We start from the raw sequence: 54,322 nt of genomic DNA on the forward strand, positions 1-54,322 counted from the left end.
CTTCGCCAGCGTCTTGAACAGCGACGCCATGCCCGGACACTGCGAACCCGGTTCCGCCGCGATCCACAAGCCTACCTGGCCCAACTGGAACAGACTGCCTGCCAGCCGACTTTGCCGGCCTAGTTTTTTTTGTGGCGTCCCCGGGCAGGCCCCCCGACGCGGCTTTGGCGCGTCCCTGCCTGTCCGGCCCTGCGGCGGGGCGCAGCGCCACTGGCGAAACACCTCCCCCTGCAGCCGCGGCGGTGTCCCAGGCTGCGGGCCGCATCAGCAGCTTGTGCCTGGCATCCAAGAGGGGCAGTTCCGTTGCGCCCGACAGGGCACGGTCCTGTATGGCGCCGGCGGCACCATCTTCATCTTGGCGCCCTGCAGGATCAGGCTGGGGCGGCCGGGCCCTTCCAGAGTCGCGTGGCGAACCGGGGCGGGCGGATCGCTCGGGCGATGGAAATGCGCGAGGCGCTGTGCTGGCAGTCGCCTCGCGGCAGGGGCGGCGCTGGTGGCGGCCCCTACTTCTCCTTCTCGACCGTCTTCAGCGTGTCGAGCAGCTTCTGCGTCGCCGTCGCCTTGTCCGTCCGGTCCAGCGCGCCGACCTCGGCCGCCAGGCGGTCCAGGGCCAGTTCGTAGATCTGGCGCTCGGAGAAGGACTGGTCCGGCTGGCCCGCGTTGCGGTGCAGGTCCCGCACCACCTCGGCAATGGCGATCGGATCGCCGGAGTTGATCTTCTGCTCGTATTCCTGGGCGCGCCGGGACCACATGGTGCGCTTGATGCGCGCGCGGCCACGCAGCGTGTCCATCGCCTCGCCCATGACCTTGTCGGAGGCGAGCTTGCGCAGGCCCGAGGAGGCCGCCTTGGCCATCGGGACCTTCAGGGTCATGCGGTTCTCCTCGAAGGTGACGACGATCACCTTGAGGCTCTGGCCCGCGACCGGCACGTCCTCGATCCCCTGCACCTGGCCGACGCCGTGGGTGGGATAGACGACGAAATCGCCCGCCTTGAAGTCCTTCCCCGCATTGCCCAGCGGCTTGGGCGGCGGGGCCGGGCGCATGGGCGCCTGGATGATGGGCTCAGCGGCGGGCGGGGTTGGCGCGGACGCCTGGGATTCTGCCATTCCGGGATTTGCTCCGGCGCGCTCGGTGGCGCGTGCCTTATCGGTGGGGGCCTTTCCGGGGCTGTCGGTCTTGGCCGGCGCCTCGGGCTTGGCGGAAGGTGAGGGGCGCTCTGTGGCGGCCTTCGGGGTGGGGGCTCCGGCTTTCGCCGGCGCTTCGGGCTTCGCCGGTGCCTCGGCCTTCATGGGGGCCTCGGTCTTGCGGGCGGTGGACATGGGCTTGGCGGCCGCCTTGGGTGCCGGCTTCGCCTCGCCGGCCGGGGCGGTTGCCTTGCCCGCGGCCTTGCCGGGGGATGATGCAGGGGAGGCCTTGCTCCCGGCGGGTGCCTTCATCATGCTCTCCGCGATCCCTGCGGCGCCGCCGGCCCGGACCGGAGTGGCTCCGGCAAGGCTGTGCTGGGGCGCCAAGCCCCACGGGGGCGGGGCCCTTCATGCCATGCGGCGCGACCGCTCCCGCCACCGGCCGGAAAGGCGCGGCGGGAGGATGCTTCCGTTCCGCCGCAGGCCATATCACGAAAAGTCGATTCCGTCACGTTGCCCCGGGATGGACGCGCCTTCAGCGGGGAACGCGGTGCGGCGCCTCCGGTTGGCCCGGAGGCGAGAGAAGGAGCGCGCGATCAGGCTTCGCCGGGGGAGGGGTCGAACAGCGCCTTCTTCCCGGGCTTGCCATCCCATTCCTTGGCATCGGCCGGTGGTTCGCCCTTGCGGGCCATGTTCGGCCATTGCGCGGAATAGGTGCGGTTCAGCTCGGCCCAATCGGTCGCGCGGTCATCGCTGTCGGGGAAGATGGCCTCGGCCGGGCATTCCGGCTCGCAGACGCCGCAATCGATGCATTCGTCCGGATGGATCACCAGCATATTCGCGCCGACGTAGAAGCAGTCCACCGGACACACCTCGACGCAGTCCATGTACTTGCAGCGAATGCAGTTCTCGGTGACGACGTAGGTCACGATCAGCCCCTTCACGGCGCGGGCGAAAAAAGCCCCTCAGCGGGCCCAGATGGACTGAGCGGACGCGGCATGCAAGCCGGGGAATCGGCCGGGCAGGGCCGCGTGCCGTTCAGGCCGGCCCGGCGGAAGGCCCTTCCAGGTCCTCGTAGAGGCTGCGCGCCTCGGCCGGAGGACCGCGGCGCCCGGCCAGGGCGAGCACCCGCCATACCTTCACCACGCCCCGTTCCGGCCCCCCGACGGCGAGGGTCAGGATGTCGCCGGGGCGCAGCCGCGCATGGGGCTTGTCCACGGGCTGGCGGTTCAGCCGCACCGCCCCGCGCTCCACCAGCGCGGCGCAGGCCGAGCGCGTCTTGGACAGGCGCGCGCACCAGAGCCACTTGTCCAGCCGCTGCCAGTCCCGGTCCTCAGCCTCCGCCATCCGGTGGGATCAGGACTTGCCGAGCTTCAGCCTCGCCAGCACGGCGAAGGGGCTGTCCGGGTCCGGGCCCTTCCCGCGTGAGGGCTCGAAAACCGGGCGAGGGGTGGGGGGAGCGTCGTCGCGGCGATCGCGGCGGGGGCCATTGCCATAGCCGCCACCCGGGCCACGGCCACCATCGGCGCGCGGGCCATTGCGCGGGCCGCGATCCTCGCGGTTGCCCTGGCGATCGCCGCCGCGGTCACCACCCCTGTCGCCCTGGCGGTTGCCGCCGCGGTCACCGCCTCGGTCATTGGCCCGGTCATTGGCCCGGTCACCGCCAGAGCGGCCCTGCCGCTCGTCGCGTCGCGGGCCACGCGGGGGGCGGGCCTCGGTTGGTGCCTCGGCCGGTGCGGCGCTGCCCTCCGCGGGTGCGGCTTCCGCACCTTCCGGGGCCGCGGCACCGTCGGCCGGGGCCGCTTCGGCGTTCTTCCGCGCCGGGCCGGCATCGCGCCGGGGGCGGTTGCGGTCACGCTCGCGGCGTTCCTGCCCGCCGCGCTGGCGCTGCTGGTCCTCGCGCCGGGCGGCGACCATCTGGGGCGCGGGCGGGCCGAAGGCGTCCTCGGCCAGCGGCTCGGGCGCGACGAGGCGGAAGCCCAGGGCGTTCAGTACGGCCGGCAGGGTGTCAGCCTTGGCGCCGAGGCGGCTGGCGACATCCACGGGCAGGGCGGCGGGGGCGCGGCGGGTGAGGTGGCCCAGCTCGCCGGCGATGCGCTCGGCCACGTCCAGCCGCACCAGGGCGGGGCCAGCCTGGACCCAGCCCATCGTGGCGCCGAAGCCGCGCGGCCAGTCGCGCGGCGGGGTGATGGAGACAAGGCCGCCGCCGGGCAGGTCCGGCACGGCGGAATTGGCCTTCAGCGCCCAGAGCTGTGCGCGCAGCGCCATGGGGCGCGGCTTCAGCATCTCCGGGATATACAGGGCGAAGCGGCCGGCACGGACGCCGATGGCCTTCAGCTTCGCCCGGAGCTCCGGGGTGATCTCGCGCTCGGTTCCGCCGGGCAGCAGGCCCAGGAACTCGCGCAGGCGGAAGAGATGGCCACGCAGTTCCGCATCCTCCGCAGCCTTGGCCTCGGCCTCGATCAGCGGCGCGAAGTCGCGCGCGACCAGGGCGTCGAACCAGGCAGCGAGCTTGGCGCGGATGCGCTCCCGGTCGGCGCCGTCCACGAACTCGGAGTCAATCGGCTCGATGACCGGCTTTTCCGGCGTGGTGCCGGGCTTGAGCTTGGCGACCTCATGCGCCTCGCTGTCGCCCTCGGTCTTCCAGGCGATGCGCTGGAACTTGGTAAGGGAGAAGGCATCGTCCGGCGCGGCCTCGATCGCGGCCACCCGGCGCGGCATTTCCTCGCGCAGCGCCCGGCGGGCAGCGCGGAGCATCACCCGGCGCTCCTCCTCGTCCTCGGCGTCGGCCGCGGTCTCGAAAAGGAAGCCCTTCACCTGGCCGACCACATGGCCCTCGACCGTGACCTCCCCGTTCCGCGCGACGGCCGAAAGGAGTGTCTCCTCCCCCTCGTCGAGCTTGCGGATGAGGTGGGCCGCGCGGCGGTCCACGAAGCGGGCGGTCAGGCGTTCGTGCAGCGCGTCGGAGACATGGTCTTCGGCGGCGCGGGCGGCCTCCTGCATGGCGGTTGCGTCCTTCAGCCAGTCGGAGCGGGCGGCGACATAAGTCCAGGTGCGGATGCCGGCAAGCCGGGCCATCAGCGTGTCGAGATCACCCTCGGTGTTATCGAGATAGCGGATCTGGGAGGTGACCCAGTCCTCGGGCAGCCTGCCATCCTCTGCGAGATGCCGGAAGACACGCGCGCAGAAACGTGTGTGACTCTCATCGGCCAGCTTCCGGAAATCCGGGATCTGGCAGGTTTCCCAGAGAAGGCGCACCCGGGCGCGCCCCTGGGCCAGCCTGCGGATGTCCTGGTCGCGCGAGAGGTGCTCAAGGGCGATGTGGTCGGTCGCGTCATTGCCGCGGGCCAGGCCCTGGAAGGGCGGCGGGCGGGCAAGGCTGTCGAGCAGCGCATCCACGCTGGAGAGGTCGAGGTCGCTGTTGCGCCAGGCCAGGGTGGTCAGCGGCTCGAAGTGGTGGCCTTCGATCTTCTGCACGAAGTCGTCCGCCAGGGGCGGGCAATCCGCCGTGACGCCGAAGGTGCCGTCGCGCATGCCGCGGCCCGCGCGGCCGGCGATCTGCGCGGCTTCCTGCGGGGTGAGAAGGCGGGGGCGGTGGCCGTCGAACTTCTGCAGCCCGGCGAAGGCGACATGGTCCACATCCATGTTCAGCCCCATGCCGATGGCATCGGTCGCGACGAGGAAGTCCACCTCGCGGTTCTGGTACATCTCCACCTGCGCGTTGCGCGTGCGGGGGGAGAGGCGGCCCATCACCACGGCGCAGCCGCCGCGCCGGCGGCGAATGGCCTCGGCGATGGCATAGACCTCACCGGCGGAGAAGGCGACGACGGCGCTGCGGGGCGGCAGGCGGGTGAGGCGGGCCGGCCCGGCATAGGTGAGCTGGGAGAGCCGCGGGCGGCTCTCGACCTCGGCCTGGGGGACCAGGCGCTGCAGCAGGGGGCGGATGGTCTCGGCGCCCAGGAACATGGTCTCGACCAGGCCGCGGGCGTTCAGCAGCCGGTCGGTGAAGACATGGCCCCGGTCGGGATCGGCGCAGAGCTGGATCTCGTCCACGGCCACGAACTCGACCCGCCGGTCCAGCGGCATCGCCTCCACCGTGCAGGCGAACCACTTCGCCCCGGGCGGGAGGATTTTCTCCTCACCGGTGATGAGGGCGACGTTCTTCTCGCCCTTGGCGGCAACCATGCGGTCGTAGTTCTCGCGGGCCAGGAGGCGCAGCGGGAAGCCGATGATGCCGCTGGAATGGGCCAGCAGGCGGGTGATGGCCAGATGGGTCTTGCCGGTGTTGGTGGGGCCGAGAACGGCCTTCACCCGGGAGGCAAACATCTGGCGGTCGGAGACGGGGCTCATCTGCGGGAACGTGTGGCGCTCCCGGGCGGGCTTGGCAAGCGCATAGGCAGCGAAGAGGGTGTGCCGGCCCATGCCCTTGCCAGATTCCGCGGCCCACGCCGCGCCGCCGCCCGCCCCACCGCCTGCCGCACCCCTGGCCCGCTTCGCCTTTCTCCTGGCCGCCAGCTTCCTGGGGGTGGGGGTGAGCATGCCCTTCCTGCCGCCCTTCCTGGCGGGAAAGGGGCTGGGGGCGGAGGCGGTGGCGCAGGTTCTGTTCGCGGGCTCGCTGATCCGCTTCTTCGTCAGCCCCGCCCTGGGCCGGCTCGCGGACCGGATCGGGGATGGGCGCCTGGTGATGATCCCCTGCGCGGCCCTTGCCGCGCTGGCCGCGCCCCTTTTCCTGCCCGCCGAGGGCTTCTGGGCGGTGCTCGGCGTGCAGCTTCTCTTCGCGGCGGCGATGTCCCCGCTCAGCCCGGTGGGGGAGGCGATGGCGCTGGCCGCCACGCGCCGGGCGGGGGTGGATTACGGGCCGGTGCGCGCGGCCGGATCGGCCGCCTTCATCCTGGGCGCGGTGGGGGCGGGGGGCATGGCGGCCTGGGCGGGCTATGCCGCCGTGCCCTGGCTGCTCGGCGGATCCTATGCCGCCGCCGTGCTGGCCGCCTGGGTGCTGCCCCGGCCCGAGCGGGCGCCGCCCCGGCCGGCCGGGGCGGGCGGGCTGCGCGGGCCCTTCGCCCTGCACCTGCTGCGGCGGCCGGGCTTCGGGCGGCTGGTCGCGATCAGCGCGCTGGTCCAGGGCTCCCATGCCGCCTGCTACGGCTTCTCCTCCATCCATTGGGCCAGGGCGGGGCATTCTGCGGAGACGATCGGGCTGCTCTGGGCCGAGGGGGTGCTGGCGGAGGTGCTGCTCTTCCTCTGGGCCAGGCGCCTCCTGGGCGGGATGAGCCCGCGCGCGCTGATGCTCCTGGCCGCGGGCACGGGCATCCTGCGCTGGGTGGGCATGGCGCTGACCACCGAGATCTGGGCCCTGGTGCCCTTGCAGGCCCTGCATGCGGTGACCTTCGGTGCGCAATACATGGGGGCGATGCGCTGGCTCTCGGCCAACCCGCCCCCGGGCGAGGCCCTGGCCGCGCAGAGCCTGCATGCGGCGCTGGGCACCACCGGGGCGCAGGCCATGTGCATGCTGGCCTCCGGGTGGCTCTACGCGCGCGCCGGTGGCGCTGCCTTCCTGGCGATGGCGGTGCTGTGCCTCCTGGCCTTGCCCGTAGCCTGGCGGTGGCGGGCCGGGCGATGAGGCGCGGCGGCCCGGGCTTCCGGTGACTGCCTTTCCAGTGCAAGGGATATGCGGCGTTCCAGACCCATGAACGTTACACCTCGCGCTGAGGAGGATTTCGGCCAGCCATGATGATCGCCGGGACGCATGACAGCGCTTTGATGGTGCTTTCCATCCTGATCGCGATGGCCGCGTCCTACACCGCGCTGGACCTTGCGAGCCGGACCCGGGCCTCCACGGGGCTCGCACGGAAGGCTTGGCTGGGCACCTCGGCGGTGGCCATGGGCGGCGGCATCTGGGCCATGCATTTCGTCGGCATGCTGGCCTTCAGCGTGCCCGGGATGGAGGTGAGCTACGATCTCGGCCTCACCCTGCTCTCCCTCGCACTGGCCATCGGCGCGACGGGGCTGAGCTTCATGCTGGTCAGCCGGGCGGAAGGCTCGCTGCCCCTGCTGCTGGCGAGCGGGCTGCTGATGGGGCTGGGCATCGTGGCCATGCATTACGTGGGCATGGCGGCCATGAAGATGCCGGCCGATCTCCGCCATGCACGCCTCTGGGTGGCCGTGGCCGTGCTGATCGCGATCGGGGCTGCGACGGTCGCCCTCTGGCTCTCCGTGCAGGTCAGCCGCATGCCGATGCGGGCCTGCGCGGCAGTGGTGATGGGTTTCGCTGTATCCGGCATGCACTATGCCGGCATGCAGGGTGCCGCCTTCACGGCGCATTCGAATGTGGACGCGGCGCATGGCTGGAGCAGCCTGAACCAGGTGACGCTGGCCCTGGCGGTCGCGACCTCCACCTTCCTGATCCTCTTCCTGAGCCTGGTCGCGGCCATGTTCGACCGGCGCTTCGCCTTGCTCGCCGAGCGGGAGGCGGTGGCGCTGCGCGAGAGCCGGGAGCGCTTCCGCGCCCTTTACCAGCGCACGCCGCTTCCCCTGCATTCCCTGGACGCCGAAGGGCGGATCGAGGACGTGACCGAGGCCTGGCTCGGCCTGATGGGCTATGGGCGGGATGAGGTGGTGGGGCGCCCCCTGATCAACTTCATGACCGAGGCCTCCGCCCGGCAGTTCATGCACCAGGACTGGCCGGCCCTGCTGAAGGCCGGCGAGCTGCGGGAGGTGGAGTACCGTGTGGTGACCCGGGCCGGCGACTTCCGGGACGTGCTGGCCTCCGCCCGGGTGGAACGGGCCGAGGAGGGCGGGCTGCTGCGCGTGCTGGGCGGCCTGGCCGACGTCACCGAGCGCCGGCGCACCGAGGAAGCCCTGCGCCAGTCCCAGAAGATCGAGTCTATCGGCCAGCTCACGGGCGGCGTGGCGCATGACTTCAACAATCTCCTGGCCGTGGTGATGGGCAATCTGGAGCTGCTCCGGAAGCGCCTGCCGGAAGACCCGAAGGCGGCGGCGCTGCTGGAGAATGCGCTGCAGGGGGTAAGGCGCGGCGCGAGCCTGACACAGCGGTTGCTGGCCTTCGCCCGCAAGCAGAACCTGACGCCGAGCGCGGTGGATGTTCCGGACCTCGTGCGCGGCATGGCGGAGATGCTTCGCCGCTCGATCGGGCCGATGGTGCGCATCGACACGCATTTCCCCCTGGAACTGCCGCCGGCCCATGTGGATGCGAACCAGCTGGAGCTGGCCGTGCTGAACCTGGCGGTGAACGCGCGGGATGCGATGCCGGAAGGAGGCACGCTGACCATCTCGGCCGATCAGGCGGAGCTTGCGCCGGGCGCGTCCGAGGGATTGAAGCCCGGCCGCTACGTGCTGCTCTCCGTCACGGATACGGGCATGGGCATGGATGCCGCGACCCTGGCCCGTGCTGCCGAGCCCTTCTTCACCACCAAGGGGATCGGGAAGGGCACGGGGCTGGGCCTTCCCATGGCGCAAGGGTTGGCGGCGCAATCCGGCGGCCGCCTGCTGCTGCGGAGCGAGCTCGGGCGCGGCACGACCTGCGAGATCTGGCTCCCCGCCGCCGAGCCCGAGCCGAGGGGCGAGGCGGCTGTGTCGGCACCGCCCGTGCCGGCTCCGCCCACGCCCCTTTCGATTCTGGTGGTGGATGACGACGCGCTGGTTCTCGCGAACAGCGTCGCGATGCTCGAGGATCTGGGGCATCGCGTGGTGCCGGCATCCTCCGGGGCCGAAGCCCTGGCCCAGCTGGGTGCGGGGCATGACTTCGACCTTGTGGTGACGGACCAGGTGATGCCGGGAATAACAGGCATGCAGCTGGTCGCCGCGCTGAGGACGCTTCACCCGGGCATGCCCGTGCTTCTGGTCAGCGGCTATGCCGACCTGCCGGCCGAGGCGCAGGGGCATGTATTGCGGTTGGGCAAGCCCTTCGACCAGGCCGCGCTCGCGCAGGCTGTGGCCGCCGCGACGCAACCCACGGGCGCTCGCATCATCGCGCTGGACGAACGGCGGATCACCGGGCCCAGGGCTGGCTAGACAACGCGACCACGTGCTGTTCAGGGATCATGCCGGCCTGGCCTCAGGGCCGGCGCGGCATTTCCCCAGGCGCCAGGCCGCTCAGCGCCATTCCGCCCCGTCCCAGTGATGGGAGGTCCAGCGCGCGCGGCCATTCTCCACCACCACGCGGTTATAGGCATTGGCCTCTCCCCGCAGGCGGGTCGAGATGGCGGAGCCGGCCTGGAGGATGGTGAGGTTGTTGCCCTCTTCGGCGGTGATCCGGTGGATGTTGTGATAGCCGATATGGAGATGGCCGGAGAGCACGAGCCGCACGCCCCCGCGGGCGAGGTTGCGCAGCGCACGCTCCCCCCGCGCGACCACCGGCGTGCCGGGCTGCTCCGGCGGGGCGAGGAAGGGATGATGGGCGACTACGATCCGGTAGCGCCCATCATCCATCCGCCGCAGCCGCCGCAGCAGGCGCAGCAGCCCCGCGCGGGGCACCTTCCCGTTTTCCCATTGCAGGTGGAGCCCGCCGCGGGAAACCGTGTTCAGGCCGATGACCTGGATTTCCTCATCCTCGAAGAACGGCTCCGTCTCGGGGTCGATCAGGGCCTGCCAGCGGCCGAAAGGATCCAGGAAGCGTTCCCAGGGATAATAGGCGGTGATGTCGTGGTTCCCCGGCACGGCCATCCAGGGCGGGTTCAGCCCATCCAGGAAGGCGCGCGCGGCCCGGTATTCATGGCGGCGGGCACGCATCGTCAGGTCGCCCGAGATGACGACGAGATGCGCCGGATCCTCGTTCAGCCGCGTGAGCAGCGCATCGGCCGCACGCTGGTCCACGCGGCAGAAATGCAGATCCGAAATATGATCGATGACCCTCATGCCGCGGCCACCGCAGGTGGTCCGTCCGCGGCCACCGCAGGTGGTTCCGGTGTCGCTGATGGGGAAAGTTGGGCGCTCGCCATCGTATCGGCCTCCCTCGGCGGGGCCAGCACGCGGAGCGCGCGGGGCCGCAGCCTGTATTCCAGCGGGGTGCGGAGGATCGAACCCTCCCCGTCATTCATCACCAGCAGCCGGGAGCGCCGGGAATGGATGGTGAAGGCGGGGCTGGTGAGGATGTTGATGTCGCGGGAGCGTTTCCAGCTGCCAAGCGCCATGGCGATCAGCATCCGCGCGGTCCAACCGACCGAGAAGTTCCGGCTGACATAGAGGGAGAGGGTGCCGCCATCGAGGCGCGCGCGGTGGAACATCAGCCCCGTTCCCTCCTCGTAGCCGTTGTTCACGATGGACATGGCGCGGGTCCAGAGCCGCCAGGGCTTCCGCCAGCCCGGAGCCATCACGGCCAGCCGCATGGGGCGCTGGCGCAGCAGGGCGCGAATGACGGCCAGCACCACGCGTATCACCGCATGCAGCCCGCTCTTGCGGCGGAAACGCTGGCGTGTGCGGCCGAGCGTGTTGGGCAGGCCGATGACGGACTGGCAGGTGAAGAGCTGCCCGTTCACCTCGCCCAGGTCGATGCTGGCCGGGCGGGCGCGGGAAAGCGCCTGTGCGGCCTCCAGCGGATCGAGTGGCATGCCGAGGTCGCGGGCCAGGAGATTCAGCGTGCCCAGGGGCAGGATGGCGAGGATGCGCTCCGTGCCCGCCAGCCGGGCGGCCACGCTGCGGATCGTGCCATCCCCGCCGCCGACGATGACGATGGGAGCGCCCGTTGCCAGGGCAGCCTCGAACTGGCCGTCGATGTCCGGGGCCGCCGCCTCGGGGATCACGGTCAGGTCGAAGCCACCTTCGCGAAGCGCCGCCTCGATGAGGCCGGGCAGCTCCGGACGGCCGGACAGGGTGCCGGCGCGGCGATTCATCACCAGGACGGCCCGCATCATGGGCTGCCGATCATCCGACACAGGATCCCCCGCTTCCGGCGGGCGAACGCCAGGGGATGCGGCCCGGTTGCGAAAAGGGGCGCGGACCTCTCGGCCCGCGCCCCTTTCCCTTGCCCGAAGGGGATGCCGCGGATCAGGCCGCGACCGACACCCCGGCCATGGAGCGCAGCACGTAGTGAAGGATGCCGCCCTGCTTGTAGTACTCGACCTCGTCCGCCGTATCGACGCGGCACTGGACCTGGGTGCGGGTCTCGGTGCCGTCCGCGCGGTGGATGACGATGTCGAGCAGCATGCGGGGCTTCAGGTTCTCAAGCCCGAGGATGTCCACGGTCTCGTCGCCCTTGAGGTTGAGGGTGTTGCGGTCCTCGCCCGGCTTGAAGACCAGCGGCAGCACGCCCATGCCCACAAGGTTCGAACGGTGGATGCGCTCGAAGCTCTCGGCGATCACGGCCTTCACGCCCAGCAGCATCGTGCCCTTCGCCGCCCAGTCGCGGGAGGAGCCGGTGCCGTATTCCTTGCCGCCGAAGATCACCAGCGGCACGCCCTCGGCCTTGTACTTCATGGCCGCGTCATAGATCGGCATCACATCCCCCGAGGGGAAGTGCTTGGTGATGCCACCCTCGATGCCCGGAACCAGCTCGTTCTTGATGCGGATATTGGCGAAGGTGCCGCGCATCATGACCTCATGGTTCCCGCGGCGGGCGCCATAGGAGTTGAAGTCGTTCTGCCGGACCTGGTGCTCCAGCAGGTACTCGCCGGCGGGCGAGGCCTTCTTGATCGAGCCGGCCGGGGAGATGTGGTCGGTCGTGATGCTGTCGCCCAGCTCCGCCAGGATGCGCGCGCCATGCACCGAGCCGACCGGCGCGGGCTCGGGCGAGATCTCCTCGAAATAGGGCGGGTTCTGGACATAGGTGGAGCCGGAGTTCCAGCGATAGGTGTCCGTGCCGGCCTCGATGTTGATGCCCTGCCAGTGCTCGTCGCCCTTGAAGACATCGGCGTAGCGGGACTGGAACATCTGGCGCGTCAGCACCTCGTGGACGACCGCGTTGATCTCCTCCTGCGCCGGCCACACGTCCTTCAGGTAGACGGGCTGGCCATCGCTGCCCGTGCCCAGCGGCTCGGTCGTAATGTCCTTGGTGATGGTGCCGGCCAGGGAGTAGGCGACCACCAGCGGCGGGGAGGCGAGGTAGTTGGCGCGCACATTCGGGTGCACGCGGCCCTCGAAGTTGCGGTTGCCCGAGAGCACCGAGGCGGCGACCAGCTTCTCGTTCTCGATCGCGTCCACGATGGCGTCCGGCAGCGGGCCGGAATTGCCGATGCAGGTGGTGCAGCCATAGCCGACGGTCTGGAAGCCCAGCGCGTCCAGGTCCGCCTGCAGGCCGGAGGCGTTCAGGTAGTCCGTCACCACCTGCGACCCGGGGGCGAGGGAGGTCTTCACCCAGGGCTTCGGCGTCAGGCCCTTGGCCCGCGCCTTGCGCGCCACGAGGCCGGCAGCCACGAGCACATAGGGGTTGGAGGTGTTGGTGCAGGAGGTGATGGCGGCGATCACCACGTCGCCATGGCCGAGGTCATGGTTGGCGCCCTCCACCGGCACGCGCGAGCCGAGCGGCGGCGCGCCGGGAACGGCGAGGTTCGGCAGCTCCTTGGCGAAGGAGGTGGCGATGTCGGTCAGCACCACCTTGTCCTGCGGGCGCTTCGGGCCGGCCATGGAGGGGACGACGGTGGAGAGGTCGAGCTCCAGCGTGTCGGTGAAGACCGGGTCGGGCGTCGTGTCGTCGCGCCACATGCCCTGGGCCTTGGAGATCTCGCGCACCAGGTTGATGCGGTGCTCGTCGCGGCCGGAGAGGCGGAGATAGCCGAGGGTGGCCTCGTCCACCGGGAAGAAGCCGCAGGTGGCGCCGTATTCCGGGGCCATGTTGCCGATGGTGGCGCGGTCCGCCACGGGCAGGTTGGTGAGGCCGGCGCCGTAGAACTCGACGAACTTGCCGACCACGCCCTTCTTGCGGAGCATCTGGGTGACGGTCAGCACGAGGTCGGTCGCGGTCACGCCTTCCTTCAGCTTGCCCACCAGCTTGAAGCCGATCACGTCCGGGATGAGCATGGCGATGGGCTGGCCGAGCATGGCGGCCTCGGCCTCGATCCCGCCCACGCCCCAGCCGAGCACGCCCAGGCCGTTCACCATGGTGGTGTGGCTGTCCGTACCGTAGCAGCTATCCGGATAGGCATAGACGTCGCCGGCATCGGTGTCGGTCCAGACGACCTGCGCCAGGTATTCCAGGTTCACCTGGTGGCAGATGCCGGTGCCGGGGGGCACAACGCGGAAGTTGTTGAAGGCGCCCTGGCCCCAGCGAAGGAACTCATAGCGCTCGCCGTTGCGCTGGTACTCGAACTCCACGTTCTTCTGCATGGCATCCGGCGTGCCGGAGACATCCACCATCACGGAGTGGTCGATCACGAGGTCCACGGGGACCAGCGGGTTCACCTTCTGCGGGTCGCCGCCCAGCTTCAGCATGCCGTCGCGCATCGCGGCCAGGTCCACCACGGCGGGGACGCCGGTGAAGTCCTGCATCAGGATGCGCGCGGGGCGGAACGGCACCTCCTTTTCGGACTGGCCCTTCTCCAGCCAGCCGGCGATCGCCTTAGCGTCATCCACCTTGTAAGAGCGGCCGTTCTCGAAGCGCAGGATGTGCTCGAGCAGCACCTTCAGGCTGTTCGGCAGGCGGGCGACATCGACGCCCAGCGCCTTCGCTGCCTCGGGGATGGAGAAGTAGTGGTAGGTCTTCCCGTCGACCGAGAGGCTGCGCTTGGACTTCAGGGTATCCTGGCCGTACTTGCTCATGCGTCGCAATTCCCCGCGCGTTCTTGAAATTCAGGCCAGCTTGAAGCATGGCGGGGGTTTCCGGTCCAGGGGCCGGGCCGTCCTCCGGAGGTCTTGAAACGCGTGCTGGCGGCAGAGGATTTGGCCGCGCGGCGCGGCGGGCGGGTGGTCTTCGCGGGGCTCTCCCTGCAGGCCGCGCCGGGCGAGGCGCTGCTTCTTCTCGGCCCCAACGGGGCGGGGAAATCCACCCTGCTCCGGGTTCTGGCCGGGCTGCTGCGCCCCGCCGCCGGGCGCGTGGCCTGGGATGGCGAGGACGTGGCGCTGGATGCGGCCGCGCATGGGGCCCGCACGCGCTATCTGGGCCACCAGGACGCGATCAAGCCGGCCCTGACCCCGCGCGAGGATCTCGGCTTCTGGGCGCGGCTGCGCGGCGGCGATCCGGATGCGGCGCTGGCGGCACTGGGGCTCTCCGCCCTCGCGGGGCTGCCATGCCGCACCCTTTCGGCCGGGCAGCGCCGCCGCCTGGCCCTGGCGCGGCTGGCGCTGGGGGACGCGCCGCTCTGGCTGCTGGACGAACCGACCCTCGGCCTCGACTCGGTCTCGGTCGGCCGGCTCGGCGCCCTGCTGGCGGGTCACCGTGCCCGGGGCGGGATCGTGCTGGCGGCCACGCATCTGCCGCTGCCCCTGCCGGGCGCGCGGGAGCTGGGGCTGTGATCGCCGTGTTCCTGCGGGAGATCCGCCTGGCGCTGCGCCACCCGGCCGAAGCGCTGGCGGCGGTGCTGTTCTTCATCATCGTCTGCGCGCTGTTTCCCTTCGGCGTGGGGCCTTCGCCGGATGCGCTGGCCCGGCTGGCGCCGGGGGCGCTGGTGACGGCGGCGCTGCTGGCCGCGCTGCTTCCGCTGGACCGGCTCTTCGCCGGGGAGGCGGAGGACGGTTCGCTGGACCTGCTGCTCACCACCGGCCTGCCGCCCGCCCTGCTGGCCGCCGCGAAGGCCGCCGCGCACTGGACGGTGACCGGCCTTCCCCTGCTGCTGGCCACGCCGGTTTCCGCCGCCCTGCTGGCCTTGCCGGTGGAGGGCTGGGGGGTGGCCATCCTGGCCCTGGCGCTGGGCTCCGCCATCCTGTCCCTTCTGGGCACGCTTGGGGCGGCGCTCACCCTGGGTGCGCGCCGCGGGGGCGTGCTGCTGCCGCTGCTGGTGCTGCCCCTGGCCGTGCCGGTGGTGATCTTCGCCGCCGGGGCCATCGAGGCGGCGGCGGGAGGCGGGGAAGCCCGGCCTTTCCTGCTCCTGCTCGGGGCCTTCCTGGCCGGGGCACTGCCCCTGGCGCCCCTCGCGGCCGGGGCGGCGCTTCGGGAGGGTTGAATCAAACCCGGTTTTGCGGCGTTCAATAGGTATGGCCTTCAAGGGAAAGCCGCCCGGCTCCGGCTCGGGCGAGATGTCGCGCCGGACGGTCGCGTTGCGCCCGGCCATCGCCCTGCCGCCGCGGCAGCGGGACGAGGCACGGCGGCTGCGCCGCGCCGGGCATGAGCCTGCCTTCATCGCCGAGACCATCGGCGCGCCGCTGGAGGAGGTGGAGAAAGCCCTCGTCCAGATGCGGATGCCGCGGCCGGAGACCACGCGGGGCACGCTGAACGTGACGCTCGCCGCCCATGCGCTGGTGATGAAGGAGCGGCAGGGAAACGAGCCGCTCTGGCAGACCATGGACCGGCTGCTGGACGAGCTTCTGCGCCTCCGTGCCGCCGAGGCTGCGCGGGCCAGGCGGCGGCATGCGGAAGCCGGGGGGCTGCCGCTTTTCCCGGAGACCTGACGGCCAGAGGGCTGCCGGTGCAGAATGGGGGCATGCGACTGCCCCGTGCCCAGCTTGCCGCGCTGCTGCTCTGCCTTTTTGCCAGCCCCGTCCTGGCGCAGCCGGCGCCATCCCGTGGCGCCGCGCGGAGCCAGCCCGAGGCCGCGCAGCGCCCGGCAGCCCGGCCCGCGCCCGCCGCGCCGCGGCGATCAGCCCTGCGGCCGGGGCCCGCCGAACAGCCTTCCGCCAGACCGCGCGCCACTGCCGGGCGTCCTGGTGCCCAGCCCTCCCGGGAGCAGCCATCCGGCGCCCGGCGCCCTGGCAGCCAGGACCGGGCAAGCCGCGCGGCACCTCAACGGCCGGCCAAGCGCCCGGATTCCGCGGCACGCTCCGGCGGCACGGCGCCTCGCCTTGCCCGTCCGGCAGCCCGGGAGCGCGCCCCGGCGCGACCCACCGAGAGGCCGGCAGCCCGGCCCGTGCCGCGGGCCACGCCGGCGCCCGTGCCCGCTGCCGCAGCGGCCTCGGGGCTGCTGGCGGCGCAATCCGCCCTGCCGGAGGAACGGCGCGAGCGGCGCCCCCTGGCCGGACCCTTCCTGCCCGCGCCCGCCGCTTCGGGCGAGGCGGCACGCTGCGAGGAGCGGCTCCGCCCGCTGCGGAACCTGGAGGGCTTCGGATATTACCTGGATCCGGCCTTCTCGCGCCCTGATGCCAGGCGGCTGGCCATGGACCTCGAAGCGGCGAAGCCGCTGCGGGAGTGGCTGGCCCAGGTGCAAGGCGCCCTTGCCCGCCATCGGAAGGGAGAGGCGGGCGCCGCGGCCTGTGCTCTTGCCGCGATGGATCACTGGGCGCGGAACGACGCGCTGCTCGGTGCCGTCAACCTCCAGGGCAACTATCACCGGGCCTGGGCGCTGGCGGGTGCCTCGCTGAGCTTCCTGGCGCTGCGGGAAGCGCCGGGGCTGGAGCCGCCGCGGCTGCGGCGTGTCTCCGAATGGCTGGCCGCTGTGGCACGGCAGGTGCGGCCGCGCCATGACCGCCCCTCCGAGGCCCTGATCAGCGATGTGCGGAACAACCAGGCCGCCTGGGCCGGGTTGGCGGTGGCCGCGGCGGGCGTGGCCGCGGGGGACCGCGCGCTGCTGGATTGGGGCGTGGAGCGGCTGCGAAACCAGCTCGTCCAGGTTGATGAGCGCGGGGCGCTGCCGCAGGAACTGCGCCGGGGAGCCATGGCGCTGCACTACCACCTCTTTGCCCTGGATGCCGTGGCGGCGCTGGAGCGGCTGGCGGCGGTGAACGGGATCACGCTGAGCGAGGAGGAGCGCGCGGCCTATCGGCGTCTCCGCGATTTCTCGGCCGCCGCCGCGCGGGAGCCGGAGCGGATGCAGGCCCTGGCGGGGGTTCCGCAGGCGGATCCCTTCCTCGGCCCGGAGGAGCAGCCGCTGTCCCGCGCGGCCGGGCTGGAGATTTCCCTCGTGGTCATGCCCGACCCCGCGCTGGATGCGGCGCTGGCACCCTTCCGCCCCTATGTTTCGGCCTGGCTGGGCGGGGCGGTGACGGGGTGGTGGAAGCCCGACCCGGCGCCGATGGCCGGTGATGCCGCGGGGGGCGCGCCCGTTCCGCCTCAGCCCGCCGCGGCCGAGCCTCCCGCCGCAGGGGCGCTCCCGGCACCGGCAGCGGAACCGCCTGCCATTCCGGTGGCGGTGCCGCCCGCTACTCCGCCTTCTGCGGACGCCCCATCAGCTGCTCCACCGCTTCCCGCACCGTAAGCTCGTCTTGCAGCACGGCGGCGACGGCGGCGCAGACGGGCATCTCCACCCCGGCCTTCCCGGCGCGGGCAAGCAGGGCCGGGGCGGTGGCCGCGCCTTCGGCGACCGAGTTGCGGGAGGCGAGCACATCCTCCATGCGCTCCCCCCGCCCGATGGCGAGGCCGAGGGAGAAGTTGCGGCTGGTCGGGCCGGCGCAGGTGAGCATCAGGTCGCCCAGGCCGGAAAGCCCGGCCACCGTATCCGCACGCGCCCCCAGCGCGACCGCGAGGCGCGCGATCTCGGCCAGGGCCCTGGTGACGATGGCGGCGCGCGCATTCTCGCCCAGCCCGGCCCCGATCGCCGCCCCGGCGGCGATGGCCGCCACGTTCTTCGCCGCCCCCGCCACCTGCACGCCCAGCGGATCCGCCCCGGCATAGAGGCGGAGATGGGCAGAGCCGAGCCGCTCCGTCGCCTCCGCCCGCAGGTCCGGATCAGTGCTGGCGAGCACGGCGGCGGCGGGGAGGCCTTGCGCCACCTCATGGGCGAAATTCGGGCCGGAGATGATGGCGGCGGGCAGGCCGGGATGGGTTTCTGCCAGGATCTCCAGCGGGAAGCGCAGCGTGGCCGCCTCCACCCCCTTCGCAGCGATGATGCAGGGCGGCAGTGGCGGCAGGTCGTCCAGGACGGCGCCGAGAAACTGGGTGGGCACGGCAAGGATGGCCAGCCGGGCCCCGCACAGGGCCTGCTCGGCATCCGCGGTGACCAGCAACTCGTCGGGGAGCGGGGAATCGGGAAGGTGGCGGGCATTCACCCGCATGGCGCGCATCACAAGGGCGCGGGAGGGCTCCCGGGCCCAGAGGGCGACGTCCCCCCCGGCGCGCAGGGCCTGGATGGCCAGCGCGGTGCCCCAGGCCCCGGCGCCGATCACCGCGACCTTCCCCCCTGAACTCATTCCGGCACGATCTCCGTCACGGCCCAACCGCCGCCCCTTTCGCCATCGTAAAGCCGGGCATGAAGGGCGGCCAGGAGGGCGCGCGCGGTTTCGGCGAAGCCGAAAGGCGGGTTCGCCACCGCCAGGCCGCAGCCATTCAGGCGGGTGGGATCGGTGGGCTCGCGCAGCCAGATCTCGCAGGCGATCACGTCCCGCTGGCCGGAGGCGACGATGGCGTCGTGGAAGGCACGGACGGGGGCGCGGTGCTTCACCGGGTACCAGGCGGCCTGGATGGCCGGGCGGAAGCGCCGGGCAAGGGCGGCCATGCCCGCGGCCAGGCGGTCGAACTCGCCTTCCTGCTCGAAGGGCGGATCCATCAGCACCAGGCCGCGGCGCTCGGGGAAGGGGGTGAGGGCGGCCAGCGCTTCGTAGGCGTCGCGCCGGTGGACCGAGACCTGGGGATCGCCGCGGAAGGCGGCGCGCAGGGTGGCGGCGTCCTCCGGGTGCAGCTCGCAGAGGGCGAGGTGATCCCCGGGGCGCAGCATGGCGCGGACCAGGGCCGGGCTGCCGGGATAGATGCCCCGGGGGAAAGAGCGGACGAGTTCCAGCCAGGGCATCAGCGGGCCGTCCTGCAGTGTCTCCAGCCGGCCGATGCCGTCCCGCCACTCGCCCGTGCGCCGGGCTTCCTCGGATTGCAGGTTGTAGAAGCCGATCCCGGCATGGGTATCCAGCACGCGGAAGGGGGTGGGCTTGCGCAGCAGCGCCGCCACTAGGGCATGGACCAGGGCGTGCTTCATGCAATCCGCGAAATTCGCGGCGTGGAAGGCGTGTCGATAGTTCATGGGCGGCAGTTCATGCGGGGGGTGTCAGCTCATCCAGCGGCCAGCGCGGGCGGGGGGCGTGGTTCCAGGGATTGGTCATTCCGGCACGCAGCCGTTCGATCCCGGCCCAGGCGACCATGACGGCATTGTCCGTGCAGAGGCGGATGGGCGGCGCCACCAGCGGCAGGCCGGCCGTTTCCGCCACGCGGGCGAGGGCGGCGCGGATGGCCGAATTGGCCGCCACGCCGCCCGAGACGACGAGGGCGGTGACGCCCGGCGCCATGCGCAGGGCATGGCGCGCGCGGTCCGCCACCACCGCCGCCACCGAAGCCTGGAAGGCCGCGGCGACATCGGCATGGGCATGGCCCTTCGCCACGGCCTGGGCCACGGCGGTCTTCAGGCCGGAGAAGGAGAAGTCGCAGCCCTCACGGCCGAGCAGCGGGCGGGGGAGGGGCACCTTCGCGGCGTCGCCCTGCTGCGCCAGCCGCTCCAGATGCGGGCCGCCGGGCCAGGGCAGGCCAAGGAGCTTGGCGGATTTGTCGAAAGCCTCGCCCACCGCATCGTCCAGCGTGGTGCCGAGGCGGCGGTAGCGGCCCAGCCCTTCCACCGCCACGCATTGGCAATGCCCGCCCGAAAGCAGGAGCAGGAGATAGGGAAAGCTTGCCCCCTCCGGCAGCAGCCCGGGCAGGCGGGGGGTGAGGGCATGGGCCTCCAGATGGTTCACCGCCACGAAAGGCAGGGAATGAGCCATGGCCATGCCCTTGCCGTAGCTGGCGCCCACGATCAGCCCGCCGATCAGCCCGGGGCCGGAGGTGGCGGCCACGCCGCCCAGCTCGCCCGGCGTCAGGCTGGCCCGCTCCATCACCCCGGCCACCAGGCCGGGCAGGTGGGAGAGATGGGCGCGCGCCGCCAGTTCCGGCACCACGCCGCCGAAGCGCCTGTGGTCCTCGATCTGGCTGAAGACGGACTCCGCCAGGATGGTGCCGTCGGGCGCCAGGATGGCGGCCGCCGTCTCGTCGCAACTGCTCTCGATGCCGAGGACCGGCCCGCGCGGGTCCATGTTCCATGCCCTTCCATCTGCGCGGCGCGTCAATAGAGCATTTTTCCGGAAGAGGAGATTCGCGCGGCGGGCGTTTCCGGCGCTCGCCGATCTGCTCTATGACGCCGCCATGTCGACTGCCCAGCCCGCCCATCCGGGCGCCCAGCCCCAGGCGGGGGCCTCCAAGGTCCGTCCCCACATGCGCTCGCTGCCCCTTCGCGTGGGCACGCGCGGCTCGCCGCTCGCCCTGTGGCAGACCCGGACCTTCCTCGACGTGGTGCTGCATTTCTGCCCGGTGCTGCGCAACGCCCAGGCCTTCGAGGAGCATGTGATCCAGACCTCGGGCGACAAGATCCAGGACCGGCGCCTGGCGGATGTCGGCGGCAAGGGACTCTTCGCCAAGGAGATCCACGAGGCGCTGCTGGACCGGCGGATCGACTTCGCCGTGCACAGCCTGAAGGACCTGGAGACGGAAATGCCCCCGGGCGTGGTGCTGGCCTGCACCATGAAGCGGGAGGACAGCCGCGACGTGCTGATCCCCGGCCCGGGCATGGGCGCGCTGGACCCGGCGGACCCGATCGGCAGCATTCCCGCGGGCGTTCGGCTGGGCACGGCCAGCCTGAGGCGCCAGGCGCAGATCCTCCATGCGCGGCCTGACATCCAGGTGGGCATGATCCGCGGCAATGTGCAGACCCGCCTGCGCAAGCTGGCGGATGGCGAGGCGGACGCCACCATGCTGGCCCTGGCCGGGCTGAAGCGGATGGAGCTTTCGCCCGAGGGGATGGTGGTGCTGGACCCCGAGGCGATGGTGCCGGCGGCGGGGCAGGGCATTGTCGGCGTGACCGTGCGCGCGGAGGACACGGAACTGCATGAGCTGCTGGCCGGCATCGAGGACCGCGAGGCCCGTGCCGTCTCCCGCGCCGAGCGGGCGCTGCTGGCATCGCTGGATGGTTCCTGCCGCACGCCGATCGGCGGCCATGCGCGGCTGCTGCCGGATGGGCGCCTGCACCTCACGGGACTCGTGGCCCGGCCGGACGGGTCCTTCCTGCTGAAGCGCAGCCTGCATGGCGGCGTCTCGGACGCCGAGGCGCTGGGCGAGGAGCTTGGCCGGAGCCTGCGGGCGGACAGCCCGGCCGATATTTTTGGCTGATCGCGGGGGCGCGTCGCGCCCGGCCTGCCTGATCACGCGGCCCGAGCCGGGGGCTGCGGCCACTGCCGCCCGCGTGGCGGCGCTGGGCTGGCGCCCCGTGCTGGCCCCGGCCCTGCGCCTCGCGCCGCTTTCCCTGGCGCCCATGCCCGAAGCGCGGGCGCTCCTCCTGCCGAGTGCGGCCGCGCTTCCCGCGCTCCGCGGCGTCCTCCCTCCCTCCCTCCCGGTCCTGGCGGTCGGCGCGGGGACGGCGGCGGCGGCGCAGGGGGCGGGCTTCACTCGCGTGGTCGCCGCCGAAGGCGACGCGGCCTCCCTCGCGGTGCTGGCGGCAGCAAGCCTCGATCCGCGGGAAGGGCCGGTGCTGCTCGCGACGGGCCAGGGCTACGGGGATGAGCTGGCGGCTGAGCTGGAACGGCGCGGCTTCTCCGTGATCCGGCGGGAGACCTATGCCGCCACCGAAGTGGCGGAGCTGCCCCCGTTGGCCCGTGACGCCCTGCGGGCCGGGCAGGTGCGCGCCGCCCTGTTCCTTTCCCCACGCAGCGCCCGCTCCACCCTTGCCCAGCTGCGCGCATCAGGCCTGACGGCGGCGGCAACCGGCATCCGCGCGGTGGCGTTGAGCGCCCGCGTGGCAGAGGCGCTGTCCACCTCCCCGGAAGGGTTTTCCGCGCCGATCACCTGGGGGGGGCTGGACGTGGCACCGAGACCGGATCAGGACGCCCTGCTGGCATTGCTCGGCCATGCCCCCTAAGCCTTGCGTGCTGGCCCTTCCCGCCTGACCAGAAGGATGACGCCCAACTCATGAGCGACACGCCCCGCACGCCGCCCAATGCGCCCCGCCCCAAGGGCGGCGCTTCGTCCGGTGCCCCTTCCAAGGGCGGCAAGCCCGGCACGGAGTCCGGGGCGACGCGGCCGGTTGAGGGAAGCGCGGCCTCCGCGGCTCCGGATCCGGTGGTTCCGCCGTCTCCGAACCAGGTGAATCCTGCTGCCGGGGCGCCCGCAGGCGTCGGCCCGGGCAAGGCAGATGCGCCGGCCGCCTCCGCGGCCCCGCCCGCGCATGAGGCCCCGGCCGCGCCAGCGCCGCCCGCCAACCTGGGCGGCCGCGGCCGGCGATTCGATCCGGCGATCCTGCCCATCGCGGCGGGTCTGGTCGTGCTGGTGGGGGCCACCGGCTACCTTCTTTCCAGCCCGCGCGAGCGGCCGGCACCGGCGGCGATGCAGCAAGCCCAGGCCGAGCGCGTGGCGGCGGTGGACCAGCGCCTCGCGGCACTGGAGGCGCGGCCGAGCGCCGCGGGGCTGGCCGAGCGGGGCGCGGAGTCGGAGCGGCGGCTCGGCGCGCTGGAAGCCTCCCTTCGCGAGCTGGCGGCGCGCCCGATGGTCGATGCCGAGGCGCGTTCCGGCCTCGCCGAGACACGCACTGCCCTGGCGGAGGCGCGGACGGGCCTTGGGGCGGCCCAGGAGGCGCTGCGCCGGCTGGAGGAGCGGACCAACGGGCTGGAGAACCGGATGCAGGAGGAGGCGCGCCGCGCCGAGGCCCGCATCGCCCAGGCCGAGGCGACCCTGGCCAACCGCCTGACCGCCGCCGAGCAGGCCCTGGCCGCGCGCGTGACCGCGGCGGAGCAGGCTTTCGGCCCGCGGCTTGCCGCGCTGGACGCGGCGCTGAACCAGCGCGTGGAGGCCGCCGGCCAGAACATGACCCAGCGCATGGACGCGGCGGCCCGCGCCATGGATGAGCGGCTTTCCCGCGCCGAGACGGAGATGAACCAGCGCGTGGCGCGCCAGGAGCAGCAGCTGGCCGAGCGCGTGCAGCAATTCGAGCAGCGCCTGTCCCAGGCCGAGGCGGCGGAGCGGCGCCTGGGCGCGCTGGCGGCCCGCGGTGCCCTCCAGACCTCGCTGGAGGCCGGGCGACCGCTCGGCCAGGCCCTTTCCCAGCTTTCCGGAGAGCCGCCGGTCGCCCTGGCGCGCTATCGCAACGCGGCCCCGCCCACGGAGGCGGCGCTGCGCCTTTCATTCGAGGATGCGGCGCGCGCGGCGCGGCTGGCGGCCGAGCCGCAGGGGCAGTCGGTGACCGATTCCGCCCTTTCCCGCCTGCAGGGGCTGGTGACGGTGCGGCGCGGCGACCAGGTGGTGGTCGGCGATGCCGTTTCCGGAGAGCTGGAGCGGGCGAGGCGCTCGCTCGATGCCGGCGACCTGCCGGGCGCGCTGGAGCGGCTGGAGCAGCTGCCGGAACCCTCCCGCAATGCCATGGCGGGCTGGATCGGGCAGGCGCGTGACCTGGTCGAGGCCCGCGCGGCGCTGCGCGACCTGGGGACCAACTGATGATCCGCGCCATCCGGCTTCTCATTATCCTCGGCCTGGGCGTCTGGGCCGCGCTCTATCTCCGCGAGATGGGCGGGATCGTCGAGATCACCGTCGGCAGCACCTTCATCGGCATCCCGGTCTGGCTGGGGCTGCTGGCGCTGGTGATCGGCTTCGTGGTGCTGCACAGCATCCTCTCCGCCTGGAAGTGGCTGCGGGGCTGGCCGGCCCGGATCCGCGCCCGCCGGCAGGAGCGGCACCGGCGCGAGGGCGATGCGGCCGTGACCCGCGCCCTGGTGGCGCTGGCAGCCGGCACGCCCGACCAGGCGCGGCTGGAGATCCGCCGCGCCCGCAGCATGCTGGGCGACACGCCCCACACGCTGCTGCTGACCGCCGAGGCCGAGCGGATGGCGGGCCGCAACGATTCCGCCAACGAGGCCTTCAAGCTGCTGGCCCAGCGCGAGGACGGCAAGTTCCTGGGCCTGCGCGGCCTGCTGCGCGATGCCATGCAGCGGGAGGACTGGCCGGCCGCGCAACGCCTGGCGCGGGAGGCCGAGGCCGCCCAGCCCGGCGCCGCCTGGGTGCGGGAGGAACGCGCCGCGCTTGCCCTGCGCACGCGGGACTGGAAGGAGGCGCTGGCCCTGTCCCCGCCCGACCAGCTGACCGGGCATCGCCGCGCGGCGCTGGCCCTGGCGGCGGCCATGCAGGACCCGGAGACCGCCTCGGCGCTGGAGAAGCAGGCGCTCGCCGCCGATCCGGGCTTCGCCCCGGCGGCGCTGGCGGTGGCGCGGCGGCAGGCGGCCGAGGGCAGCCCCCGCCGGGCCAAGACCACGCTGCAGGCCACCTGGAAGCTGGCGCCGCATCCGGATATCGCCGAAGCCTATCTGGCGGATGAGGTGGACGCGCTGGGGCGGGTGAAGGCGGCCGAGACGCTGACCCATGAGAACCGCACCCATCCGGAGAGCCGCCTCGTCCTCGGCCGTACGGCGCTGGCCGCCGGGCTGACCGGGCGGGCACGGGCGGAGCTGGAGGCGCTGGTGAATTCGGGCGGCGCCGACCGCCGGGCCTTCCTTGCGATGGTGGACATGGATGCCGTCGAGCTGGGCGACAGCGCCGCCGGCCGTTCCGCCGAGGCGAAATGGCTGCGCGCCGCCGCCGCGGCCCCGCCGGAGCCGCGTTGGCAATGCCTTTCCTGCGGCACCACGCACCGGAAGTGGGAGCCGATCTGCGAGGAATGCGGTACGCCAGGGCGGATCGAATGGACGGGGAGCGCGCCGACCAGGGGCGGGGCTCTGGCGACGACCTGATACTTCTCTTCACGGACGAGGTTGCCCGGCGGTCAATGTGCCGCTAGAAGGCGCCCCACCGCAGCGCGCTGGCCCAGGCCAGCGCGCCCTGCATGGGCCGGGTTAGCACAGCGGTAGTGCAATCGATTCGTAATCGATAGGTCGCGAGTTCGATTCTCGCACCCGGCACCATCTTTCCTTCGCTCAGATTTCGTCGCGCGCGGAGCCCCTGCGAGCAGTCGCATCGGTGTGGCCATTGCGAAGCGCCTGCGCCCGGGTGGCCCTAGGCCGGGCTTCCGTTCGCTCTTCACAAGGCCTTGAGCGCTCGGCGCGTCGTCGCAGGGCGCATCGGGCATATAGCCGGTCTGCTTCCACGAGCCGCCTGAAAAATTCTTAAACAACAGCTGCTTGGCGATAGATCGGCATTCCCGGGTGGAACCGTGTGCCCGTGCGGCGCCAGCAGCGACCGATACTCTTTCCCGGGCGGCCCATCCAAACGAATGGGGCCGCCACCGCCCTCTTTGTGGAATTCGGACCTCGCCGCGGGGAAGCGTGTGTCCGGTCGGATCCGCTCCCCGTCGGTCCCCGCAAGGAACGGGACAAGGGATCCGGAATGGCGCTCAGGAACGGCACGGCGGGCAATGACACAGTTGCCGGAACCCAGGATGCGGACACCATCTCGGGTCTTGCCGGCAACGACACCCTGACCGGCCTCGGCGGCGCGGATCTTCTCGATGGTGGCCAGGGCCATGACAGCCTCGATGGCGGCGAGGGCAATGACACGCTCCGCGGTGGCGAGGGGAACGACACGATCACCGACGTGTCCGGCGCGAACAGGATCGAGGGTGGCGGGGGCGACGACATCATTGTCACCTCGCGCGGCGGTTTCGCGGACCAGATCATGGGCGGAACCGGCCGCGACCTGTTCAAGGTTCAGGCCAATCCGCGCCAGGCCGTGACAGCCGACACGATCACGGATTTCCAGACCGGCGCCGGCGGGGACCAGCTCGATCTGAGCTATGCGCTGAGCTACGCCACGGGCTGGACCTACAGCAGCAATCCCTTCGCCGGCGGCTTCCTGCGCCTGGTCCAGAGCGGGGCGAACACGCTGCTCCAGATGGATCACGACGGCACGGCCGGCGCGGCCGGCTGGCAGACACTGCTGGTCCTGAGCAACACCACCGCCACCGCCTTCACGGCGGACAACATCGCGGATGGCTGGAACCCGCAAGGCACCCAGGGCCGTTCCGTCACGGGTGGGGATGGCGCCGACACGCTGACGGGCAGCCACGACAACGACACCATCTCCGGCGGCGGCGGCGAGGACTACATCCAGGCCGGCTATGGGCAGGATACGGTCCGCGGCGGCGATGGCGACGACGATATCTATGGCGGCCTGGCCGCGGACACGCTCTACGGCGATGACGGGGACGACTATTTCGACGGCGGCGCGGACGCGGACCTGATCGAGGGCGGCGCGGGAAGCGATACGCTCTACGGCGGTGACGGCAACGACACGCTGCTGGGCGGCGACGGCAATGATCGCATCTCCGACAGCTCCGGCACCAATGTGATCGATGGCGGAGCCGGCAACGATTTCATCGCTGTTTCCCACGGCGAATATGCCGAAACCGTGCTCGGCGGCAGCGGGCGCGACACCTTCTCGGTGCAGGCCAGCCTCAGCGGCACGGTGCGCGCGGACACGATCGGCGACTTCCGCACGGGCGCGCGGGGTGACCTGCTCGACATCAGCCCGCTCTATGGCGCCCTGGCCCAGTGGTCCTACACGGAGAACCCCTTCGCCAACGGCTACATGCGCCTGTTCCAGAGCGGCGCGGATACCTGGCTGCAAGTGGACAAGGATGGGAGCGGCACCGGCAGCGGCTGGGTCACGGTTCTCATCCTGAAGAACGTCACCGCCACCGGCATCACGGCGGTGAACATCGCCGACGGCTGGAATCCGCATGCGACCAGGGGCACGGGCCTTACCGGCGGCGACTTCGGCGATTCCCTCAATGGCGGCGTGAACGCCGATACGCTCCTTGGCGGCGGCGGGGATGACTACCTCAGCGGTGGCCATGGCATGGACCTTCTCCGCGGCGGAGAGGGAGAGGACAGCGTCTATGGCGGCCATGGCGATGACCGTGTGCAGGGCGAGGGAGGCGATGACTACCTCGACGGCGGCGACGGCGCGGACCGGCTGGAAGGTGGCACCGGCGCCGACACGCTGAACGGCGGCGCGGGCAACGACGTTCTGCTCGGCGGTGATGGGGGCGACAACATCGCCGACTACTACGGCGCCAACCGGATCGATGCGGGCGGCGGCGACGACGTGATCACGGTTTCCGCGGGTGACGGCGTTGACACGATCACCGGCGGCGCGGGGCGCGACACCTATGTCATCCGCCCCGACCTGGATGGGCGGGTGCGCGCGGGCGTCGTCACGGATTTTCAGCTGGGCCGTGGCGGTGACGTGCTGGACCTGACGAATATCCTCTACGACCTGGAGAACTGGGCCGCCGGCACCAATCCCTTCGCGCGGCACCTGCGGCTGGTGCAGAGCGGCGCGGACACGCTGCTGCAGGTGGACCGCGACGGCAGCGGCGCCGCGGATGGTTGGATGACGGTGCTGGTGCTGCAGAATGTCACGGCGAGCGCGCTGGGTGCCTTCAACTTCTCCGCGCCCTATCACAACACCGCCGGTGGCGCGGCGGCCATCGCGCTGGGCGTGACCTGGAACGGCGGCACGGGGGCGGATACCCGCAATGGCGGCACCGGTGACGACACCCTGTACGGGCGCGACGGCAACGACACGCTGAATGGCGGCGAGGGTGACGACTATCTCGATGGCGGCCATGGCAGCAACCAGCTGACCGGCGGCCTGGGCAATGACAGCCTGTATGGCGGAACCGGCGCCAGCCTGCTGAATGGCGACGAGGGCAACGACTATCTCTATTCCAGTTCCTACGCAGGCTCCAACGCCACGCTGCGCGGCGGGATCGGCGATGACACGCTGACCGGCGGCGGCGGCGCGGAGCTGCTGGATGGTGGCGACGGCAACGACGTGTTCTCGGACTATGAGGGGAACAACACCCTCATCGGTGGCCACGGCGCGGATATCTTCCGCGACCTGTCCTACGGGAATGGCATGGACACCGTGACCGGTGGGGAGGGGCGCGACACCTTCGAGGTGGATTGGTGGAACGCCACCACCTTCAAGGCGGATCTCGTCACGGATTTCCAGGCCGGGGCCGGGGGGGACATCCTCAACCTGAGCTACAGCTACAGCCATCTCGGCCTGCCCATCGGCACCAATCCTTTCACCTCCGGCTATTTCCGCCTCCTGCAGAACGGCGCGGACACGCTGGTGCAGGTGGACTCGGATGGCGCGGCGGGATCGCGCGGCTGGGTGACCGTGCTGCAGTTGCAGGGCGTGACGGCGGCCGACATCGTCGCCGACAATATCTGGGACGGCTGGAACCCCACGGCGGTGACGGGCATCACCCTCACGGGCCTGGAGTGGAACAGCGAGACCCTCCGCGGCACCGTCAACAACGACCTGCTGAAGGGCATGGGCGGTGCGGATACGCTGGAAGGCGGGATCGGCCTGGACAGCCTGCTGGGCGGCGAGGGCAATGACTATCTCGCCGGCGGCTACAACAACGACACGCTGATCGGCGACCAGGGGCATGACACGCTCTATGGCGGCCAGGAGGGTGACGTCCTGGATGGCGGCGCCGGCGACGATCTTCTTCATGGCGATGCAGGCAATGACCGGCTGCTCGGCGGCACCGGCAACGACACGCTTTCCGACTACCAGGGCACGAACCGCCTGGAGGGAGGGGATGGGCAGGACCTGTTCCTGAACGTCTCCTACGGAGCCGGAGCGGACCGGCTGATCGGTGGCGCGGGGGCGGATACCTACAAGCTCGCCCTGAACTGGAGCGAGGCGGTGGCCGTTGACACGATCACGGATTTCGAGACGGGCACCACGGACGACCAGCTGGATCTCAGCGGGGTGCTGGCGCGCCTCACGGGCTATGTGTCGGGCAGCAATCCGTTCGCGACCGGCCATTTGCGCCTCCGCGCCTCGGGTAGCGACAGCTTCCTGCAGGTGGATGCCGATGGCAGCGGCGGGGAGGCTGGATATGTCTCCGTCCTGCGGCTGGTCGGCGTCACGCCCGCGCTGCTGACATCGGAAAACTTTACCCAGGGCTTCCATCCGAACGGGACGTCGCTCGCGACTGGAAGCGGCTTCGCGGGCCAGGCGGATGAGATCTGGGGTTTCAGCGGGTAGGGCGCGACCACCTGGGGGCGGGCCGGTGCCGACCTGCCCCCGGGATGCGCCGAGGGAAGCCAATGGGCCCGAGGGGCCCGCGAGAGGCGGAGACGGTGCGATGGAGGATCTGCGGAACGGTCGCGGCATGGGCACGGCCCTGTGGCAGACCTGGTGCGCCCGCTGGCTGGCCGGCGATGGCGCGGGAGAGCTCTCCCGCAATGCCCGGGCTTCGGTACGGCTGACCGGCAGCGATGGCGGTGACGCACAGGATTCCGGCCTGCACGGCGATGGACGCCTTCATCTGCTGGAGCCCATCTGGCCAGCAATCCCGAAATCCCTGCTTTGAGGTAAGGCACCGGCCCGGCGCGTTGGCCCACGGATGAATGACGCGGTCGGGCGGGGCGTGTTAACGTTGCCGAAGCGGTTGGTGATCCGAGTTTGGCACGCGGTGCGGCGGCCCGGAGCATGACCTTCCCGCTGCCAGGACAAGATGACCGTCGATCCAGACCCCCAGAACGAGGCGGAGCGTCTCGCTTTTCTCCGCTCCTGCGAGATCCTCGACACGGGGCAGGAGCCGGCCTTCGACCATGTCTCGCGCCTGGCCGCGCGGGTGGCGCAGTGCCCCGTGGCGCTGGTCGGGCTCGTTGATGCGGAGCGAGTCTGGTTCAAGTCTCGCCATGGGATCGCCCGGGCGGAGGTGCCGCGGGCAGGCTTTTTCTGTGCCCAGGCCATTCTCGCGCCGGGCGAGGTGATGGTGGTGCCCGATGCGGCGCGGGACGCACGCTTCGCGGGGCATGCGCTGGTGGCGGAAGAGCCGGGGCTTCGCTTCTATGCCGGCATTCCGCTGGCGGTGCCGGGTGGCGGCGCGCTTGGCACGCTTTGCGTGCTCGACCACCATCCCCGCGATGCGTCGCCCGCCCTGGCGGAAGCGCTGCGCGATCTGGCCGGCACCGCAATGACCGCGCTGGACCTTCATCTGGCGCGGAAGCAGATGCGGGAGGCGGCGCGGATCGACCCGCTCACCGGCCTGGTGAACCGCGCCGCCCTGCTGGAGGCGGTCACCCAGGCCATTGCGGTTCAGCGGCGCTACGGAACCTCCTTCTCCCTGATCAAGTTCGACCTGGACGGGTTCAAGGCGTTCAACGACCGTTTCGGGCATGAGGTGGCGGACGAGGCGCTGCGCGAGGTGGCGCGCCTCCTGCGGGCAACGCTGCGCTCCTCCGATCTCCTGGCCCGCCTCGGCAGTGACAAGTTTGCGGCCCTGCTCGGTGGCGGCGGGGAGGTGGACCTGGCGAAGGTCGCCGAGCGCATGCGGGCGGCGGTGGAAGCCGGCATGGCCGGGCGTGGCTGGCTACTTACGGCCTCCCTGGGTGCCGCGCAGTTCGACACGCCGCCCGCCGATGTCGGAGAGGCGCTGGCCATCATGGACGGGCTGACGCGCGGTGCACAGCTGGCGGGCCGGAACCGCGTCATGCGCTGGGATGCCATGCCGGTTCCGCTTCGCGACGTGCCCTGAAACCGCCGATGCGACCGCAATCGGACCGGGCCGCCGGGCGCTCGCGTTTTCAGGAACGTCACGAAGCTGTCAACGGCTGTTGCGTGTTACGATGAAGCGTTTTCGAAGTTACAGGGCCGTTGAACTTCATAACGGAGGTTAAAATGCGCACGCTTCCCGTCCTCGCCGCGCTGGTGGCGTCCCTGGGTCTCGCTGCCTGCACCGTGAACACCGCCCCGTCGAACCCGCCGCCGCCCGTGGCCGCGACCGTCGTCACCCCGGCGCCGATGATGTCGACGCCGGCCCCGGGTTCCACGGTCGTCGTCCGGCCCTGAGCCAGGCCTGAACGCGAGGGCTCCGGCGCCGCCGGTGCCCTCGCCATGTCCGATCCGTTGCCCGGATGGCGCCAGCCATCCGGGCAATGGGGCGTGCTGCGGTCAGCGAAGGGCGAGGATGCTCCTTCGTCCCATCTCCCCTGGCGCCGCATGGATCATGAACTCGTTTTCGCGGCCGCCTGTGGCGGGAACCAGGGCGTACCACATCGTGTCCCGCGCGCCTGAGCTGAACACGGCATCGGCGCGGCAGAGGATCAGGCCGGGCAACGCGCCCTCCGGTGTCTCGACGCGCGTGGGAGCGTTCAGTTCCGTGACCTGGAGCCCGTTCCTGGCCATGGGGCCCGCCGCGAAGGCCTGGCTTGCGGAAGGAACGGCCTCCGCGCACCGGTCCATCGGATCGACAAGGCGCCCGCTCAGAAGAAATTCGGTGGCGAGAAAGCCGCCGGCGGTGATGAGCAGCGCCAGGGCAAGGATGCCAAGGATGCTCCGCGCGCCTTTGCGTCTCCTGGTCCGACGGGCTGCTGGCAGGAAGGCGTGAGCGGGGCGGACAGTCCCTTCCGGTGGGTGCGGCAACGGGCGTGGTCTTTGCATGTAGGGCTCCTGGGCCGAAGTTCGTGATCTCAGAGCGCTTGGACAAGGCTGGCCAGTCCGCGGCCCTCCGGCCGAAGGGACGGGCTTTCCCGGATGAAATGCAGGCAAGCGGGGTAGGCTGGTCGGCCAGAATGGCCTCGATTAGGCGCTGCGCCGGCGGGGCTGTGCGGCCCGCATGTAGCGACAAGCGGCCGTCCGCGATGACATTGAGCATCTCGGCGGTTATGGCGCGATGCGGGCCGTGCTCGAGGCCCATCGCATCGGCCTCGCCGCTGGAGCTAGTCTCCCCCGTGATTTCGGGCGGGGCGCCATCCGGGCTCTGCAGTTCCTGGCGATGCGCCGCCTGCACGGCACTGCGGCGCGTGCCCGCAACATCAATGCGCTCCGCTCGCGTGGCGGTCGCCCCTCGAAACTCCATTGCCTAACTGATGATCGTGGCCGACCGCTCGCCTTCGCTGACGCCCGGTACGTCGCCGACATCGCCATGGCTCTGCCGCTGCTCCAGGCCGTGGCACGCTCCCGACGTCTTCTCGCTGACAAGGCCTATGACGCCGAAGGCCTTCGCCTCTGGCTGAAGGACAGGCCAAGGCAGCGTGAGCACGAGGATGAGGTGCAGCCCCGGCACGGGGAGGAGCCCGGGTAGCATAGCCAAGAGCGGCACGTTCCATCGCGCAGCGAAGCCTTTCCGCCGGAACGGGGACGAAGCATGGCCGCCGGTAATCCGGACCTGTCCCTCCGCTTCAAACACCCGCAAGGCGACATAACGCGGCGTGGAGGCCATCCCCGGCCGAGAATTCCAATTCTCACGGACATCATCCTCTCCGGAGTACTGGATGGCGAGACAGCGTGATAGGACAAGTCCCTGGACAGGCGACGTGCGAGGAAATTCACCCGGGCCACCTTCACATTCGGTCGGCCTTGCGGATAGAAGTCGAGACGTAACCGGTCTCTCAGGTCCAGGGGCATGGCCGGCATCACGGTCCCTACAACACTGAATTAGGGTTGCATCGCGTCTGTCTGAACATTGGCGGTGGTTTGACGAGCCGGCGGAATTTTAATGAGGGTCGTTTTTGCTGGAATTGGGATGGCGACACTTTGCCCTGCCATATTGGAAGATAAGCGACGCGAGGAAGAGTTGATGGAACAACCTGATCTTTCCTTGAGAGAGGCGGCCCATGCCGGAGAAGCCCGGCTTGAGAGAGCCAGGGCCAAGGTGGCAGAGGCGCTCCGCCTCTGCCACGAAGGATTGGAGGAGGCGGGTACCGCCGCGTTCCATCAGGCGGCGGAAGAGTTCGGCGACCTACTCGCCTCCGACGGCTATCCCGTATTTTGGAAGCAGTATTTCCACCACGTCCTGGCGCGGCGTTCGCGCTGGCCGAAGGCGCGGGAATTCCTCTCCGAGCTTTCCAAGCGATACGGGGAGATTCCAGTCACGTTCGCCGTCATGGGCGCACATGCCAAAACGTTCTTCTCGGATGACGAACGGATCAGGATTTGGCGACGTGCCGCTGAAGCAGAGCCTGGCGACATCAAGGCCCGTATGGCCCAACTCAGATTGCTTATCGCACTCCGTCGCCGGAATGAGCTTCCGGCCTGCGCCGATCCGTTTTTTGCCCTGCTTCGGTCGATGCCGCCGGATTCGTCCCTGATGGAGGCGTGGTGCTTGCTTGGTGATGCCTATCTGATTGAAAATGCATCGGACCGGGCGGAACTCTGCTACCGCTCGGCCCACCATGCAAATGCCGGGCAGGTGCGCCCGCTTCTCGGCCTTGCTTCAGTCGCCCTCGACGGTGGCCGGCGGCTTGATGCGGTGACACTGCTTTCGGAAGCCCTTACTCTGAAGGAGATTCCTGAGGAGCTGAGGCGCCTAGCGACCTACGCGACAGAATGCTGGTCCACACCGGATCGCACAGCCGCACTGCCGAGTGTCGAAGTCGCGGTTTTTACTCATCTTCATCGCGCCGAGAAGCTTCGGGAGAATCCGCACCTCGCGGCACCCGGACTCGGCCTGATTGAGCTGACGCTCACATCGCTGCGCGCGTCACTTAAGCTGGGTTCAGATATCCCCATCACCGTTTTTTATGATCACAGGCCAACGGAACTAAACGAGACCTATCGTCTTGCGCTCGAGAACTTTTGCGCGCAGGAGGGACTGCGGCTGGTAGTGAACGAGGGCTTTGGGCTCCGGCGTCAATGGCTCGATGCCATGGCGCGAGCCGAGGCGGATCTGGTCATGATCGTCGAACATGACCACGAGTTTCTGACCAACTGCCCCTCGCTCGAGCAGATCCGTGGGCTCTTCGCGGAGCGGCCGGATATGCAGTACCTGCGGCTGGCCAGACGCGCGAATGTGGTTAAGGGCTACGACACGATCCTGATCCAGTCTGCGCCGGAGCGGAAAGACGGCATCTACCGAACACCCGGATTCTCGAATACGCCACATCTCGTTAGACTTGGCTTTCTGCGCGACATGATCGGGCCATCCATCGGCTATGGTGGGCGGGATACACATAATTTCGGTGCGGGTGGTGTCGAGGACACGGTGAACAGTCTCTACAGGGCCTTGGAGGCGAGAGTCGGCTTACCTGCGGCGATGCGGCTCTTCGGAACGCTCGTCTATGGCAATCCCGGCGATAAGCGCCGGGTTGTGCATCTCGGCGTCTGAACTCTCCAATAACTTTACAAGGGTAGAGGGATTACGCCTCAGCCGAAGCAGGGACCATTACGGACCCTGTAGTTCCCGCCGCACGATGGCGGCTCCCTCGGCCATCGCGCGCAGCTTGGCGAAGGCGCGGGGGCGCGGCAGATACTTCATGCCGCAATCCGGCGCGATGACCAGGCGCTCGGCCGGCAGTCGCTTCAGCCCGGCGCGGATGCGCTCCGCTACTATTTCCGGCGTCTCGACCTGTTCCGTGCCGAGATCGATCACGCCGAGCATGATCGTCTTGCCCGGAAGGGAATCGAGCACCGAGAGATCCAGCTTTGGCTGCGCGGCCTCGATGGAGATCTGCGCGGCGTTGCAGTCCGCGAGCTGGGGGAGGAAGGAGTAGCCGGAGGGCTTCTCCTTCACCACGGCGGCATAGCCGAAGCAGAGATGCACGACCGTGTCGCCGTCCAGCCCTTCCAGCGCGCGATTCAGCGCCTTCACGCCGAAGCGGGCGGCGGCTTCCGGGCGGGCCTGCATCCAGGGCTCGTCGAACTGGATGATGTCCACGCCGGCCTTCTTCAGGTCCCTGGCTTCCTCGTTGACGGCGGCGGCGTAGTCCATCGCCATGGCTTCCTCGTCCTTGTAGAACTCATCGGAAGCCTGCTGGGACAGGGTGAAGGGGCCGGGCAGGGTGATCTTCGTGCGCCGGTCGGTGTTGGCGACAAGGAACTCCACGTCGCGCACCTCCACCGGGCGGTTGCGGCGGATGCGGCCGATCACGCGCGGCACCAGCGTCTCCTTGCCGGCACGGCCCATGGTGCGGGCGGGGTTGTCCACATCCACGCCATCCAGCGCCAGGGCGAAGCGGTTGGAATAGCTCTCCCGCCGGATCTCGCCATCGGTGACGATGTCGATCCCGGCGCGCTCCATGTCACGGATGGCGACGAGCGTCGCGTCGTCCTGCGCGCCCTCCAGCGCATCCTCGGCCACGCGCCACATCTGCTTCATCCGCACCCGCGGCACGAGGTTCTGGGCGAGCACGTTGCGGTCCACCAGCCAGTCCGGCTGCGGATAGCTGCCGACGACGGTGGTGGGGAGAAGGGTGTTGGTCATGCTCAGGCCTTGGGAAGCGAGGTGGGCTGATAGGCGAGGAGGCGCCACTGGTCACCCTCCTTCGTCCAGAGGGCAAGGGTGAGGGAGGCGATCTCCCGCTCCGCGCCGTAGCGGTGGATGCGCGCGCTCATGCGGCCCAGCGCGGCAGCGGCTCCGGGGCCGGCCTCGAGCACGGCCTCGGTTTCGAAATGCACCTCCAGATAGCGCAGGCTGCCGTCGCGCAGCGTGGCGAGGTAGCTCTCCTTGCTGTCGGTCGTCGCGTTGGAATGGGCATAGACCAGCCGGTCCGATAGAAGCGCCGCCAGCGCCTCCGTGTCGCCATCCCGCATGGCGGCGTAGCGGCGTGCCTCCAGCGCGCGGATCTCGTCCTGCATCGGGTGCCTCAGCGGGGATTGGGCGCGAGCAGCCGCTCGGGCCAGGTGGCGACGCGGAAGAAGTCCAGCCCACCCTCGCCGGAGGCCTGGTAGGCCGCGGCGAATTGCCGGGCCAGGGCGGAAAGGGGCATGGGCACGCCTTCCCGCTGCCCGACGGCCAGGGCCAGGTCCATGTCCTTGGCGACGAGATCGACATCGGCGGCGGGCGTCCAGTCCCGTGCCTTCAGCATCTCGGCCTTGTAGGCGAGCAGCGGGGAGGCGACGACGCTGCGGGACAGCGCATCGATCATCGAATCCCATTCCAGGCCGAGCCGGCCACCGAAGGCCAGGGCCTCGCCGATGACCGCGGGGGTGAGGGCGACGACCATGTTGACCATCAGCTTCACTGCGCGCGCCTCCTCGGCCTCGCCGCAGCGCAGCGTTTCCTTGCCAAGCACGCCGAGCACGGGCTCGCACCGGTCCAGCACGGCCGCGGGGCCCGAGGCGAAGATGGTGAGCGCCCCCGCCGCCGCGCTGGCAGTGCTGCCCGATACCGGGCAGCGCAGGTAGTCCGCCCCGCGCTCCGCCATGGCCTCGGCCACGCGCGCGGAGGTGGCGGGAGAGACGGTGCTGAGATCGATGAAGACCTGACCGGGCCGGAGCGTCTCGGCCACGCCGCCGGGACCGATGACGATGGCCAGCAGCGCGGCGTCGTTCGGCACCATGGAGAAAAGGATATCCGCCTCCTCCGCCAGGGCCGCGCCCGTGGCATGGGGGTGGGCGCCCTCCGCGGCGAGATGGGCGATGCGGGCGGGGTCGATATCCGTGACGGAAAGGGTTGCGCCGGCATCCAGCAGGCGCCGGCAGAGCGGCGTGCCCATCCGGCCCACCCCGATCCAGCCAAGCTTCCAGCCCTGCAGCACGCCCATGATCAAAGCCCCAGGTAGAATTTGCGGACGAGATCGCTGTCGCCCAGCGCGGCCGGGCTGTCCCCCTGGAACTCCACGCGGCCATGCACCAGCACATAGCCGCGGTCGGCGATGCGGATGGCCTGGTGGAAGTTCTGCTCCGCCATCAGCACGGTGAGGCCGAGCTTTTCCTTCAGCTCCGCGATCTTCTCGATGGTGCGGGCGACGAGGATGGGGGCAAGGCCGACCGAGGGTTCATCCACCAGAAGGATCTTCGGCGCGCACATCACGGCACGCCCCAACGCCACCATCTGCTGCTCGCCACCGCTCATGCTGCCCACGGGCTGGGAGCGGCGCTCCTTCAGCCGTGGGAAAGCATCATAGCAGAATTCGAGGTTGCGCGGGATCGCCGCGCGGGCGCTGCGGCGATAGGCGCCCAGAAGAAGGTTCTCCTCAACAGAGAGGCGGGGAAAGAGCCGCCGCCCCTCCGGCACGATGGCGATGCCGAGATCGACGATCTCCTCGGGCGAGCGACCCACCAGCTCCGTGGTGGTGCCCTCGATGGTCGCGGCGATGCGGCCGCGCGTCGGCTTCAGAAGGCCGAGGATGCAGCGCATCAGCGTGGTCTTGCCGTTGCCATTGGTGCCGAGCAGCGCCACCGTCTCGCCGGGCGCGACCTTCAGCGAGACGCCATCGAGCGCGCGCACGGCGCCATAGGCGGCATCGACATCCTCGATCAGAAGGCTAGCGGCCAAGATAGGCCTCCTCGACCTCGGGCATGGAGAGGACGGCGCGCGGGTCGCCATCGGCGATCTTCTTCCCCGCCACCAGCACGGCCAGGCGCTGCGAGAACTCGGTCACCGCGCGCATCACATGCTCGATCATGATGATGGTGGTGCCGTTTCCGTTCAGGCGGAAAAGGAGGGCGAGGATCTGGTCCACCTCGGCATGGGAAAGCCCCGCCATCACCTCGTCGGCGATCAGCAGCTCGGGGCGGAGCGCGGTGGCGCGGGCCAGTTCAAGCCGCCGCAGCTCCACCTGCGTCAGCTCCCTCGGCATGCGATGCGCTTTGGAGGCCAGCTCGACCGATTGCAGGCATTCCATGGCCCGCTCATCCGTCGCGCTGTCGCGCCCGCCATAGGCGAGGGGAACACGGATGTTCTCCAGCACCGTCAACCCCCTGAACGGGCGCGGGAGCTGGAAGGTGCGGGCCAGGCCGCGCCGCGCCCGCTCATGCGATGTCAGCCCGGCGAGCTTCTGGCCCTTGAAGGTGAAGCCGCCATCATGGCTTGGGAAGGCGCCGGCCAGGCAGTTGGTGAAGGTGCTCTTGCCCGAGCCGTTCGGCCCGATCAGGCCCAGCCGCTCCCCGGCGCGCACCTCCAGCTCCACGCCTGACAGCGCGGTGAAGCCGCCGAAGCGTTTCCCCACCCCCTCGGCCCGCAGCACGATATCGGTGCTCATGCGCGCCTCCGGAACAGGCCGATGATGCCGTGCGGTGCGGCGCAGACAAAGACCACCAGCACCACGCCGACAATCAGGAGATTGGCCGCGGAGGAAATGGTGACGGTGGCAGCCTGTTGGAGCGAGGCGAGAAGGATGGCCCCGATCAGCGGCCCCGCCCAGCTTCCGGTGCCGCCGATCAGCGGCATGGCGATGGCGTTCACGGCATAGGCCAGGCCGAAGGCGGAGTTCGGCTCCACATAGGAACCCAGATAGGGCAGGGGCGCCCCGGCCACCGCCATCATCGCGCCGCTGATGGTGGTGGCGACCAGCTTCAGCCGCAGGGTGGGCACGCCCGCGGCCTCGGCTGCGGCCTCGTCGTCACGCAGGGCGGCAAGACCCAGGCCGAGGCGGGATGTCTCGATGCTGCGGGCAATGGCGACACTGGCGGCCGCCAGCACCACCATGATGGCGCAGAGATAGCCGCTGTAGCTGTCGAACGGCCAGGGCACCTCGCGCGGGCGGATGACATAGGCGCCGCGGGAGCCGCCCACATAGTCCCAGTTCACCACCAGCGTCTGCAGCACCACCGAGAGACACAGCGTGGCGATGGCGAAATAGGCGCCGCGCAGCCGCAGGGTGAGGATGCCCGTTCCGAAGCCGAGCGCCCCGCCCACCGCCGCGGCAAAGGCGATGCAGGGAAGAAGGCTGAGGCCCAGCGCCTTGCCGATGGCCACGGTGGTATAGGCCCCGGCCGCGAAGAAGGCGGCCGCGCCGAAATTCACATAGCCCGCATAGCCGCCCAGGATGTTCCAGGCCGTGGCGAGAACGACGTATTGCAGCACGAAGGTGGCGGCGAAATAGGCGTATTCGCTGCCGAAGGCGCGCAGGGCGATGATGGCGACCAGCGCGGCCGCGATGCTGGCCAGCCAGAAGGCCGGGTGGCTCATCCGGCGCGGGGCGGAACGGGCTGCCATGGCGGTAATGGCCGTTTCGCTCATGCCGTCCGCCCGAAGAAGCCCTGGGGCCGGACCGCCAGCACCAGGAGCAGGCAGCCGAAGGCGACGGCGGGCGACCAGGAGGGGCCGTAGAAGCTGGCCGTCACGTTCTCCACCACGCCGAAGGCGAGCGCCGCCAGCACGCAGCCGCCCAGGGAGGAAAGGCCGCCCATGATCACCACGGCGAAGACCCGTCCGATGAAGACATGGCCCGACCAGGCATCCACCGGCTGCACCACCACCAGCGCGCCACCCGCCAGCGCCGCCATGGCGATGGAGATGCCGAAGGCCAGGCGCTTGATCCGCACGGGATCGATCGCCAGCAGGCGCAGCGCCTCCCGGTCCTGCGCCACGGCCGCGATCGCGCGGCCGGTGAAGGTGCGGCGCAGGAAGAGCACCAGCCCGCCTATGGCGGCGAAGGAGACCAGGGCGGGAACCAGCATCCGCAGCGGCAGGTCGATCTCCCCAAGACGCCAGGTGGTGTTGGCATAGGCGGCATCGACGAAGTGCTGCTCGGGGCCGATGGCCAGGACGAGGCCAACCTCGATGATGAACATCACGCCGAAGAAGAAGGCGAGGCCCTGGATGGCCTCGTCCCCCCGGCGTTCGAAGAAGTGGTGATAGGCGACGTAGATCGCGGCCCCCAGCGCCCAGAAGGCGGGGGTGAGGAGGATGGAGAGAAGCAGCGGGTCCAGCCCTGTCGCCGCCCAGAGAAGGGCGACGATCAGGGAGCCCAGCACCATGAAGGCGGGGTGGGCGATGTTGACCACGTCCAGCATCCCGAAGGAAACGGAGAGGCCGGCCGCGGCGGCGGCGTAGAGACCGCCGAGCAGCAGGCCCGAGACGATCCCGTTCAGGAGAAGGGCGAGGTCAGGATCCATCACGCACCCGCCGTGTAGGGCTTGCGGAACTCGCCCGACTTGTAGCGCTGCGGATACAGGATGACCTGGGTGCCGGCCTTCTTGAACTGGTCGATGCCGTTGCCCTGCACGCCCTGGTACTGGGTGTAGAGGTTGCGCTCCTCGGTCCACTCGCCCATCGCGTCGAAACGGAGCGGGCCAATCACCGTATCAAACTGGTTGGCGTGCATGTCCGCGGCAAGCGCGGCCTGGTCGATGCGGCCCACGCGGCGCACGGCCTGCTCCAGCACCTGCATCTGTGCATAGGCCAGGGGCGGCACGTAATGGCCCAGCGCATCCGTGTTCTCGCGGGCGGCGAGGGGCTGGTAGCGCTCGATCAGCGCCTGGGTGCCCGGGAACTGCAGCGTGGGCTCGGGCGCATACACGTCCCAGACCACGAGGTTGTTCAGGATGGGACCGAGCTGCATCTTCTGGGCGGTGATGTGCGGGCCGATCATGGGGCCGCCGAAGAGCTGGAAGTTCACCCGTAACTCGCTGGCCGCGCGAAGCAGCCCGGCCGTGTCCGGCGGGTAGGAGCCAACGAAGACGATGTCGGGCCGCGCGGCCTGGACGGAGCGGATGATGGGCGTGAAATCCACCGTGCTCGGCGGATAGGCGCGGTCATAGACGATGCGCAGCCGGTTCTCGCGCGCCAGATGCCGGGCGCTCTCCGCCGTGCGCTGGTGGAAGTCGCTGTCCAGGTTCACCAGGCCGATGCTGCGGGGCTTCGGGTCCATCGCCATGGCGATGTCCATGAACCCCTTGGCGAAGGTCTCCTTCACGTTGGAGCCGGCTGGGTTGATGGAGAAGTAGCGGTCATACTTGAAGTCGGCATTCACGCCCGTGCCAAAGAGCGACACGAAGGTCATGTTCCGCTGCATCACCACCGGCATGGCCGGGGCGATGATGGCGGTGGCATAGCCGGAGATGACGAGATCAACCTTATCCACGTCGATCAGCTTGGTGTAGATGCCGGGCACCTGCGCGCCGGTGCTCTGGTCGTCGTAATGCACCAGTTCCACCGGGCGGCCGAGCAGCCCGCCCTTGGCGTTCACCTCCTCGGCCCAGATGCGGTGGGCGAGGAGGGCCGGGCGGCCATTCCCGGCCAGGCCGCCGGAGAGCGACATGGAATAGCCGATCCGGATCGGCGGGCCGGAAGGCGCGGTCTGGGCGCGTGCCGTCGCCGGCACCGTCGCGGCGGCCGCCAGGGCAAGTCGGCCCAGGTCGCGCCTGCTGATGTCCTTCATGGAAGCTCCTCCTGCTGGGGCCCGGTTTCTTTGCCCGGAGCCCCTGTCTTGCTTGCGCTGCGCGCGGCTATTCGGCCGCGATCCTGGATGGGTCGGCCCCGACGCGGCCGGACGTGTCATGCTCGGCCTTGCGGGCCACGCGGAAGTCGTAGCGCACGCTGGGCAGGCCCGGATCCGGCGAGCCCTCCACGCCGGTGCGCGGACGGACGACGAGGGATTCCGAGACGCCGAAGACGGTATCGGAGCCGATATGCTTGTCGTCGCCCAGGTAGAGCGCCGTGACCAGCTCCCGGTAGCCCTCGGCCCCGATCAGCATGTGGATATGGGCGGGGCGGAAGCCGTGGCGGTTCTGGGCGCGCACCATGGCGCCCACGGGCCCGTCCATCGGGATGGAATAGCCGATCGGGACAAGGGTGCGGATGGCGTAGCGCCCTTCCGCATCGGTGCGGAACTGGCCGCGCATGTCCATCACCTCCGGGTTGTTCACCTGGAGGTCGTAGGCTCCGTCCGCGTCCGTCTGCCAGATCTCGACGATCGCGTTGGGCACGCCTTCGCCAGCCTCGTTCAGCACGCGGCCGAACAGCATCATCTCCGGACCCTTGGCGCGGCTGGCGATGCTTTCGCCATAGGCGAATTGCGGGGAGGATTCGCGGTAGAAGGGACCGAGCAGGCTCGTCTCCGTCGCCTCGCCCACGCGGTTGGCCTTGTCGTCCATCAGGTTGACGAGGCGCGACAGGCCGAGTGTGTCGGAAAGGAGGATGAACTCCTGCCGGATGGGCGTGCAGGCCTGGCCGACACGGGTGAGGAAGTCGATGGCGGCCAGCCACTCGGCCGGGGTCAGCCGCACGTCCCGCGCGAAGTCGTGCAGGTGGCGGACGAGGCTCGCCATCACCTCCCGCATGCGCGGGTCCGGGGTGGCGGCCATCTGCTCGATCACCGCATCGGTGACGGTGTTCTGGTCCAGGTCAGCCATTCTCGCTCCTCCGTCCGGGGCAGGTCTCCTTCGCCTGCCCTCGGATTGCGTTCCGTGGGGGATCAGCCCCTCAGTCCGGCTTGATGTTGGCAGCGGTGATCACGGCACGCCACTTCGCAATTTCCTCGCGCGTCATCTCGGCCAGCTTCTCCGGCGTGCCGCCGATGGGTTCCACGCCCTGGGCGCGCAGATTGGCCAGGGAGGCCGGATCGGCGAGCAGGGCGTTGGTGGCCCGGTTCAGCCGCGCCACGGCCTCGGCCGGCATGTTCGCGGGCCCGTAGAGGGACCAGCGGCCCTCGACCACGAAGTCCTGCAGGCCGGATTCCTGCATGGTGGGGATGTCCGGCAGCATGGAGATGCGGGAGGCGGAGGTAACGGCCAGCGCCTTCAGCGTGCCGGCCTCCAGATGCGGCTTCAGGCCGAGCGGGTGGTAGAACATCCCGTCCACCCGGCCGGCGATCAGGTCCGTCACGCCCTGGCCGGCATTGCGGTAGGGAACATGCTCCGTGGTCAGCCCGCCGCGCAGGTTGAGCAGTGCCTGGGAGAGATGCCCCGTGGTGCCGTTGCCGGCCGAGGCAAAGGTCAGGGTACGGCGCTTCGCCAGCGCCACCAACTCCGCCACCGAGGAAACGCCGAGCGAGGGCGGAACCCCCAGCACGCTGGGCGTGGCGACATAGGGCGCGATGGGGGTGAAGTCGCGGATCGGGTCGAAGCCCTGATCGGCATAGAGGCTCACATTGATGCCGTGCGTGCCATTCGTGCCCAGCAGCAGCGTGTAGCCATCACCCGGGGAACGCGCGACGGCCTGGGCACCGACATTGCCGCCCGCGCCGGCGCGGTTGTCCACCACCACGGGCTGGCCCGCCTCCTTCGCCAGCGCCTCGGCCAGGATGCGGCCGAGGATGTCGGTGGTGGTGCCCGCCGCGAAGGGCACGACCAGACGGATGGGGCGGTTCGGCCAGGTGCCGGCGCCCTGTCCCATGGCCCGCGCGGCGGGGAGGGCGGCAAGGGCACCCAGCAGGGCACGGCGCGGAAGATGGGTCATGCGGCGGCTCCGGTATGTCGGGTGGTGTAGCGGGCGATCGGGCCGATGGCCTCGCCCCGGTGCAGGGGAATGCAGGATGGCGGGAAATCCTGCGCAAAGCGGGCGCCAGCATCCTCCAGCCGGCCGAGAAAGCGGTCGAGCTGGCGCATGGCGCCATTGGGAAGGTCATGGAGCACCAGTGCGACCGGATCGGGGCCTCGGCACATCGCAAGGGCGCGTTCCGGCCAGTTCTCGGCGTCGCGGAAGTCACCGGGCACGGCGTTCCACAGCACGCAGGTGAACCCCCCTTGCGTGAGGTGGTCGAGCGCGGCGCCACTCAGCAGATGTGGCCCCAGCGTGCCCCCGCCGCCGACAGGGCGGAAGAGGCGGTCTGGATGGGAGAGATTGCCGATCAGCGCCTGGGTGCGGCCGATCTCCGCCTCCGCCGTCGCGGCCTCGTCGGGCATCTCGCCCAGCGGGCGCTCATGGGTCCAGGTATGGTTGCCGATCCAGTGTCCCTCGGCATGCGCGCGCTCGGCCAGTTTCCGGTGCTCGGCCAGCTTCCGGCCGATGACGAAGAAGGTGGCCCGCAGCCCCCGGCGGCGGAGCGTGTCCAGCACGCCGGGCGTGACCTCGGGTTCCGGGCCGTTGTCGAAGCTCAGTGTGACAACAGGCCCGGCCATGGTCAGGCGGCCTCGTCCTCGACGGTGTTGGAGAGGATGCCGATGCCCTCGATCTCGATCTCGATCGTGTCGCCGGGCTTCATGAAGACGGGCGGCTTGCGCGGATAGCCCACCCCGCTGGGCGTGCCCGTGGCGATGATGTCGCCGGGCTCCAGCGTCATCACCTCCGTCACGATCGCGAGGATGCGCGGCACGGAGAAGATCATGTCCGAGGTATTGCTGTCCTGCATCACCTGCCCGTTGACGCGGGAGGTGATGCGGAGCGCATTCGGGCCCTGCGGGATCTCGTCCGGCGTCACGATCTCGGGGCCGATGCCGCCGGTGCGGTCGAAGTTCTTGCCGACCGTCCACTGCGCGCCCTTGCGCTGGTAGTCGCGCAGCGAGCCCTCGTTCATGCAGGTGTAGCCGGCCACGCAGGAGAGGGCGTTCTCCTCCGTCAGGTGCTTGGCCTGCTGCCCGACCACGATCACCAGCTCCGCCTCATAGTCGAACTTGTCCGAGACCTTGGGGCGCAGCAGCGGCTCGCCATGGGCGGCGAGGGAGGTATGGCCGCGGAAGAACACGGCGGGGTAGTCGGGGATCGGGTTGTTCCCCTCCTTCGCGTGCTCCACGTAGTTCAGCCCGATGCAGATGATCTTGCCCGGGCGCGGGATGCAGGGAAGCAGCTTCAGCCCGGCCAGCTTCCGTCGCGGCGCGCCCTCCAGCTTCGCGGCCAGGGCCGGGGCGCCTTCCGGCAGGTTGAGCGATGCGAAGGCGGCCAGCAGGTCGGTGGGCAGGCCGGGAATGGCATCGGCCAGGGCCACCACTTCGTCACCCAGGCGGGCGCCGAGGGCCGGGCGGCCCTCATGCTCGAACGCTATCAGACGCACGCGGCGTTTCCTCCGTTTGATGGCGACAGGTTTTGTCGAAATTCCTGGAAGGTCAAGCAGGAACATCGCAAAGCCTTGCCCTGGGGCCGGAATGCCGAATAATCGGGCCATGTCCCAGGCTTCCCAGAGCGAAGGGCGCGATCCCACCCTCGCCACCGCGGTCCATCGCCGGCTGCGGGAAGACATTCTCTCCGGCCGGCTGGCACCTGGACTGAAGCTGAAGCTGCGCGATCTCGCTGAAAGCTATGGCGCCGGCGCATCGCCGATGCGCGAGGCCCTGTCGAAGCTGGCGGCTGAAGGCTTGGCTGAAAGGCTGGAGCACCGGGGCTTCCGGGTCGCGGCCGCCGCCCCCTCGCAGCTGGACGGGCTGATCCGCAGCCGGGTGCTGGCGGAATGCGCGGCGCTGCGGGAATCCCTGCGCCTCGGCGATTCCGCCTGGGAAGATGCGGTGGTGCTTGCGGAGCACCGGCTGAACCGGTTGGCGCGTTCCCTCGATCCGCACCGCTTCGCCACCAATCCGGAATGGGAAGCCTGCCATCTCCGCTTCCACCAGGCCCTGCTGGAGGCCTGCGGGGCGCCGCAGCTGATCGCCTTCTGCGACCGGCTTCGCGAGGAGGCGCGGCGCTACCGCGCCCTTGCCAACACCGTGGCCTATCCCGACCGGGATGTGGCGGCGGAGCACGCCGCCATCGCCCGCGCGGCGCTGGAACGGGATGCCGGGACGGCGACGGCATTGCTGGCCCAGCATTACGAGCGGACGGGCGCCTTTGTCGGGGCCGATCTGGGGCGGCGGGCGGGCTAGCGCCGCGGCGCGGGCAGGGCGCCCCCCGGCCGCAACCAGGGCGGCAATCCTTTCGTTTCCTCGGCCAAGACACGGAGGCTCCGGCAGGGGAGGCGGCGGGGCCGCATTCCGCGCGCCCGCCATCGCAGATGGCTGCTTCCGGTGCCCAGGCTTCCAGCAGGACACCATCATGGCAGATCTCGAACTTCCCGCCCGGCAGGGCTTCGCGCCGGATGACAGTTTCGCCCAGGGGCAGCCCGCCGCGTTGCCCGGCGAGATCCCGCTCACCTTGACCATCAATGGCGAGACGAGGGAGCTGCATGTGCGGCCATGGACCACGCTGCTGGACCTGCTGCGCGAAGAGCTTTCGCTCTATGGAACGAAAAAGGGATGCGATCACGGGCAATGCGGGGCCTGCACCGTGCTGGTGGACGGCCAGCGCATCAATTCCTGCCTTGCCCTGGCCGTGCAGAAGGATGGCTGCGAGGTCACGACGATCGAGGGGCTGGCGGGGCCGGACGGCACGCTGCACCCGATGCAGGAGGCCTTTATCGAGCATGACGCCTTCCAGTGCGGCTACTGCACGCCGGGGCAGATCTGCTCGGCGGTGGGGCTGCTGAAGGAAGGCCACGCGCGGAGCCGCGAGGAGATCCGCGAGATGATGAGCGGAAATCTCTGCCGCTGCGGTGCCTATACCAACATCGTCGATGCGATCGAGGACGTGCTCTCGAAGGAGTCCGCCAAGTGAACCGCTTCTCCTATGCCCGCCCGGGCAGTGTGGCGGATGCGCTGCGCGAGGTCGCTTCGAACCCGGCGGCGAAGATCCTCGCGGGCGGCACGAACCTCGTGGACCTGATGAAATACGAGGTGGAGCGTCCCACCCATCTCGTCGATGTCTCCCGCCTGCCCGGGCTGAAGGAGATCGAGGAGACGGAGACCGGGGGGCTCCGTATCGGCGCGCTGGTGACCAACACCGCGGCCGCGTATGACGAGCGGGTGAAGGAGCGCTACCCGCTGCTCTCCTCCGCCATCCTGGCGGGCGCCACGGCCCAGCTGCGCAACGCGGCCACCACGGGCGGCAACCTGCTGCAGCGCACGCGCTGCTACTACTTCTATGACGCGGCCATGCCCTGCAACAAGCGCGTACCCGGCTCGGGCTGCCCGGCGAAGCAGGGGGTGAACCGCATCCACGCCATCCTGGGCACCAGCGAGCACTGCATCGCCACCCATCCTTCCGACATGTGCGTGGCGCTGGCTGCGCTGGAGGCGGTGGTCAAGGTGGCCGGGCCGAACGGGGAGCGCGACATTCCCCTGGCCGATTTCCACCGCCTGCCCGGCAACATGCCGGAGAAGGACACGAATCTTCATGCCGATGAGATCGTGCTGGCCGTGGAGCTGCCGGAGCCGCGTTTCGCGGGCAAGCACCACACCTATCTGAAGCTGCGCGACCGCCTTTCCTACGCCTTCGCCCTTGTCTCCGTGGCGGTGGCGCTGGAGATGGATGGCGACAGGGTGGCCGAGGCGCGCATCGCGCTGGGCGGTGTGGCGCACAAGCCCTGGCGAGTGCCGGAAGCCGAGGACCTGCTGCGCGGCAAGGTGCCGGACCGGGCCCTTTTCGCCTCGGTCTCGCAGCGCCTCCTGGAAGGGGCACAGGGCCATGGCGGAAACGACTTCAAGGTGCCGCTGGCCCATCGCGCCGTGATCCGCGCCCTGTCCCAGGCCGCGGCGGGCACGCCGCAATCCCATACCGACAAGCGCATCCAGTAGGAGGGGCCGCGCCATGCACGAGAACCAGCGGGCCGGCATGTTCCAGCCCCATGACACCGCCCTGCACCAGCCGCATGTGGGGGCGCCCCGCAACCGGGTGGACGGCCGGGCCAAGGTGACGGGCGCGGCGCGCTACGCGGCCGAGTACACTGCGCCGGACCTGGCCTATGGCCATGTCGTTTCCGGTGCCATCGCCAAGGGTCGGATCCGCAGCATCGACATCTCGGCCGCCATGGCGGTGCCGGGGGTGGTGCAGGTCTTCACGCATGAGAACCGTCCGCGCACGGCCTGGCGCAGCAAGGCCTATCAGGATGAGGTGGCGCCGCCCGGCACGCCCTTCCGCCCGCTCTATGACGAGAAGATCCTCTACAGCGGCCAGCCCGTGGCGCTGGTGGTGGCCGAGGACTCCGAGATCGCGCGCTATGCCGCTTCCCTGGTTCGCGTCACCTATGAGGAGGAGAAGCACGAGACCGACCTCGCGAAGGTGCGGGCGCAGGCCTACAAGCCGCCCAAGACGCGTTCCGGCATGGCGCCGCCCGCGCCGCGCGGGGATGCGGAAGCGGGCTTCGGCGCCGCGCCGGTGAAGGTGGACGAATCCTACCGGATCGCGATCGAGCATCACAACCCGATGGAGCTGCACGCCTCCACCGTGGTCTGGGAGGGCGGCGGCAGGATCACCGTCTATGACAAGATTCAGGGCGTGCAGAACACACAGTCCTACATCACCCATGTCTTCGGCCTTTCCAAGGACGACGTGCATGTGAAGTCACCCTTCGTCGGTGGCGCCTTCGGCTCGGGGCTGCGGCCGCAATACCAGCTTTTCCTGGCGGTGATGGCGGCGCTGGAACTGAAGCGCTCGGTGCGCGTGATGCTGACGCGCGACCAGATGTTCACCTTCACCTATCGGCCTGATGCGCTGCAGGACATGGCGATCGCCGCCAACCCCGATGGCGAGCTGCAGGCCATCCGGCATGACGTGATCGGCAACACCTCGACCTTCGAGGACTACCAGGAGTCGATCGTCAGCTGGTCGGCCATGATGTATCACTGCGACAACGTCGCCACGACCTACAAGCTGGCGCAGACCGATACCTACACCCCCGGCGACATGCGCGCGCCGGGCGCGCCCACCGGCATGTTCGCGCTGGAATCGGCAATGGACGAGCTGTCCTACAGGCTGGGCATGGACCCGCTGCAGCTGCGACTGAAAAACTACGCAGAGATCAACGAGGGCGACGGCAAGCCCTTCACGAGCAAGGAGCTGCGCGCCGCCTACCAGCTGGGGGCGGAGCGCTTCGGCTGGGCACGCCGCAACCCGAAACCGCGCTCCATGAAGGAAGGGCGGGAGCTGATCGGCTGGGGCATGGCGAGCGGCATGTGGGAGGCGCAGATGCAGAAGACGACCGCACGCGCCACGCTGACGATCGACGGCAAGCTGGAGGTGGGCACGGCCACCGCCGATATCGGCACGGGCACCTACACCATCCTGACCCAGATCGCCGCCGATGCGCTGGGCCTGCCGATGGAGAAGGTCACGGCGCTGGTGGGCGATTCCAAGCTTCCCTTCTCTCCGGTCGAGGGCGGCTCCTGGGCCGCGGCCTCGGCGGGCACGGCGGTGCACCTGGCCTGCAACACGGTGCGGGAACAGCTGTTCAAATACGCCCGCGGCATGGACGGCTCTCCGCTCGCCAATGCCGAGATAGGGCGCGTGGCCTTCCGCAACGGGCGGATGGAACTGATTTCCGATCCGTCCCGCTTCGTGACCATCCAGGACGCCATGCGCGCCGGCGCGGTGGACCGGATCGAGGCCGAGGAGACGGGCAGCCCCAGCCGCATCACCCAGCTGCGCTACGCCGCCTACACCCATTCCGCCATCTTCGCGGAGGTGCGGGTGGACGAGGAACTGGGCCGCATTCGGGTGACGCGCATCGTGGATGCGGTGGCGGCGGGGCGGATCCTGAACCCGAAGACCGCGCGCTCCCAAATCCTGGGCGGCGTCGTCTTCGGCATAGGGATGGCGCTGACCGAGGAGTCCATGATGGACCACCATCTCGGCCGCTTCATGAACCACAACTACGCCGAGTACCACATCCCCGTGAATGCCGACGTCCACGACATCGACGTCATCTTCGTCGAGGAGCACGAGGACAAGATCAACCCGATCGGCGTGAAGGGGCTGGGCGAGATCGGGATCGTCGGCACGGCGGCCGCCATCGCCAATGCCGTGTTCCACGCCACCGGCAAGCGCGTCCGCCACCTGCCCATCACGGTGGACCGGCTGCTGGAGATGGAGGACGCCGACTGAACCCTTCCGGGGCGCGCCATCTGCTCAGTGGCGGCGGGCGCGCCTCGGTGCTTCTTCCTCCCGCGCCTCGTCATCCAGCACGAGGCTGTCCATCCCCGCGCGCCAGGTGACATGCCAGCTGCGGGGGCGGCCAGCGCGGCAGCGCAACAGGTCCAGCGACCATTGCGGGTCGCCGAGGTCGTGCATGGAGCCGCCCGCGCGCCCTGTCACCCGCCAGCGCGTGGTGGCGAGGGAGGGTCCCTCATCCTCCTCGCTCTCCCGCAGCAGGAGCCCGATCCCGCCGCCCGTCTCGGCCGCCAGCTGAAGGCGGCGCATGGCCGCGGCGTCCGGTTGCTCCCCTGCCAGCAGCACGGCGGAAATCGCGGAGCAGCGCAGCGCCTCCTCCGCCGCCCAGAACGCGTCCTGCTGGCTGCGGGGCCGGGCAAGGAGAAGGCGGCCAGGGGAAAGGCCGAAGGCGGCGAGCCCGGGCAGGCCGGTATCCGTATCGCGCGAGATCCAGAACACCGTGCCACCGGAACGCGCCATCAAGAGCGCCGCGAATCCGGCCGCCGCCCCGGAACCATCCGACACCACCTCATGCAGCGCCGCGCGTGGCAGGCCGCCGCCGGGCAGGTGCCGGTCCATCTCGGGGCAGAGGGAAATGACGGGTGGTTCCTCGCGCTCCGCCAGCCCGGCCTTCTCACCGCGGGCGGCCCGGGCCCGCAGCGCCGCGAGCACGGCGCGGCGATCGAAGCCGCCGGAACCCGGCCCGGACGCATCGTGGCTCCTTTCGGAATCGTGACGAGGCGCTGCCGGTTCCCCGGGGGTAGCGTCAGGAGCGGCTGCGCGGCAGGGCCGGGGGGGCAAATCAGCGGGCATGTCCGTTCATACAATGTTCTGTTTTGTGCCGCACGCTGCAACACGCGGCCGTTTCGCCTGCCAGCGCGATGGTGGCCCGGGGAGGACGGGATGCCCAGAAAAGCAGCGTCCGGGCATCAGCAGGGAGGGTTGAGCAGGTGATGACCCCGCGCCGCGGCCTTCTGGCCCTGTTGCCCCTGGCTGGCTGCACCGGGTCGCTGGTCGAGGAAACGGCCGGCACGCCCATCGCGCCGCTGGTGGGGACGGGTTTCGCGGCGCTGCATGCCGATAACGGCGGCCGTCCCGGGCCGTTGCTTGGCTCGGCGGTGGCGGTGGCGCCTGGACGTGTCGCCTGCACAAGCCACGTCCTGCCCCGCGGCGACCGGGCGGTATGGCTGCGGCGGGGCGATGGCGCGCCTGCCCGCCGCGTGCCCGTGCTGGCGCGCAGTCCCCGGATGGATCTCTCCATCCTGGGGGACGGCGAAGGGCTTCTCGCCCCCGCCCGCATATGTGAGCGCCTAGTGGCGGCCGGGGATCCCATCTGGGCCGCCGGCATGCCGGGAATCGGCGCGAAGGTCGCCGCCGGCGCGGTGGAAATCCCGGATGCCATCCTGCCGCGCTTCGGCCGTGGCTTCACGGCGCGGATGGCGGCCCTGATGGGCTATTCTGGCGGGCCGGTGGTGGGGCCTGACGGCAGGCTGCGCGGCCTGGTGGCCGCGCTTCCCGATGGCGCCACGGCGAATATGCTCGCCCTGCTCAGCGGGCTGGACCTCGGCGGCCTGGCTGCGGGCCGGGACCGCCGGGTCTTTATCCTCTCCATCCATGAGGTGACGGAGGAGGCCTCTCGCCTTGAAGGCGTGGGCTAGCGCACCCCGCCCGGCGAACCTGCGCCGCCTTCAGCCGCGCCGGTCCAGATCCCAGGGCGCCCGCGCGATCTCGCGTTCCACCTCCAGGCGGTTGAGCCCGACATCGGACAGCATGCGGTCATCCAGCGTGGCGAGGATGCGTCGCTCCTCGATAACGCGCAGCATGTGGGAGATGCCTTGGAACCATCCGAACGCCCGCCCGTGCCGGGCCGGAACGCGGCGGGCGGCGGAGCAGGCCTCCCGAGCGAGGGCACTGCGGGTGATGACGTGGCCGGACATGGGTGCGATCCTCTCTCGTGATGTCGCGAGGGGAAGATCGGCCCGGCATCGTCATAAGGGAAACGAGTTGTTTTGAACATCGGCATCAGCGATGCTGATACCGCCATGATCACCATCCCGACCGGGCTTGATCCCGACCTGCTGCGGTCCTTCGTGCTGGTCGCCGAAGGGGGCAGCGTGACCCGTGCCGCGATGCGCGTGGGACGCACGCAGTCCGCGGTTTCCATGCAGATGCGGCGGCTGGAGGAACTGCTTGGCCAGCCCTTGCTGCTCCGCGGTCCAAAGGGGCTGACGCCCACCCCGCATGGCATCTGGCTGCTGGACCGCGCGCGCCGCCTCCTGGCCATGCATGACGAGATCTTCACCAATTTCCGCACGCCGGAGATCTCGGGCCATATCCGCCTGGGCTGCCCGGACGACTACGCCCTGCTCTGGCTGCCGCAGATCCTGGCCGGCTTCGCCGAGGCGCATCCAGCCGCCGAGGTGGAGGTCGTCTGCCTTCCCTCCAGCGCGCTGCTGACCTGCTTCGACAAGGGCGAGCTGGACATCACGCTCTTTTCCGCCGGCAGCGAGGCGCCGGGCGTGCAGGCCGAGGCGCTCTGGAGCGGGCCGCTGCGCTGGATGGGCCCCGCGGCACGTCCGGTCCACCTCATGCGGCCCTTGCCCCTCGTGCTCTGCCACACCGGATGCGCCTGGCGCGGCGCGGCCACCCAGGCGCTGAATCGGGCCGGGATGCCCTGGCGCATGGCCTATTCCTCCGCCTCGCAGACCGGCACCCATGCGGTGGTGCTGGCAGGGCTGGGGGTGACCGTGGGGCTCTCGGTTGCCATGCCGGCCGGGGTTCGCCTCCTGGGTACAGAGGACGGGATGCCGGAACTGCCCGTGCTCGACATCGCGCTGCTGATGCATCCGGGCGCCGCGGCCGAGGCCCTGGCCAGCCACATCCGCGCGGGATTCCGCGACCAGCCCGGCGCGGGAGCCCGGGCCGCCTAGGAAAGGGAAGGGTGCCTGTTCCCCGCCCATTCGGCCCCAGGGTGGTTGCGGAATGCGCCCGCCGGCCGGAATGGGTTGCATGCCGTGCAGCCAGCGTCGAAGCTGCGCCCCGACGCCCGGAAACGGGGCGGACGAGACGTTCAAGGAGCAAAGCATGATCCGAAGCCCGAATACGGGCCGGCGCGGGCTGATCGTGGCGACGGCTGCAGGCCTGGCAATGCCTTCTGTCCTGCGGGCCCAGGGCACCGGTAGCTGGCCGGACCGGCCGATCCGCCTGATCGTTCCCTGGCCCCCCGGCGGCTCCACGGATGTGGTCGCCCGAATCTTCCAGCCGCGCCTGGCGGAGGTGCTCGGTCGCCCGATCGTGGTCGAGAACCGGGGTGGCGCCTCGGGCTCCATCGGCGCCGGCGAGGCGGCCCGTGCCCCGGCCGACGGCTATACATGGATGCTCGCCTACGACACGGAGGCGACGAACCAGACGGTGATGCGCCTGCCCTACAAGGCGCTTGAGGCTTTCTCGCCTGTCAGCCTCGTGGCAACCGGGCCGCTCGCGCTGGTCGCGCACCAGTCCACCCCCTACCGCAGCTACCAGGATGTGGTGGAGGCCGCGAAGAAGGCCCCCGACACGATCAACTACGCCACCTCGGGCGTGGGTGGGCTGGCCCATGTGGCCACCACGCTGCTGCAGCAGAAGGGCAATTTCCGCCTCACCCATGTGCCCTATCGCGGGGGCGGGCCGGCCACGCAGGACGCCGTGGCCGGGCATGTGCCGCTGTTCATGTCGAACGTCGTGGTCATTAGCCAGCACATCAAGAGCGGCACGCTGCGCCCGCTCGGCGTGACCACCCGCACGGAAAGCCGCCATGTCCCCGGGGCGAAATCCTTCGCCGAGCAGGGCGTGGGCGACTTCGAGGCGCCGACCTGGTGGATGCTGATGGGCCGGGCCGGGACGCCCGAACCCATCCTGGCGCGGATGAGCGCTGCGATCCGGCAGGTCCTCCAGGAGCCGGAGGTGCGCCAGAAGATCGAAGAGCAGGGGGCCGATGTGGTCGGGTCCGAGCCGGAGGTGGCGCGCCGCTTCCTGAGCGGCGAGATCGACAAATGGGCCCAGGTAATCCGCTCGGCCGATATCCGGGCCGACGGTTAAGGGTAGGCGAGGGGTGTCCGTCCAGGGCGCCCCTCACCACCTTCGCGGGCATCCGGGGAGGGCGCCGGGCAGGCAGTTTCGTGGCGCCTGCGGAAAGTCATGAAACCGACCAAAAAGGGGTTTGACGGGGCCTGCGGACGCCCATATAAGCCGCCCACGCCGACGGACGAAGCGCCTGAAACGCTCCGGTCCAGCGGCTCCTCCCTCGGATGCAGGGTCGGTCATCAGGTGGCTCGGAAGGGCTGCCCGGTGACGCTTCTCGCCTTCGCTGGGTTCGTTCCTTCACAATCATATCTGATTTCCTGAAGACGAGAAGAGATCCTGTGGATTTCTTGCCTTGATCTTGGGGTGGCCTTTGGTGGTTGTCCTGGGGTTGATCGTGGATGGGGAGGGATGCGTGGCCAGTGCCATGTGTTCTGAGCCTTTTCGAGGGTGAGGGTTGCAGGCGAAGAGTGAGCGAGTGGAGTTTTGGTTAGGGTCTATCGGAAGGGTTTTGAGGCTTTAGGGCTGATGGCCTGGATGAACTTGAGAGTTTGATCCTGGCTCAGAGCGAACGCTGGCGGCATGCTTAACACATGCAAGTCGCACGGGCAGCAATGTCAGTGGCGGACGGGTGAGTAACGCGTAGGAACATGTCCA

General features: G+C 70.2%; 48 protein-coding genes, 1 tRNA gene and 1 rRNA gene. 25 read left to right on the plus strand and 25 right to left on the minus strand.

Annotated features, from left to right (window positions below):
• Positions 1 to 503: 503 nt before the first annotated feature.
• From J8J14_RS25175 to J8J14_RS20535, 4 genes are all read right to left on the minus strand, one after another.
• On the minus strand, positions 504 to 1,439 hold the full coding sequence (locus J8J14_RS25175) for a CarD family transcriptional regulator (protein ID WP_245216023.1): 936 nt from the start codon (positions 1,437 to 1,439) through the stop codon (positions 504 to 506).
• Between the two features lie 281 nt (positions 1,440 to 1,720).
• Positions 1,721 to 2,053, minus strand: a complete 333-nt coding sequence (fdxA, locus tag J8J14_RS20525) for a ferredoxin FdxA (protein WP_209381468.1) — start codon at positions 2,051 to 2,053, stop codon at positions 1,721 to 1,723.
• 109 nt (positions 2,054 to 2,162) lie between these two features.
• A complete protein-coding gene (locus J8J14_RS20530) occupies positions 2,163 to 2,471 on the minus strand; it encodes an RNA-binding S4 domain-containing protein (RefSeq protein ID WP_209381426.1) in 309 nt (102 codons plus the stop codon).
• Between the two features lie 9 nt (positions 2,472 to 2,480).
• Entirely contained in the window at positions 2,481 to 5,546 is a 3,066-nt protein-coding gene (locus tag J8J14_RS20535) for a helicase-related protein (protein WP_245216024.1), read from the minus strand.
• Positions 5,547 to 5,550: 4 nt separating this feature from the next.
• On the opposite strand from J8J14_RS20535, the gene J8J14_RS20540 reads away from it, so the two are divergent.
• Both J8J14_RS20540 and J8J14_RS20545 read left to right on the plus strand, forming a co-directional pair.
• Positions 5,551 to 6,744: an MFS transporter gene (locus J8J14_RS20540; protein ID WP_209381427.1), complete on the plus strand. Its 1,194-nt coding sequence runs from the start codon at positions 5,551 to 5,553 to the stop codon at positions 6,742 to 6,744.
• 107 nt (positions 6,745 to 6,851) lie between these two features.
• A complete protein-coding gene (locus J8J14_RS20545) occupies positions 6,852 to 9,155 on the plus strand; it encodes an MHYT domain-containing protein (RefSeq protein ID WP_209381428.1) in 2,304 nt (767 codons plus the stop codon).
• An 81-nt stretch (positions 9,156 to 9,236) separates the two neighbouring features.
• Here the strand turns inward: J8J14_RS20545 and J8J14_RS20550 are convergent, their stop codons facing one another.
• The 3 genes from J8J14_RS20550 to acnA form a co-directional block, all read right to left on the minus strand.
• Positions 9,237 to 9,998: a metallophosphoesterase family protein gene (locus J8J14_RS20550; RefSeq protein ID WP_209381429.1), complete on the minus strand. Its 762-nt coding sequence runs from the start codon at positions 9,996 to 9,998 to the stop codon at positions 9,237 to 9,239.
• A complete protein-coding gene (locus J8J14_RS20555; protein WP_245216025.1) occupies positions 9,995 to 10,993 on the minus strand; it encodes a diacylglycerol/lipid kinase family protein in 999 nt (332 codons plus the stop codon). The genes J8J14_RS20550 and J8J14_RS20555 overlap by 4 nt, the downstream gene beginning before the upstream one ends.
• 133 nt (positions 10,994 to 11,126) lie before the next feature.
• A complete protein-coding gene (acnA, locus tag J8J14_RS20560; RefSeq protein WP_209381430.1) occupies positions 11,127 to 13,832 on the minus strand; it encodes an aconitate hydratase AcnA in 2,706 nt (901 codons plus the stop codon).
• A 102-nt stretch (positions 13,833 to 13,934) separates the two neighbouring features.
• On the opposite strand from acnA, the gene ccmA reads away from it, so the two are divergent.
• From ccmA to J8J14_RS20575, 4 genes are read left to right on the plus strand one after another with little or no spacing between them, the layout of a single operon-like run.
• Positions 13,935 to 14,525, plus strand: a complete 591-nt coding sequence (gene ccmA / locus J8J14_RS25180; protein WP_342452501.1) for a heme ABC exporter ATP-binding protein CcmA — start codon at positions 13,935 to 13,937, stop codon at positions 14,523 to 14,525.
• Entirely contained in the window at positions 14,522 to 15,172 is a 651-nt protein-coding gene (ccmB, locus tag J8J14_RS20565) for a heme exporter protein CcmB (RefSeq protein WP_342452502.1), read from the plus strand. The genes ccmA and ccmB overlap by 4 nt, the downstream gene beginning before the upstream one ends.
• A 31-nt stretch (positions 15,173 to 15,203) precedes the next feature.
• On the plus strand, positions 15,204 to 15,617 hold the full coding sequence (locus J8J14_RS20570) for a hypothetical protein (RefSeq protein ID WP_209381432.1): 414 nt from the start codon (positions 15,204 to 15,206) through the stop codon (positions 15,615 to 15,617).
• Between the two features lie 32 nt (positions 15,618 to 15,649).
• Positions 15,650 to 17,356, plus strand: coding sequence for an alginate lyase family protein (locus J8J14_RS20575; protein WP_209381433.1), 1,707 nt, complete (start codon positions 15,650 to 15,652; stop codon positions 17,354 to 17,356).
• Here the strand turns inward: J8J14_RS20575 and J8J14_RS20580 are convergent.
• Genes J8J14_RS20580 through tsaD form a run of 3 tightly spaced genes read right to left on the minus strand, consistent with a single transcriptional unit; the run spans position 17,301 to position 20,147 of the window.
• Entirely contained in the window at positions 17,301 to 18,287 is a 987-nt protein-coding gene (locus tag J8J14_RS20580) for an NAD(P)H-dependent glycerol-3-phosphate dehydrogenase (RefSeq protein WP_209381434.1), read from the minus strand. The two genes, J8J14_RS20575 and J8J14_RS20580, sit on opposite strands and share 56 nt — an antisense overlap.
• Positions 18,284 to 19,108 carry a 23S rRNA (adenine(2030)-N(6))-methyltransferase RlmJ gene (locus tag J8J14_RS20585; protein ID WP_209381435.1) on the minus strand — a complete coding sequence of 275 codons (825 nt, stop codon included), beginning with the start codon at positions 19,106 to 19,108 and terminating at the stop codon, positions 18,284 to 18,286. The genes J8J14_RS20580 and J8J14_RS20585 overlap by 4 nt, the downstream gene beginning before the upstream one ends.
• A 10-nt stretch (positions 19,109 to 19,118) precedes the next feature.
• A complete protein-coding gene (tsaD, locus tag J8J14_RS20590) occupies positions 19,119 to 20,147 on the minus strand; it encodes a tRNA (adenosine(37)-N6)-threonylcarbamoyltransferase complex transferase subunit TsaD (protein WP_209381436.1) in 1,029 nt (342 codons plus the stop codon).
• Positions 20,148 to 20,256: 109 nt separating this feature from the next.
• On the opposite strand from tsaD, the gene hemC reads away from it, so the two are divergent.
• The 9 genes from hemC to J8J14_RS20635 all read left to right on the plus strand — a co-directional run bounded on the left by hemC (position 20,257) and on the right by J8J14_RS20635 (position 30,963).
• On the plus strand, positions 20,257 to 21,276 hold the full coding sequence (hemC, locus tag J8J14_RS20595; RefSeq protein WP_209381437.1) for a hydroxymethylbilane synthase: 1,020 nt from the start codon (positions 20,257 to 20,259) through the stop codon (positions 21,274 to 21,276).
• On the plus strand, positions 21,269 to 22,021 hold the full coding sequence (locus J8J14_RS20600; protein ID WP_209381438.1) for a uroporphyrinogen-III synthase: 753 nt from the start codon (positions 21,269 to 21,271) through the stop codon (positions 22,019 to 22,021). The genes hemC and J8J14_RS20600 overlap by 8 nt, the downstream gene beginning before the upstream one ends.
• A 50-nt stretch (positions 22,022 to 22,071) precedes the next feature.
• Entirely contained in the window at positions 22,072 to 23,589 is a 1,518-nt protein-coding gene (locus J8J14_RS20605) for a COG4223 family protein (RefSeq protein WP_209381439.1), read from the plus strand.
• The gene (locus J8J14_RS20610; RefSeq protein ID WP_209381440.1) at positions 23,589 to 24,875 is read left to right on the plus strand and encodes a heme biosynthesis HemY N-terminal domain-containing protein; all 1,287 of its coding nucleotides are present in this window, start codon (positions 23,589 to 23,591) and stop codon (positions 24,873 to 24,875) included. Before J8J14_RS20605 ends, J8J14_RS20610 begins: the two co-directional genes overlap by 1 nt.
• A gap of 96 nt (positions 24,876 to 24,971) precedes the next feature.
• Positions 24,972 to 25,046, plus strand: a tRNA-Thr gene (locus tag J8J14_RS20615).
• A 421-nt stretch (positions 25,047 to 25,467) separates the two neighbouring features.
• Entirely contained in the window at positions 25,468 to 29,151 is a 3,684-nt protein-coding gene (locus tag J8J14_RS20620; protein ID WP_209381441.1) for a beta strand repeat-containing protein, read from the plus strand.
• A 100-nt stretch (positions 29,152 to 29,251) separates the two neighbouring features.
• Positions 29,252 to 29,479, plus strand: coding sequence for a hypothetical protein (locus J8J14_RS20625; protein ID WP_209381442.1), 228 nt, complete (start codon positions 29,252 to 29,254; stop codon positions 29,477 to 29,479).
• Positions 29,480 to 29,623: 144 nt separating this feature from the next.
• Complete coding sequence (locus J8J14_RS20630) at positions 29,624 to 30,649, plus strand: GGDEF domain-containing protein (RefSeq protein ID WP_209381443.1); 1,026 nt, start codon at positions 29,624 to 29,626, stop codon at positions 30,647 to 30,649.
• A gap of 143 nt (positions 30,650 to 30,792) precedes the next feature.
• Positions 30,793 to 30,963 carry a hypothetical protein gene (locus J8J14_RS20635; RefSeq protein ID WP_209381444.1) on the plus strand — a complete coding sequence of 57 codons (171 nt, stop codon included), beginning with the start codon at positions 30,793 to 30,795 and terminating at the stop codon, positions 30,961 to 30,963.
• A gap of 102 nt (positions 30,964 to 31,065) precedes the next feature.
• Here J8J14_RS20635 and J8J14_RS20640 read toward each other — a convergent pair whose 3' ends face one another.
• Positions 31,066 to 31,554: a hypothetical protein gene (locus J8J14_RS20640; RefSeq protein WP_209381445.1), complete on the minus strand. Its 489-nt coding sequence runs from the start codon at positions 31,552 to 31,554 to the stop codon at positions 31,066 to 31,068.
• A gap of 241 nt (positions 31,555 to 31,795) precedes the next feature.
• Between J8J14_RS20640 and J8J14_RS20645 the strand changes: the two genes are divergently transcribed.
• On the plus strand, positions 31,796 to 32,197 hold the full coding sequence (locus tag J8J14_RS20645) for a transposase (protein WP_209381446.1): 402 nt from the start codon (positions 31,796 to 31,798) through the stop codon (positions 32,195 to 32,197).
• 441 nt (positions 32,198 to 32,638) lie between these two features.
• On the plus strand, positions 32,639 to 34,219 hold the full coding sequence (locus J8J14_RS20650; RefSeq protein WP_209381447.1) for a tetratricopeptide repeat protein: 1,581 nt from the start codon (positions 32,639 to 32,641) through the stop codon (positions 34,217 to 34,219).
• A gap of 57 nt (positions 34,220 to 34,276) precedes the next feature.
• Here the strand turns inward: J8J14_RS20650 and J8J14_RS20655 are convergent, their stop codons facing one another.
• The 12 genes from J8J14_RS20655 to J8J14_RS20710 all read right to left on the minus strand — a co-directional run bounded on the left by J8J14_RS20655 (position 34,277) and on the right by J8J14_RS20710 (position 44,708).
• Positions 34,277 to 35,314: a 5-methyltetrahydropteroyltriglutamate--homocysteine methyltransferase gene (locus J8J14_RS20655; protein ID WP_209381448.1), complete on the minus strand. Its 1,038-nt coding sequence runs from the start codon at positions 35,312 to 35,314 to the stop codon at positions 34,277 to 34,279.
• A 2-nt stretch (positions 35,315 to 35,316) separates the two neighbouring features.
• Positions 35,317 to 35,688: a nuclear transport factor 2 family protein gene (locus J8J14_RS20660; RefSeq protein ID WP_245216026.1), complete on the minus strand. Its 372-nt coding sequence runs from the start codon at positions 35,686 to 35,688 to the stop codon at positions 35,317 to 35,319.
• An 8-nt stretch (positions 35,689 to 35,696) separates the two neighbouring features.
• Positions 35,697 to 36,596, minus strand: a complete 900-nt coding sequence (locus tag J8J14_RS20665) for an NAD(P)-dependent oxidoreductase (RefSeq protein WP_209381449.1) — start codon at positions 36,594 to 36,596, stop codon at positions 35,697 to 35,699.
• Positions 36,597 to 36,598: 2 nt separating this feature from the next.
• Positions 36,599 to 37,330, minus strand: a complete 732-nt coding sequence (locus J8J14_RS20670) for an ABC transporter ATP-binding protein (RefSeq protein ID WP_209381450.1) — start codon at positions 37,328 to 37,330, stop codon at positions 36,599 to 36,601.
• Positions 37,320 to 38,036: an ABC transporter ATP-binding protein gene (locus J8J14_RS20675; protein ID WP_209381451.1), complete on the minus strand. Its 717-nt coding sequence runs from the start codon at positions 38,034 to 38,036 to the stop codon at positions 37,320 to 37,322. The genes J8J14_RS20670 and J8J14_RS20675 overlap by 11 nt, the downstream gene beginning before the upstream one ends.
• Positions 38,033 to 39,016: a branched-chain amino acid ABC transporter permease gene (locus J8J14_RS20680; protein ID WP_209381452.1), complete on the minus strand. Its 984-nt coding sequence runs from the start codon at positions 39,014 to 39,016 to the stop codon at positions 38,033 to 38,035. The genes J8J14_RS20675 and J8J14_RS20680 overlap by 4 nt, the downstream gene beginning before the upstream one ends.
• Entirely contained in the window at positions 39,013 to 39,894 is an 882-nt protein-coding gene (locus tag J8J14_RS20685) for a branched-chain amino acid ABC transporter permease (protein ID WP_209381453.1), read from the minus strand. The genes J8J14_RS20680 and J8J14_RS20685 overlap by 4 nt, the downstream gene beginning before the upstream one ends.
• A complete protein-coding gene (locus J8J14_RS20690; protein WP_209381454.1) occupies positions 39,894 to 41,159 on the minus strand; it encodes an amino acid ABC transporter substrate-binding protein in 1,266 nt (421 codons plus the stop codon). The genes J8J14_RS20685 and J8J14_RS20690 overlap by 1 nt, the downstream gene beginning before the upstream one ends.
• Before the next feature lie 67 nt (positions 41,160 to 41,226).
• Entirely contained in the window at positions 41,227 to 42,132 is a 906-nt protein-coding gene (locus J8J14_RS20695) for a dioxygenase family protein (protein ID WP_209381455.1), read from the minus strand.
• Between the two features lie 70 nt (positions 42,133 to 42,202).
• Positions 42,203 to 43,177 (minus strand): Bug family tripartite tricarboxylate transporter substrate binding protein, encoded by a 975-nt coding sequence (locus J8J14_RS20700; RefSeq protein ID WP_209381456.1) that lies wholly within the window; start codon positions 43,175 to 43,177, stop codon positions 42,203 to 42,205.
• Positions 43,174 to 43,839 carry a polysaccharide deacetylase family protein gene (locus J8J14_RS20705; RefSeq protein WP_209381457.1) on the minus strand — a complete coding sequence of 222 codons (666 nt, stop codon included), beginning with the start codon at positions 43,837 to 43,839 and terminating at the stop codon, positions 43,174 to 43,176. The genes J8J14_RS20700 and J8J14_RS20705 overlap by 4 nt, the downstream gene beginning before the upstream one ends.
• A gap of 2 nt (positions 43,840 to 43,841) precedes the next feature.
• Positions 43,842 to 44,708 carry a fumarylacetoacetate hydrolase family protein gene (locus J8J14_RS20710; protein WP_209381458.1) on the minus strand — a complete coding sequence of 289 codons (867 nt, stop codon included), beginning with the start codon at positions 44,706 to 44,708 and terminating at the stop codon, positions 43,842 to 43,844.
• A 109-nt stretch (positions 44,709 to 44,817) separates the two neighbouring features.
• On the opposite strand from J8J14_RS20710, the gene J8J14_RS20715 reads away from it, so the two are divergent.
• The 4 genes from J8J14_RS20715 (at position 44,818) to J8J14_RS20730 (ending at position 49,561) form a co-directional block, all read left to right on the plus strand.
• Positions 44,818 to 45,510 carry a GntR family transcriptional regulator gene (locus J8J14_RS20715; RefSeq protein WP_209381459.1) on the plus strand — a complete coding sequence of 231 codons (693 nt, stop codon included), beginning with the start codon at positions 44,818 to 44,820 and terminating at the stop codon, positions 45,508 to 45,510.
• A gap of 169 nt (positions 45,511 to 45,679) precedes the next feature.
• Positions 45,680 to 46,237 carry a (2Fe-2S)-binding protein gene (locus tag J8J14_RS20720; RefSeq protein ID WP_209381460.1) on the plus strand — a complete coding sequence of 186 codons (558 nt, stop codon included), beginning with the start codon at positions 45,680 to 45,682 and terminating at the stop codon, positions 46,235 to 46,237.
• Positions 46,234 to 47,256 carry an FAD binding domain-containing protein gene (locus J8J14_RS20725; RefSeq protein WP_209381461.1) on the plus strand — a complete coding sequence of 341 codons (1,023 nt, stop codon included), beginning with the start codon at positions 46,234 to 46,236 and terminating at the stop codon, positions 47,254 to 47,256. Before J8J14_RS20720 ends, J8J14_RS20725 begins: the two co-directional genes overlap by 4 nt.
• Positions 47,257 to 47,269: 13 nt before the next feature.
• Positions 47,270 to 49,561, plus strand: a complete 2,292-nt coding sequence (locus tag J8J14_RS20730) for a xanthine dehydrogenase family protein molybdopterin-binding subunit (protein ID WP_245216027.1) — start codon at positions 47,270 to 47,272, stop codon at positions 49,559 to 49,561.
• 24 nt (positions 49,562 to 49,585) lie between these two features.
• On the opposite strand, the gene J8J14_RS20735 is transcribed toward J8J14_RS20730, so the two are convergent.
• Entirely contained in the window at positions 49,586 to 50,278 is a 693-nt protein-coding gene (locus J8J14_RS20735; RefSeq protein WP_209381462.1) for an ImuA family protein, read from the minus strand.
• A 281-nt stretch (positions 50,279 to 50,559) separates the two neighbouring features.
• Here J8J14_RS20735 and J8J14_RS20740 point away from each other — a divergent pair, with 281 nt between their 5' ends.
• Positions 50,560 to 51,264 carry a trypsin-like peptidase domain-containing protein gene (locus J8J14_RS20740; RefSeq protein WP_209381463.1) on the plus strand — a complete coding sequence of 235 codons (705 nt, stop codon included), beginning with the start codon at positions 50,560 to 50,562 and terminating at the stop codon, positions 51,262 to 51,264.
• Between the two features lie 30 nt (positions 51,265 to 51,294).
• Here J8J14_RS20740 and J8J14_RS20745 read toward each other — a convergent pair whose 3' ends face one another.
• Complete coding sequence (locus J8J14_RS20745) at positions 51,295 to 51,543, minus strand: DUF1127 domain-containing protein (RefSeq protein ID WP_209381464.1); 249 nt, start codon at positions 51,541 to 51,543, stop codon at positions 51,295 to 51,297.
• 105 nt (positions 51,544 to 51,648) lie between these two features.
• Between J8J14_RS20745 and J8J14_RS20750 the strand changes: the two genes are divergently transcribed.
• From J8J14_RS20750 to J8J14_RS20760, 3 genes are all read left to right on the plus strand, one after another.
• Positions 51,649 to 52,536 carry a LysR substrate-binding domain-containing protein gene (locus J8J14_RS20750; RefSeq protein ID WP_209381465.1) on the plus strand — a complete coding sequence of 296 codons (888 nt, stop codon included), beginning with the start codon at positions 51,649 to 51,651 and terminating at the stop codon, positions 52,534 to 52,536.
• A gap of 154 nt (positions 52,537 to 52,690) precedes the next feature.
• Positions 52,691 to 53,683, plus strand: a complete 993-nt coding sequence (locus J8J14_RS20755; protein ID WP_209381466.1) for a Bug family tripartite tricarboxylate transporter substrate binding protein — start codon at positions 52,691 to 52,693, stop codon at positions 53,681 to 53,683.
• A gap of 521 nt (positions 53,684 to 54,204) precedes the next feature.
• Positions 54,205 to 54,322: ribosomal RNA gene (locus J8J14_RS20760) — 16S ribosomal RNA — on the plus strand; the annotation flags it as partial.

It is taken from the genome of Pararoseomonas baculiformis (genome assembly GCF_017813395.1).
Lineage (GTDB): Bacteria > Pseudomonadota > Alphaproteobacteria > Acetobacterales > Acetobacteraceae > Roseomonas > Roseomonas baculiformis.

Coding starts and splice junctions, on each gene's coding strand:
- J8J14_RS20745 (WP_209381464.1), bottom strand. CDS start 51,543: ATGTCCGGCCACGTCATCACCCGCAGTGCCCTCGCTCGGGAGGCCTGC.
- J8J14_RS20675 (WP_209381451.1), bottom strand. CDS start 38,036: ATGAGCACCGATATCGTGCTGCGGGCCGAGGGGGTGGGGAAACGCTTC.
- J8J14_RS20580 (WP_209381434.1), bottom strand. CDS start 18,287: ATGAGTTCAGGGGGGAAGGTCGCGGTGATCGGCGCCGGGGCCTGGGGC.
- J8J14_RS20535 (WP_245216024.1), bottom strand. CDS start 5,546: ATGGGCCGGCACACCCTCTTCGCTGCCTATGCGCTTGCCAAGCCCGCC.
- J8J14_RS20570 (WP_209381432.1), top strand. CDS start 15,204: ATGGCCTTCAAGGGAAAGCCGCCCGGCTCCGGCTCGGGCGAGATGTCG.
- J8J14_RS20740 (WP_209381463.1), top strand. CDS start 50,560: ATGACCCCGCGCCGCGGCCTTCTGGCCCTGTTGCCCCTGGCTGGCTGC.
- J8J14_RS20555 (WP_245216025.1), bottom strand. CDS start 10,993: ATGATGCGGGCCGTCCTGGTGATGAATCGCCGCGCCGGCACCCTGTCC.
- J8J14_RS20625 (WP_209381442.1), top strand. CDS start 29,252: ATGGAGGATCTGCGGAACGGTCGCGGCATGGGCACGGCCCTGTGGCAG.
- J8J14_RS20685 (WP_209381453.1), bottom strand. CDS start 39,894: ATGGATCCTGACCTCGCCCTTCTCCTGAACGGGATCGTCTCGGGCCTG.
- J8J14_RS20690 (WP_209381454.1), bottom strand. CDS start 41,159: ATGAAGGACATCAGCAGGCGCGACCTGGGCCGACTTGCCCTGGCGGCC.
- tsaD (WP_209381436.1), bottom strand. CDS start 20,147: ATGGACCCGCGCGGGCCGGTCCTCGGCATCGAGAGCAGTTGCGACGAG.
- J8J14_RS20705 (WP_209381457.1), bottom strand. CDS start 43,839: ATGGCCGGGCCTGTTGTCACACTGAGCTTCGACAACGGCCCGGAACCC.
- J8J14_RS25175 (WP_245216023.1), bottom strand. CDS start 1,439: ATGATGAAGGCACCCGCCGGGAGCAAGGCCTCCCCTGCATCATCCCCC.
- J8J14_RS20550 (WP_209381429.1), bottom strand. CDS start 9,998: ATGAGGGTCATCGATCATATTTCGGATCTGCATTTCTGCCGCGTGGAC.
- J8J14_RS20750 (WP_209381465.1), top strand. CDS start 51,649: ATGATCACCATCCCGACCGGGCTTGATCCCGACCTGCTGCGGTCCTTC.
- J8J14_RS20635 (WP_209381444.1), top strand. CDS start 30,793: ATGCGCACGCTTCCCGTCCTCGCCGCGCTGGTGGCGTCCCTGGGTCTC.
- J8J14_RS20650 (WP_209381447.1), top strand. CDS start 32,639: ATGGCGACACTTTGCCCTGCCATATTGGAAGATAAGCGACGCGAGGAA.
- J8J14_RS20755 (WP_209381466.1), top strand. CDS start 52,691: ATGATCCGAAGCCCGAATACGGGCCGGCGCGGGCTGATCGTGGCGACG.
- J8J14_RS20665 (WP_209381449.1), bottom strand. CDS start 36,596: ATGGGCGTGCTGCAGGGCTGGAAGCTTGGCTGGATCGGGGTGGGCCGG.
- J8J14_RS20620 (WP_209381441.1), top strand. CDS start 25,468: ATGGCGCTCAGGAACGGCACGGCGGGCAATGACACAGTTGCCGGAACC.
- J8J14_RS20610 (WP_209381440.1), top strand. CDS start 23,589: ATGATCCGCGCCATCCGGCTTCTCATTATCCTCGGCCTGGGCGTCTGG.
- J8J14_RS20695 (WP_209381455.1), bottom strand. CDS start 42,132: ATGGCTGACCTGGACCAGAACACCGTCACCGATGCGGTGATCGAGCAG.
- J8J14_RS20630 (WP_209381443.1), top strand. CDS start 29,624: ATGACCGTCGATCCAGACCCCCAGAACGAGGCGGAGCGTCTCGCTTTT.
- J8J14_RS20660 (WP_245216026.1), bottom strand. CDS start 35,688: ATGCAGGACGAGATCCGCGCGCTGGAGGCACGCCGCTACGCCGCCATG.
- J8J14_RS20640 (WP_209381445.1), bottom strand. CDS start 31,554: ATGCAAAGACCACGCCCGTTGCCGCACCCACCGGAAGGGACTGTCCGC.
- J8J14_RS20530 (WP_209381426.1), bottom strand. CDS start 2,471: ATGGCGGAGGCTGAGGACCGGGACTGGCAGCGGCTGGACAAGTGGCTC.
- J8J14_RS20585 (WP_209381435.1), bottom strand. CDS start 19,108: ATGAACTATCGACACGCCTTCCACGCCGCGAATTTCGCGGATTGCATG.
- J8J14_RS20605 (WP_209381439.1), top strand. CDS start 22,072: ATGAGCGACACGCCCCGCACGCCGCCCAATGCGCCCCGCCCCAAGGGC.
- J8J14_RS20575 (WP_209381433.1), top strand. CDS start 15,650: ATGCGACTGCCCCGTGCCCAGCTTGCCGCGCTGCTGCTCTGCCTTTTT.
- acnA (WP_209381430.1), bottom strand. CDS start 13,832: ATGAGCAAGTACGGCCAGGATACCCTGAAGTCCAAGCGCAGCCTCTCG.
- J8J14_RS20700 (WP_209381456.1), bottom strand. CDS start 43,177: ATGACCCATCTTCCGCGCCGTGCCCTGCTGGGTGCCCTTGCCGCCCTC.
- J8J14_RS20715 (WP_209381459.1), top strand. CDS start 44,818: ATGTCCCAGGCTTCCCAGAGCGAAGGGCGCGATCCCACCCTCGCCACC.
- J8J14_RS20545 (WP_209381428.1), top strand. CDS start 6,852: ATGATGATCGCCGGGACGCATGACAGCGCTTTGATGGTGCTTTCCATC.
- J8J14_RS20680 (WP_209381452.1), bottom strand. CDS start 39,016: ATGAGCGAAACGGCCATTACCGCCATGGCAGCCCGTTCCGCCCCGCGC.
- J8J14_RS20655 (WP_209381448.1), bottom strand. CDS start 35,314: ATGACCAACACCCTTCTCCCCACCACCGTCGTCGGCAGCTATCCGCAG.
- J8J14_RS20730 (WP_245216027.1), top strand. CDS start 47,270: ATGCACGAGAACCAGCGGGCCGGCATGTTCCAGCCCCATGACACCGCC.
- J8J14_RS20720 (WP_209381460.1), top strand. CDS start 45,680: ATGGCAGATCTCGAACTTCCCGCCCGGCAGGGCTTCGCGCCGGATGAC.
- hemC (WP_209381437.1), top strand. CDS start 20,257: ATGTCGACTGCCCAGCCCGCCCATCCGGGCGCCCAGCCCCAGGCGGGG.